This is a genomic window from Nocardioides sp. P4_G4 (assembly GCF_056401085.1).
This window is the reverse complement of record NZ_JBFUKA010000017.1, coordinates 1-55,356: the sequence shown is the minus strand read 5'-3', so window position 1 is coordinate 55,356 and position 55,356 is coordinate 1. Positions and strand designations below refer to the sequence as shown.

At 71.9% G+C, this 55,356-nt stretch carries 55 protein-coding genes and 1 pseudogene; 38 read left to right on the top strand and 18 right to left on the bottom strand.

Translation table 11 applies throughout. The features are described 5' to 3' along the window. Nucleotides 1-241: 241 nt before the first annotated feature. Both AC1DQF_RS06025 and AC1DQF_RS06020 read left to right on the top strand, forming a co-directional pair. A pseudogene (locus AC1DQF_RS06025) lies at nucleotides 242-880 on the top strand (HNH endonuclease family protein); the annotation flags it as partial. A 3-nt stretch (nucleotides 881-883) separates the two neighbouring features. Further along, nucleotides 884-1,060 (top strand): excalibur calcium-binding domain-containing protein, encoded by a 177-nt coding sequence (locus AC1DQF_RS06020; RefSeq protein WP_477524304.1) that lies wholly within the window; start codon nucleotides 884-886, stop codon nucleotides 1,058-1,060. A 2-nt stretch (nucleotides 1,061-1,062) separates the two neighbouring features. Here the strand turns inward: AC1DQF_RS06020 and AC1DQF_RS06015 are convergent, their stop codons facing one another. From AC1DQF_RS06015 to AC1DQF_RS06000, 4 genes are all read right to left on the bottom strand, one after another. Further along, nucleotides 1,063-1,305 (bottom strand): excalibur calcium-binding domain-containing protein, encoded by a 243-nt coding sequence (locus AC1DQF_RS06015; RefSeq protein WP_477524303.1) that lies wholly within the window; start codon nucleotides 1,303-1,305, stop codon nucleotides 1,063-1,065. A gap of 119 nt (nucleotides 1,306-1,424) precedes the next feature. Beyond that, a complete protein-coding gene (locus AC1DQF_RS06010) occupies nucleotides 1,425-1,823 on the bottom strand; it encodes a nuclear transport factor 2 family protein (RefSeq protein WP_477524302.1) in 399 nt (132 codons plus the stop codon). A 313-nt stretch (nucleotides 1,824-2,136) separates the two neighbouring features. Further along, entirely contained in the window at nucleotides 2,137-3,330 is a 1,194-nt protein-coding gene (locus AC1DQF_RS06005) for an amidohydrolase family protein (protein WP_477524301.1), read from the bottom strand. Nucleotides 3,331-3,458: 128 nt separating this feature from the next. Continuing rightward, the gene (locus AC1DQF_RS06000) at nucleotides 3,459-4,052 is read right to left on the bottom strand and encodes a hypothetical protein (protein ID WP_477524300.1); all 594 of its coding nucleotides are present in this window, start codon (nucleotides 4,050-4,052) and stop codon (nucleotides 3,459-3,461) included. A 210-nt stretch (nucleotides 4,053-4,262) separates the two neighbouring features. Between AC1DQF_RS06000 and AC1DQF_RS05995 the strand changes: the two genes are divergently transcribed. Further along, a complete protein-coding gene (locus AC1DQF_RS05995) occupies nucleotides 4,263-5,219 on the top strand; it encodes a proline iminopeptidase-family hydrolase (protein ID WP_477524299.1) in 957 nt (318 codons plus the stop codon). Nucleotides 5,220-5,281: 62 nt separating this feature from the next. On the opposite strand, the gene AC1DQF_RS05990 is transcribed toward AC1DQF_RS05995, so the two are convergent. Then, a complete protein-coding gene (locus AC1DQF_RS05990; RefSeq protein ID WP_477524298.1) occupies nucleotides 5,282-5,731 on the bottom strand; it encodes an iron chaperone in 450 nt (149 codons plus the stop codon). Nucleotides 5,732-5,889: 158 nt separating this feature from the next. On the opposite strand from AC1DQF_RS05990, the gene AC1DQF_RS05985 reads away from it, so the two are divergent. The 5 genes from AC1DQF_RS05985 (at nucleotide 5,890) to AC1DQF_RS05965 (ending at nucleotide 10,294) form a co-directional block, all read left to right on the top strand. Further along, the gene (locus AC1DQF_RS05985; protein ID WP_477524297.1) at nucleotides 5,890-6,546 is read left to right on the top strand and encodes a hypothetical protein; all 657 of its coding nucleotides are present in this window, start codon (nucleotides 5,890-5,892) and stop codon (nucleotides 6,544-6,546) included. An 80-nt stretch (nucleotides 6,547-6,626) separates the two neighbouring features. Further along, nucleotides 6,627-8,171, top strand: a complete 1,545-nt coding sequence (locus AC1DQF_RS05980; RefSeq protein ID WP_477524296.1) for an MFS transporter — start codon at nucleotides 6,627-6,629, stop codon at nucleotides 8,169-8,171. Between the two features lie 202 nt (nucleotides 8,172-8,373). Next, on the top strand, nucleotides 8,374-8,901 hold the full coding sequence (locus AC1DQF_RS05975) for an SOUL family heme-binding protein (protein ID WP_477524295.1): 528 nt from the start codon (nucleotides 8,374-8,376) through the stop codon (nucleotides 8,899-8,901). Between the two features lie 58 nt (nucleotides 8,902-8,959). Continuing rightward, nucleotides 8,960-9,799: a hypothetical protein gene (locus AC1DQF_RS05970; RefSeq protein ID WP_477524294.1), complete on the top strand. Its 840-nt coding sequence runs from the start codon at nucleotides 8,960-8,962 to the stop codon at nucleotides 9,797-9,799. 9 nt (nucleotides 9,800-9,808) lie between these two features. Next, on the top strand, nucleotides 9,809-10,294 hold the full coding sequence (locus AC1DQF_RS05965) for a SixA phosphatase family protein (protein ID WP_477524293.1): 486 nt from the start codon (nucleotides 9,809-9,811) through the stop codon (nucleotides 10,292-10,294). 4 nt (nucleotides 10,295-10,298) lie between these two features. On the opposite strand, the gene AC1DQF_RS05960 is transcribed toward AC1DQF_RS05965, so the two are convergent. Beyond that, nucleotides 10,299-11,123: an alpha/beta fold hydrolase gene (locus tag AC1DQF_RS05960; protein WP_477524292.1), complete on the bottom strand. Its 825-nt coding sequence runs from the start codon at nucleotides 11,121-11,123 to the stop codon at nucleotides 10,299-10,301. 67 nt (nucleotides 11,124-11,190) lie between these two features. Between AC1DQF_RS05960 and AC1DQF_RS05955 the strand changes: the two genes are divergently transcribed. Next, entirely contained in the window at nucleotides 11,191-11,793 is a 603-nt protein-coding gene (locus tag AC1DQF_RS05955) for a TetR/AcrR family transcriptional regulator (protein ID WP_477524291.1), read from the top strand. Nucleotides 11,794-11,820: 27 nt separating this feature from the next. Here the strand turns inward: AC1DQF_RS05955 and AC1DQF_RS05950 are convergent, their stop codons facing one another. After that, nucleotides 11,821-13,131, bottom strand: a complete 1,311-nt coding sequence (locus tag AC1DQF_RS05950; RefSeq protein WP_477524290.1) for a tryptophan 7-halogenase — start codon at nucleotides 13,129-13,131, stop codon at nucleotides 11,821-11,823. 70 nt (nucleotides 13,132-13,201) lie between these two features. Here AC1DQF_RS05950 and AC1DQF_RS05945 point away from each other — a divergent pair, with 70 nt between their 5' ends. Then, nucleotides 13,202-13,858: a TetR/AcrR family transcriptional regulator gene (locus AC1DQF_RS05945; RefSeq protein WP_477524289.1), complete on the top strand. Its 657-nt coding sequence runs from the start codon at nucleotides 13,202-13,204 to the stop codon at nucleotides 13,856-13,858. Between the two features lie 7 nt (nucleotides 13,859-13,865). On the opposite strand, the gene AC1DQF_RS05940 is transcribed toward AC1DQF_RS05945, so the two are convergent. Continuing rightward, nucleotides 13,866-14,945 carry a serine hydrolase domain-containing protein gene (locus AC1DQF_RS05940; protein WP_477524288.1) on the bottom strand — a complete coding sequence of 360 codons (1,080 nt, stop codon included), beginning with the start codon at nucleotides 14,943-14,945 and terminating at the stop codon, nucleotides 13,866-13,868. A gap of 96 nt (nucleotides 14,946-15,041) precedes the next feature. On the opposite strand from AC1DQF_RS05940, the gene AC1DQF_RS05935 reads away from it, so the two are divergent. The 6 genes from AC1DQF_RS05935 (at nucleotide 15,042) to AC1DQF_RS05910 (ending at nucleotide 20,141) form a co-directional block, all read left to right on the top strand. Continuing rightward, nucleotides 15,042-15,788 carry a hypothetical protein gene (locus AC1DQF_RS05935; RefSeq protein WP_477524287.1) on the top strand — a complete coding sequence of 249 codons (747 nt, stop codon included), beginning with the start codon at nucleotides 15,042-15,044 and terminating at the stop codon, nucleotides 15,786-15,788. Continuing rightward, nucleotides 15,785-17,350 (top strand): HD domain-containing phosphohydrolase, encoded by a 1,566-nt coding sequence (locus tag AC1DQF_RS05930; RefSeq protein ID WP_477524286.1) that lies wholly within the window; start codon nucleotides 15,785-15,787, stop codon nucleotides 17,348-17,350. The genes AC1DQF_RS05935 and AC1DQF_RS05930 overlap by 4 nt, the downstream gene beginning before the upstream one ends. Nucleotides 17,351-17,428: 78 nt before the next feature. Next, nucleotides 17,429-17,899, top strand: a complete 471-nt coding sequence (locus tag AC1DQF_RS05925; protein ID WP_477524285.1) for an NfeD family protein — start codon at nucleotides 17,429-17,431, stop codon at nucleotides 17,897-17,899. Nucleotides 17,900-17,904: 5 nt separating this feature from the next. Beyond that, nucleotides 17,905-18,852, top strand: coding sequence for an SPFH domain-containing protein (locus AC1DQF_RS05920; protein WP_477524284.1), 948 nt, complete (start codon nucleotides 17,905-17,907; stop codon nucleotides 18,850-18,852). Between the two features lie 40 nt (nucleotides 18,853-18,892). Further along, nucleotides 18,893-19,627: a mycothiol-dependent nitroreductase Rv2466c family protein gene (locus AC1DQF_RS05915; protein ID WP_477524283.1), complete on the top strand. Its 735-nt coding sequence runs from the start codon at nucleotides 18,893-18,895 to the stop codon at nucleotides 19,625-19,627. Between the two features lie 22 nt (nucleotides 19,628-19,649). Then, complete coding sequence (locus tag AC1DQF_RS05910; RefSeq protein WP_477524282.1) at nucleotides 19,650-20,141, top strand: SRPBCC family protein; 492 nt, start codon at nucleotides 19,650-19,652, stop codon at nucleotides 20,139-20,141. Between the two features lie 57 nt (nucleotides 20,142-20,198). Here the strand turns inward: AC1DQF_RS05910 and AC1DQF_RS05905 are convergent, their stop codons facing one another. Next, nucleotides 20,199-22,199 carry an oxidoreductase gene (locus tag AC1DQF_RS05905; protein WP_477524281.1) on the bottom strand — a complete coding sequence of 667 codons (2,001 nt, stop codon included), beginning with the start codon at nucleotides 22,197-22,199 and terminating at the stop codon, nucleotides 20,199-20,201. Next, nucleotides 22,196-22,783, bottom strand: coding sequence for a PadR family transcriptional regulator (locus AC1DQF_RS05900; RefSeq protein WP_477524280.1), 588 nt, complete (start codon nucleotides 22,781-22,783; stop codon nucleotides 22,196-22,198). Before AC1DQF_RS05900 ends, AC1DQF_RS05905 begins: the two co-directional genes overlap by 4 nt. A gap of 85 nt (nucleotides 22,784-22,868) precedes the next feature. Here AC1DQF_RS05900 and AC1DQF_RS05895 point away from each other — a divergent pair, with 85 nt between their 5' ends. From AC1DQF_RS05895 to AC1DQF_RS05885, 3 genes are read left to right on the top strand one after another with little or no spacing between them, the layout of a single operon-like run. Then, nucleotides 22,869-24,017, top strand: a complete 1,149-nt coding sequence (locus AC1DQF_RS05895) for a CaiB/BaiF CoA transferase family protein (protein WP_477524279.1) — start codon at nucleotides 22,869-22,871, stop codon at nucleotides 24,015-24,017. Between the two features lie 4 nt (nucleotides 24,018-24,021). After that, the gene (locus AC1DQF_RS05890; protein WP_477524278.1) at nucleotides 24,022-24,756 is read left to right on the top strand and encodes a glutamine amidotransferase; all 735 of its coding nucleotides are present in this window, start codon (nucleotides 24,022-24,024) and stop codon (nucleotides 24,754-24,756) included. 44 nt (nucleotides 24,757-24,800) lie between these two features. Continuing rightward, nucleotides 24,801-26,246, top strand: coding sequence for a flavin-containing monooxygenase (locus AC1DQF_RS05885; protein ID WP_477524277.1), 1,446 nt, complete (start codon nucleotides 24,801-24,803; stop codon nucleotides 26,244-26,246). A 144-nt stretch (nucleotides 26,247-26,390) separates the two neighbouring features. On the opposite strand, the gene AC1DQF_RS05880 is transcribed toward AC1DQF_RS05885, so the two are convergent. Next, nucleotides 26,391-27,482, bottom strand: coding sequence for an ABC transporter ATP-binding protein (locus tag AC1DQF_RS05880; RefSeq protein WP_477524276.1), 1,092 nt, complete (start codon nucleotides 27,480-27,482; stop codon nucleotides 26,391-26,393). Between the two features lie 259 nt (nucleotides 27,483-27,741). On the opposite strand from AC1DQF_RS05880, the gene AC1DQF_RS05875 reads away from it, so the two are divergent. The 7 genes from AC1DQF_RS05875 to AC1DQF_RS05845 all read left to right on the top strand — a co-directional run bounded on the left by AC1DQF_RS05875 (nucleotide 27,742) and on the right by AC1DQF_RS05845 (nucleotide 36,158). Beyond that, nucleotides 27,742-29,025, top strand: coding sequence for an ABC transporter substrate-binding protein (locus AC1DQF_RS05875; protein WP_477524275.1), 1,284 nt, complete (start codon nucleotides 27,742-27,744; stop codon nucleotides 29,023-29,025). Nucleotides 29,026-29,187: 162 nt separating this feature from the next. Further along, on the top strand, nucleotides 29,188-30,072 hold the full coding sequence (locus tag AC1DQF_RS05870) for a carbohydrate ABC transporter permease (RefSeq protein WP_477524274.1): 885 nt from the start codon (nucleotides 29,188-29,190) through the stop codon (nucleotides 30,070-30,072). Further along, a complete protein-coding gene (locus AC1DQF_RS05865; RefSeq protein WP_477524273.1) occupies nucleotides 30,069-30,887 on the top strand; it encodes a carbohydrate ABC transporter permease in 819 nt (272 codons plus the stop codon). The genes AC1DQF_RS05870 and AC1DQF_RS05865 overlap by 4 nt, the downstream gene beginning before the upstream one ends. After that, entirely contained in the window at nucleotides 30,884-32,389 is a 1,506-nt protein-coding gene (locus AC1DQF_RS05860; RefSeq protein ID WP_477524272.1) for a GH1 family beta-glucosidase, read from the top strand. The genes AC1DQF_RS05865 and AC1DQF_RS05860 overlap by 4 nt, the downstream gene beginning before the upstream one ends. A 5-nt stretch (nucleotides 32,390-32,394) precedes the next feature. After that, on the top strand, nucleotides 32,395-33,429 hold the full coding sequence (locus AC1DQF_RS05855; protein WP_477524271.1) for a LacI family DNA-binding transcriptional regulator: 1,035 nt from the start codon (nucleotides 32,395-32,397) through the stop codon (nucleotides 33,427-33,429). A gap of 346 nt (nucleotides 33,430-33,775) precedes the next feature. Next, a complete protein-coding gene (locus AC1DQF_RS05850) occupies nucleotides 33,776-35,299 on the top strand; it encodes a DEAD/DEAH box helicase (protein ID WP_477524270.1) in 1,524 nt (507 codons plus the stop codon). A 172-nt stretch (nucleotides 35,300-35,471) separates the two neighbouring features. Beyond that, nucleotides 35,472-36,158 carry a lysostaphin resistance A-like protein gene (locus AC1DQF_RS05845; protein ID WP_477524269.1) on the top strand — a complete coding sequence of 229 codons (687 nt, stop codon included), beginning with the start codon at nucleotides 35,472-35,474 and terminating at the stop codon, nucleotides 36,156-36,158. A 4-nt stretch (nucleotides 36,159-36,162) separates the two neighbouring features. On the opposite strand, the gene AC1DQF_RS05840 is transcribed toward AC1DQF_RS05845, so the two are convergent. After that, nucleotides 36,163-37,062, bottom strand: a complete 900-nt coding sequence (locus AC1DQF_RS05840) for an NAD(P)H-binding protein (RefSeq protein WP_477524268.1) — start codon at nucleotides 37,060-37,062, stop codon at nucleotides 36,163-36,165. Nucleotides 37,063-37,150: 88 nt separating this feature from the next. On the opposite strand from AC1DQF_RS05840, the gene AC1DQF_RS05835 reads away from it, so the two are divergent. Beyond that, entirely contained in the window at nucleotides 37,151-37,657 is a 507-nt protein-coding gene (locus AC1DQF_RS05835) for a VOC family protein (protein ID WP_477524267.1), read from the top strand. Next, a complete protein-coding gene (locus AC1DQF_RS05830) occupies nucleotides 37,654-38,286 on the top strand; it encodes an alpha/beta hydrolase (RefSeq protein WP_477524266.1) in 633 nt (210 codons plus the stop codon). The genes AC1DQF_RS05835 and AC1DQF_RS05830 overlap by 4 nt, the downstream gene beginning before the upstream one ends. Here the strand turns inward: AC1DQF_RS05830 and AC1DQF_RS05825 are convergent. Next, nucleotides 38,279-39,595 (bottom strand): cation:proton antiporter, encoded by a 1,317-nt coding sequence (locus AC1DQF_RS05825; RefSeq protein WP_477524265.1) that lies wholly within the window; start codon nucleotides 39,593-39,595, stop codon nucleotides 38,279-38,281. The genes AC1DQF_RS05830 and AC1DQF_RS05825 overlap by 8 nt on opposite strands. Nucleotides 39,596-39,692: 97 nt before the next feature. Then, a complete protein-coding gene (locus AC1DQF_RS05820; protein WP_477524264.1) occupies nucleotides 39,693-40,331 on the bottom strand; it encodes a helix-turn-helix domain-containing protein in 639 nt (212 codons plus the stop codon). A 124-nt stretch (nucleotides 40,332-40,455) separates the two neighbouring features. On the opposite strand from AC1DQF_RS05820, the gene AC1DQF_RS05815 reads away from it, so the two are divergent. Together AC1DQF_RS05815 and AC1DQF_RS05810 are read left to right on the top strand one after the other, a co-directional pair. Next, nucleotides 40,456-41,667 (top strand): acetyl-CoA C-acetyltransferase, encoded by a 1,212-nt coding sequence (locus AC1DQF_RS05815; RefSeq protein WP_477524263.1) that lies wholly within the window; start codon nucleotides 40,456-40,458, stop codon nucleotides 41,665-41,667. A gap of 17 nt (nucleotides 41,668-41,684) precedes the next feature. Beyond that, nucleotides 41,685-43,919 (top strand): 3-hydroxyacyl-CoA dehydrogenase NAD-binding domain-containing protein, encoded by a 2,235-nt coding sequence (locus tag AC1DQF_RS05810; protein WP_477524262.1) that lies wholly within the window; start codon nucleotides 41,685-41,687, stop codon nucleotides 43,917-43,919. Nucleotides 43,920-44,029: 110 nt separating this feature from the next. Here AC1DQF_RS05810 and AC1DQF_RS05805 read toward each other — a convergent pair whose 3' ends face one another. Together AC1DQF_RS05805 and AC1DQF_RS05800 are read right to left on the bottom strand one after the other, a co-directional pair. Continuing rightward, nucleotides 44,030-44,872, bottom strand: a complete 843-nt coding sequence (locus AC1DQF_RS05805; RefSeq protein ID WP_477524261.1) for a hypothetical protein — start codon at nucleotides 44,870-44,872, stop codon at nucleotides 44,030-44,032. After that, nucleotides 44,865-45,398 carry an RNA polymerase sigma factor gene (locus AC1DQF_RS05800; RefSeq protein WP_477524260.1) on the bottom strand — a complete coding sequence of 178 codons (534 nt, stop codon included), beginning with the start codon at nucleotides 45,396-45,398 and terminating at the stop codon, nucleotides 44,865-44,867. The genes AC1DQF_RS05805 and AC1DQF_RS05800 overlap by 8 nt, the downstream gene beginning before the upstream one ends. 204 nt (nucleotides 45,399-45,602) lie before the next feature. Here AC1DQF_RS05800 and AC1DQF_RS05795 point away from each other — a divergent pair, with 204 nt between their 5' ends. Continuing rightward, nucleotides 45,603-46,313: an ABC transporter ATP-binding protein gene (locus AC1DQF_RS05795; RefSeq protein WP_477524259.1), complete on the top strand. Its 711-nt coding sequence runs from the start codon at nucleotides 45,603-45,605 to the stop codon at nucleotides 46,311-46,313. Next, nucleotides 46,297-47,823 (top strand): hypothetical protein, encoded by a 1,527-nt coding sequence (locus AC1DQF_RS05790; RefSeq protein ID WP_477524258.1) that lies wholly within the window; start codon nucleotides 46,297-46,299, stop codon nucleotides 47,821-47,823. The genes AC1DQF_RS05795 and AC1DQF_RS05790 overlap by 17 nt, the downstream gene beginning before the upstream one ends. Nucleotides 47,824-47,827: 4 nt before the next feature. Here the strand turns inward: AC1DQF_RS05790 and AC1DQF_RS05785 are convergent, their stop codons facing one another. Together AC1DQF_RS05785 and AC1DQF_RS05780 are read right to left on the bottom strand one after the other, a co-directional pair. Continuing rightward, on the bottom strand, nucleotides 47,828-48,397 hold the full coding sequence (locus AC1DQF_RS05785) for a hypothetical protein (protein WP_477524257.1): 570 nt from the start codon (nucleotides 48,395-48,397) through the stop codon (nucleotides 47,828-47,830). A 74-nt stretch (nucleotides 48,398-48,471) separates the two neighbouring features. Then, the gene (locus AC1DQF_RS05780) at nucleotides 48,472-49,113 is read right to left on the bottom strand and encodes an RDD family protein (RefSeq protein WP_477524256.1); all 642 of its coding nucleotides are present in this window, start codon (nucleotides 49,111-49,113) and stop codon (nucleotides 48,472-48,474) included. 201 nt (nucleotides 49,114-49,314) lie between these two features. Here AC1DQF_RS05780 and AC1DQF_RS05775 point away from each other — a divergent pair, with 201 nt between their 5' ends. From AC1DQF_RS05775 to AC1DQF_RS05750, 6 genes are all read left to right on the top strand, one after another. Beyond that, nucleotides 49,315-49,947, top strand: a complete 633-nt coding sequence (locus tag AC1DQF_RS05775; protein WP_477524255.1) for a PadR family transcriptional regulator — start codon at nucleotides 49,315-49,317, stop codon at nucleotides 49,945-49,947. Continuing rightward, nucleotides 49,944-50,669, top strand: a complete 726-nt coding sequence (locus AC1DQF_RS05770) for an ABC transporter ATP-binding protein (protein WP_477524254.1) — start codon at nucleotides 49,944-49,946, stop codon at nucleotides 50,667-50,669. The genes AC1DQF_RS05775 and AC1DQF_RS05770 overlap by 4 nt, the downstream gene beginning before the upstream one ends. Then, nucleotides 50,666-53,359 carry an FtsX-like permease family protein gene (locus tag AC1DQF_RS05765; RefSeq protein WP_477524253.1) on the top strand — a complete coding sequence of 898 codons (2,694 nt, stop codon included), beginning with the start codon at nucleotides 50,666-50,668 and terminating at the stop codon, nucleotides 53,357-53,359. Before AC1DQF_RS05770 ends, AC1DQF_RS05765 begins: the two co-directional genes overlap by 4 nt. A 210-nt stretch (nucleotides 53,360-53,569) precedes the next feature. Then, the gene (locus AC1DQF_RS05760; RefSeq protein WP_477524252.1) at nucleotides 53,570-54,250 is read left to right on the top strand and encodes a TetR/AcrR family transcriptional regulator; all 681 of its coding nucleotides are present in this window, start codon (nucleotides 53,570-53,572) and stop codon (nucleotides 54,248-54,250) included. Continuing rightward, nucleotides 54,247-55,041, top strand: a complete 795-nt coding sequence (locus tag AC1DQF_RS05755; RefSeq protein WP_477524251.1) for a TIGR03084 family metal-binding protein — start codon at nucleotides 54,247-54,249, stop codon at nucleotides 55,039-55,041. The genes AC1DQF_RS05760 and AC1DQF_RS05755 overlap by 4 nt, the downstream gene beginning before the upstream one ends. After that, a partial coding sequence (locus tag AC1DQF_RS05750; protein ID WP_477524250.1) for an acyclic terpene utilization AtuA family protein occupies nucleotides 55,038-55,356 on the top strand: 319 nt, incomplete at its 3' end. The genes AC1DQF_RS05755 and AC1DQF_RS05750, both read left to right, overlap by 4 nt.

The following is a 55,356-nucleotide window of genomic DNA, read 5'->3' as shown; positions in this document are numbered from 1 at the left end:
CGTCGGGTGTCGCCCGTGAGCTCGCCATGACTCCACCGCCCTCCCCACGTCAGCCCAGCGTGCGCCTCGGGCGCGACCGCTGACAAGGGCCGCTTCGCGCGTTCGCCGTGTGACGGGGTCCGACTCAGGGCATCCTGACGGCTGACCCAGCACGTCGAGGAGAGTCGTGAAGCTCAAGGCCGTGGCCGTCGGCGCCGTCCTGCTGGTGCTGGTCGGACAGTGCGACAACGATCGGGAGCCTGTGCCCGACGTACGGGACGCGACGCACGCGCGTGCCCACGCCGAGCGGAGTGCCGCACCGGCCGAGAAGCAGGCCGGCAGCGGGACCGCCCTGGCGGCGCTGGGCCTGCTGGCGGTGAAGGGGCGTGCCCCCATGACGGGCTACGACCGCGACCGGTTCGGGCCCGCCGGGCTCGACGCGGACCGCAACGGGTGCGACACGCGCAACGACATGCTGCGCGAGTASCTGGCCGCGGCCACGGTCGAGCCCAACGGGTGTGTCGTCGCCACCGGCGCGTACGACGACCCGTACACCGGGTCGACGATCGACTACCGGCAGGGCGACGGGTTCCTCATCGACATCGACCACGTCGTGTCACTGGGGAATGCGTGGGCCACGGGCGCCTTCGGGTGGGACGTCACGAAGCGTGCCGCCCTCGCCAACGATCCGCTCAACCTCCTGCCTGCCGACGCCAGCGCCAACCGTCAGAAGGGTGACGGCGACGCGGCGACGTGGCTCCCGGCGAACAGGGCCTTCCGCTGCCGCTACGTCTCGCGCCAGGTCGCGGTGAAGAGCAAGTACGGCCTGTGGGTGACCGCCCCGGAGAAGGCGGCGACGGAGCGCGTGCTGACCTCGTGTCCCGACCAGCCGCTGGAGGCCGACGTGTGGGGTGCGTCGACGCGGGTGGACCACCACATCACCGATCCCGGCGCGCCCGGGTCGACGTACTTCGACAACTGCGACGCGGCGCGAGCCGCCGGCGCGGCCCCGGTCCACCTCGGCGACCCGGGCTACGGGACCCATCTGGACCGGGACGGCGACGGCACCGGCTGCGAGTGACGTCAGAGCTTCTCGCAGGCGATGCCGTCCTTGTCGCGGTCCGAGCCGGAGTTGGCGTTGTACAGGGCCAGGTCTCGGCGGAACGTGGTGACTCGTGTCCCGGTGGTGTGGTCCACGGCGCCCGGCCGACCGACGCCGTGCGGGAACGCCTTGTTGAGGGCGGTGCAGTTGGCGAAGTGCTTGGGAGCGGCAGCGGCCTCGGCGGACATCGACGTCATCCCTACGGAGATGACGGAGACGGACACGACGGCAGCAATCTTTCGGACGAGCACGAGACCTCCAGGTCATGGCGTGATGGTGGTCGCCACGCTAGGCGGGTCTCCGCTCGCGGGTGCCGGAATCGGCAATCCGGCCTCCGTGCGAGCTACTCGGGGAGCGCGCTCCCGTGCCGGTGCGCGACCTTCCATGTCCCGGCCTCTCGGCGATAGATCTGTGTGGCGCGAAGCGTGTACGTGCGAGGGACACCGTCGACAGATGCTGACGTGTGCTCGAAGCCCACCGTGTACGCGGTGTCTCCGAGCACTTCGGCTTCGAGAAGCTCGAACTCGTACGACGTGCAGTCGGAAAAGCTGTCGGCGAGATGCTCGAAGAGGGCATCCAGCTCCTGCTGCCCGACGGCGTTCTTCCAAGCGCCCAACACGGTCACCGGATCGTTGTGTGACCAGATGGCCCGACGTGGGCCGGCGTCGCCGTTGTGCAGCGCGAGCTCCGCGTCCTTGAAGACAGACTGGACCCACGTGATGAACTCATCGCGTTCGATCATGACCTCAGGATCCCTCCAACGACGGCCTCCTGCCAGCGCTTCTCCTACCGACTCCGGATTCGTGTCTGGGTCATCCGTACTGGCGAACGCCGTGAGCCGCGGAGCACACTTTGAAGGTGGCAGTCACGGAGAACGATCCTGGCTCCGGAACTAGCAGGGCGGCCGGCGGCAGCGCGGCTCGGGGGCTCAGGACGGGCTTGGGTCGCCTCGAAGTGGCCAGGGCTCGCCGCGATCTCAGCGTGGGCACGTACTGCAGAGGTTGCGAATCACGACGTTGGTGGTCGCGGTCCGTGGCTACCGGTGCACCGGACTCTCAGGCAGTCGCGGCGGGACGGGTGGATGGCCCGGCGACGAGCTGGCCCTCGCGGTACACCGCCTCGACCTCCAGCAGGGCACCAAGGTCAACGGCGACCTCACCGCGGACCACGAGGAGGTCAGCAGCGAGCCCGGGTGCCAGCCGGCCGCACGTCTTGGCCAGCCCGAGCGCGTCAGCGGCGCGCGACGTCCCGGCTCGGAGTGCGCCGACGGGGTCTCCCGTGGCGTTCGCGAACTGGAGGAGGGCGTAGGCCATCACATCGTGAGGCTTGCCCGGGCCGATCCCGGCGTCCGTTGACACGACGACCTGTGCGCCAGACTCATGGAGCGTGTGGAGCCCTTGCACGATCTGCTGCATCCGGGCCGCCACCGCCGGCGGAGGCGCGGGTGCGCCAGGCACCGTTCCCGGGGTGGTCCGAACGACGATCCCCGATGCCGCCAGTGCGCGCACCAGGTCCGGGTCGCGATCCACGCCATCGACCGTCATGAAGGTGCAGTGCTCCACCGCGTCCACACCCACCGCGAGACAGGTGCGCAGCGCCGCCGTTCCGTGGGCGTGGGCGGCGACCGGGAGCCCGGCTGCGTGAGCTTCRTCGACGACCACCCGGAGTGCGTCGCCGTCAAACTGTGACTCCCAGGGCAGTGACCCGGCGGTGATGTTCCCGCCGGAGGTCATCACCTTGATGACATCGACGCCCCGCTCAGCGCGCCTCCGGACCGCGGCGGAGACCTCGCCCGGCTCGGTCTCTGCCCCAGTCAGGAAGTGACAGTGGCCTCCGGGGGTCGTGATCGGCGGGCCACTCGCCAAGAGACGGGGGAAGCTCAGGACGCCCTGCACACCGTCCCGGAAGTCGAGAACGGCGTAACCGCTGTCCCCGAGGTCCTGGATCGTCGTGACCCCTGAGGCCAGGGCTCGGCGCGCGTTCGCGACCGTCTGTGCTCGCTGCGCCGCCGGCTCAGACGGGAGACCTGCCGCGGCATTGGGCGTGCAGCCCCACGAGAGGTGCTGGTGGCCGTCGACTAGGCCAGGCAGGAGCGTCGTGCCGTGGCCGTGGTCGATGACGTGAGCGCCCTCGGGAGGCGGCTGCCCCCGGCGCGCCTCGAGGACGCGACCGTCCTCACCCACCACGACCTCGCCGTCCGAGTGCAGAACATCGCCGTCGAAGACGAAGCCGGCGCGGATGATGAGCATTCTCAAGGGTGCTCCCGGCAGGACCGCTGACACAACGACGTTCGCAAAGCCGCCGTGAACGTCGTCTGGACCGGCCTCAACCGGTTCGTGCCGGGTGGAATATGCACTCGTCGCAGCAGGTCCGGAGGTCAGAACGAGTAGGCGAACCTCACAAGGTCGTCGGCGTGCGCGGCCTCGACGAGCTCGCGGCGGGTGACGTCGTAGGCGCGCCAGTACGCCCGCTCGCGGTCGGTCACGTTCGTGGCGGCGACGGTGACCTCGAGGCCCAGCAGCTCACGCAGGTCGGATTCGAGGTGCTCCATCCGCAGCACGACGTCGGCCTCCTCCACGTGGCCGCGATTGATCCGGCGCGGGCCGGGCCCTGCGATGACCCGAGCCAGCCACTCGTTGAACTCCAGGGTCACCGCGTCCACGATGCGGTCGACCGCGCCAGGTGTCGAGTGCACCCACGAGTCCGGGTCGCGCAGTTCGTGCACCCATCGGCGACGGGTGCGTTCGTACTCAGCGACGTAGAAGTCGAACGGGTTGCGGGTGGTGGTCACGATGCGCAGCCCGTGGTCCGGCGCCAAGAACCCGGCGCGGACCAGTTCGCCGGCGGTGGCGTGCTTGACGTCGATGCCGGCGGCGCGGACCGCGCTGCCGGCAGGAACCTCGGTGACGGTCGGGCGGGCGAGGAGCGCCTCGCGCAGTGCCGTGCTGGCCGTGCCGGGAGCAGCCGTCACCAAGAGACCCGCCGCGGTGTCGACCAGCGCCATCAGCGGTGATGGGTGGGTCGGACGCCGGCAGGGCGAGGCTGTGCTGTCACGGGCCGATGGGTGCGGGCGAAAGGCATGGAGACATTGAACCTGCTGTTCCTCGAGACCGTGACACCTCGACCCACGTGGCCGGATGACGCGGTGCTCGCCGGGCCGACCACGGAGTAGGTTGCGGTGATGGAGTCTCTCCCGGCCTCGTACTTCGACACCTCGACCTGGGATCCGCGCGACGTGATCTCGGGCGGCTCCCGGATGGTCCCGATCAGCACCCCGGCCGGCGACTTCCGGGTGTGGACCAGACGGGTCGGCACCAACCCCGACATCAAGGTGCTGCTGCTGCACGGCGGCCCCGGAGCGAGCGACGAGCTCTACGAGTGCTTCGACGCCTGGTTCCCCGGAGCGGGTATCGAGTTCTACTACTACGACCAGCTCGGCTCGTTCCGCAGCGACCAGCCCGACGAGCCGTCGCTGTGGGACCTGCCGCGCTTCGTGGACGAGGTGGAACAGGTCCGGAAGTCGCTGGCGCTCGACAGCAGCAACTTCGTGCTCCTCGGGCAGTCGTGGGGCGGGCTGTTGGCGATGGAGTACGCCGTCCACCACCAGAACAACCTCAAGGGCCTGGTGGTCTCCAACATGATGTCGAGCTCGCGGCTGTACAACGCGTACGCCGAGGATGTCCTCATGCCCGCGATGGACCAGGAGGTGCTGGCCCAGATCAAGCAGTTCGAGGCCGACGGCACGACCGACGATCCGCGCTACGAGCAGCTGCTGATGGAGCACCACTACGCCCTGCACGTGTGCCGACTGCCGATCGGTGACTGGCCGGACCCGGTCAACCGGTCCCTGGCCCACATCAACCCGGCCATCTACGTGCCGATGCAGGGGCCCAGCGAGCTCGGGATGAGCGGGACCCTGGAGGACTGGGACCGTTCCAGCGACCTGAAGGACATCGACGTACCCACGCTGGTCATCGGAGCCACCCACGACACCATGGATCCCGCGCACATGCGGTGGATGTCGGAGCAGCTACCTCGAGGGCGCTACCTGCACTGCCCCGAGGGCAGCCACCTGTCGCAGTTCGACGACCCGCAGCACTACTTCCCGGGACTGATCGACTTCCTGAAGTCGCTGTGAAGCACGAGGCGTCGACGTCTCATCGACACCGGTACGGATGAGCCCGAGGCAGCGCGCTGGGCCTAGCCCGCTGCCTTCTCGACGAGCTCGCGGATCAGCTTCTCCTCGGCCTGGCCGATCTCGATCACCGCAAACGACGTCACCCACATTGCGCCGTCGTCGAGCTGGGCAGCCTCCTCGAACCCGAGGCTGGCGTAGCGGGACTTGAACTTCGACGCAGGCTTGAAGAAGACGACGACCTTGCCGTCGCGGGCGTAGGACGGAAAGCCGTACCAGGTCTTCGGGTCCAGCCCTGGGGCGACGTCGAGCACGATCCGGTGGATCGCCTCGGCGAGCCCGCGGTCGGGCTGCGGCAGTGCCGTGATTGCTTCGACGCACGCTTCGGCCTCGTCGGCCTTCTTCGCGCCGCCCCTCTTCTCTGCGCGCAGCTCGGTGGCGCGCTGCTTCATGGCGGCCAGCTCGTCCGCCGAGAAGCCGGAATCGGATGTGTTGGTCGTGGACTCGGTGGCCATGGCCTCACCCTAGAACCGTTTCCCGGGCGAACAACCCTCGAATCCTGACCGCACCCAAGAGGGGCGGCTCGCCGGAGCGTCTGCTTCGGGCGAACCAGCGGCACACAATGCCGCATATCGGCGATGCCGCCTGGGAGCTGAGTTCCTAGGCTCGTCGCATGACCACCCTGACGCGCCGCTGCGCCCGTTCCGCCGTCGCGACCGCACTGTCAGGCGCCATCCTGGTCGGTGCTGCCGGCGCCACGCAGGCGGATCCGCCTGCCGGTTGGACCGGCGGGTCTCAGGCCGAGTTCGGGCGGGTCACCTGGGTCCACGACGGTTGGTACCCAGGTGCGAAGGGCAACTGGCATGTGGGCGAGCTGATGATCGAGGAGGACGATGACGGTGTGACGGGGTCCATCATCGACTGGCGCTGCCCCGACGGTGTCGAGCCTCCCGGACCCCTGGTGTGGCCGCTTCCTCCCACCACGTGCAAGGAGAAGGGCCGCACCTACATCTGGGACCTGGACCCCGTCGACGTCGCTACCTACGACCACGCCAGCGACCGGCTCACCATGAATGGCCAGTTCGACGAGGTCGACAGCAACTACGACGTCATCGGCACGGCAACCATCGACCTGACGATGAAGGGCCTCGGCACACCCTCGGTCTCCGAGTTCCCCAGTGCCGACGGAGAGTCCCTGTACTACGACGAGTTCTTCGACGATGCCAAGGTCTGGGGACGTGTGGATGGCCACCGGGTCAGTGGTCCCAAGGTCGCTCAGGTCGACTCCTTCGTCGGGTTCGCCATCTATGACATGACACCCGCCCGCTGACCCAGGGCGTCCGCGCCCCTGCGTGGCAGACCGTCGCCGCACGCGACGCACCGGGCCAGATCGTGAAGTGAGGATCCGTCGTGAGCGACCGCCCTGAACGCTTCCGCGAGAGCCCGTCGGACGGTGACGGACCCGACCCGGGTCGCTGGTGGGCGCTGACGGTCCTGGCGGCCGCCCAGCTCATGATCATCCTGGACGCCTCGATCGTGAACATCGCTCTCCCGTCGGCGCAGGCGGACCTGGACATCAGCAACGCGGACCGGCAATGGATGGTCACGGCCTACACCTTGGCCTTCGGCGCACTGCTCCTGCTGGGTGGCCGGATCGCCGACTACACCGGGCGCAAGCGCACCTTCATCATCGGCCTTCTCGGGTTCGCCGGAGCGTCCGCGCTGGGTGGACTCGCACCCAACCAAGAGCTGCTGTTCGCTGCCCGCGCCCTCCAGGGAGCCTTCGCGGCGCTGATGGCGCCTGCCGCCCTGTCCATCGTGACCGTCACGTTCACGGAGCCGAAGGAGCGGGCCAAGGCCTTCGGGGTGTTCGGGGCGCTCGCGGGCGGCGGGGCCGCGATCGGCCTGATCGTCGGTGGCGTGCTGACGGAGTACGCATCCTGGCGCTGGTGCCTGGGGGTCAACGTGCCCGTGGCCCTGATCGTCGCTGTCGCGGCCGTCCCCCTGGTCCACGAGAGCAAAGCTCACGGCGACACCAGGTACGACGTGCCGGGGCTCCTGCTGGCCACGACCGGCCTGTTCTGCCTCGTCTACGGTTTCACCGCGGCCGCCCGCGCCGAGCACCCTGACGATCCGACGTCGACCGAGGTGAAGGGCTGGCTCGATCCGAGCACGTTGACCTTCCTGATCGTCGCGGTGGTCCTGCTGGTCGCATTCGTGATGTGGGAGCGACGGGCCCGCAACCCGCTGCTGCCGCTGCGCGTCGTCCTGGACCGCAACCGCGGTGGATCGTTCCTGGTGTTCCTGCTGGTGGGCGCCGGGCTCTTCGCCATGTTCCTGTTCCTCACCTACTACTTCCAGATCAACCTCGGCTACACCCCCCTCGAGGCCGGCTTCGCCTTCCTGCCGTTCAGCCTCGGCATCATCCTGTCTGCAGGGGTCGTGTCCCAGCTGCTCCCTCGACTCGGCCCGAAAGCGCTGATGGTCCCGGGACTCACCTTGGCCGTCGGCGGCATGCTGCTGCTGACCCGCATCGACCAGGACTCGTCCTACTGGGCGCTGGTCTTCCCGGCCATGGTGATCATGTCGGTGGGACTGGCCGGCGTGTTCATTCCCGCAGCCAGCACGTCACTGGTCGGGGTGGGCAGCCACGACGCCGGCGTCGCCTCCGCCGTGCTCAACACCTCCCAGCAGATCGGCGGCTCGCTCGGCACGGCGCTTCTGAACACGATCTTCGCCGGTGCTGTGACGGCGTACTTCACCGACAACCCACCGGCCAGCCCCGAGCAGGGGCAGCAGATCCTGCCTCTCGCGTTCATCCACGGCTACCAGGTGGCGTTCTACTGGGGCGCCGCCCTCTTCGCCGTCGCCCTGCTCGTGTCGATCGTCCTCATCAACGCTCGCAAGGAGGACATCCCCTCCGACGCGGCCGCCGTGACGGACGCCGCCGACTGATGGAGGGGTGGTGGACGATGGCCCGCCGTGTTACGGGGGATACGTCGGACCACCGCCGGAGAGAACTCAACCAAGCGCTCCTGAGGGACCGTTGAAGGATTCACCACGTGCATCCTGAGAAGTCCAGCCTCTCAGCGGTCCAGGTGGTGGCCGGGGACCTCCGGCACTTCCGGGCTCCCAGGGCACGCGCAACATTGAGGACATGACCGAGGAGCAGCCGTACGACGTCGTGAAGGAGTACCCCGACTTCGAGCTGAGGCGCTATCCCGACCACGTCGTCGCCGAGACGCGGGTGACGGGGTCGTTCGAGGGGGCCGGCAACGCGTCGTTCCGTCGGCTGGTCGGCTACATCGGCGGCCGCAACACCCAGTCCCGCAAGGTGGCCATGACGGCCCCGGTCGTCCAGGAGGCGGTGGAGGGCGCGGTCGGAGGCTATGCCGTCAGGTTCGTGATGCCCGCCGGTTTCGACCTGGAGGGCGCTCCGGCGCCGACGGACGGTGACGTCCGGGTGCGGGCGATCCCCGAGCAGACCGCCGCCGCGCTCAGGTTCTCCGGTCGGTGGTCCCAGGCGCGGTACGTCGAGCACGCGCAACGCCTCATGGCGGCGCTGGAGGGGGCCGGTCTTCAGGTCGACGGGCCGCTGCGGTTCGCGCGCTTCGACCCACCGTGGACGCCGTGGTTCCTGCGGCACAACGAGGTCGTCGTACCGGTGCAGACGCCTGATGCCTGACGTCGATCGAGCAGCCGGACCAGCAGCCTGGTCTCCAGGCCGGACGTAGGCTGCCGACATGGGGTACCTCCTGCTGATCCTGGTCCTGGCGGTGCTGGGAGCCGTCGCCGTCGGTGCGTCGCGCCGCAACAAGGAGCGCGAGCTCGCCCGGCGCGAGGACGAGATCGCGCCGGTGCGGAAGCTCGCCTTCGAGGACATCACCGCGTTCGGTGTGGACCTCCAGCAGCTCGACCTCGAGATGAGTGGTCATGAGCTCGACGCCGGCGCCAACGCCGACTACCAGCGTGCGCTCGACGCCTACGAGTCGGCCAAGCTCGCCGGCGACTCGATCACGCGGCCCGACGACATCCGACACATCACCGAGATCGTCGAGGACGGCCGGTACGCCGTCGCGTGCGTCCGCGCCCGCGTCGCCGGCGAGGCGCTGCCGACCCGGCGGCCGCCCTGCTTCTTCGACCCGCGCCACGGGCCCTCGGTGGCGGACGTCCCCTTCGTCCCGCCGGACGGTGCCCAGCGCGACGTACCCGCGTGCGCCCTCGACGTGGAGCGGGTGCGCGCCGGTGCCGAGCCCGACATCCGCAAGGTGATGGTCGGAGCGCAGCGGGTCCCCTACTGGCAGGGCGGCCGCGCCTACGAGCCGTACGCGATGGGCTACTTCGGCGCCTTCGGCCCCATGACGTGGATGTTCATGGGCGGCATGATGTTCGGCGGGTTCGATGGCGGCTACGACGGTGGCGATGGCTACGACGGCGACGGTGGCGATGGTGGCGACGGCGGCGACGGCGGGGATGGCGGCGGCGACGGCGGCGGGTTCGACGGGGGCGGCGATGGTGGGGGCTTCGACGGCGGCGGGTTCGACGGCGGGGGCTTCGACGGCGGCTTCGACATGGGCTTCTGAGCAGGGCACGTGAGCACGCTCGTCCTGCTCCGCCACGGCAAGTCGGACTGGTCCGGCGACGAGCCCGACCACCTGCGACCGCTGGCGCGACGGGGCCGGCGTCAGGCCCCTGATGCCGGCCGATGGCTCGCCGACAACCTCGGCTCCATCGACCTGGCCATCGTCTCGCCGGCGACACGTACCCGAGAGACCTGGCGGCTCGCGGCCGCGGAGCTCGAGGCCGCGCCGCCGGTCCGGGAGGACGAGCGCGTGTACGGCGGCTCGGCAGGCTCGCTCATCGACGTCCTGCGCGAGGTGTCCGAGGATGTGGCGACCCTCGTCCTGGTCGGCCACAACCCCGGGATCGAGGACCTGGCGGTGATCCTGACGGATCGCAGCCTGCCGATGCCGACGTCCGCACTGGTCGTCATCGACCTGCCGGGACCGTGGTCCGACCTGGCGGACACTGCCGTGGAGCTGCGGGCGCACGGACGCCCGCCCCCGCCGACGCGGTGACCGCTCAGCCCAGCCGGCCCCAGAAGCGAACGACGTGGGAGGCGAGCGCCTCCGGCTGCTCGAGGGGGRCCAGGGTGCGGGCGGCCTCGATCGTGACCACCTCGGCGTCGGGCGCGAGCGCGGCCGCCGACGCGGCGTCCTCGGGGCTCCAGTCCCCACGGTCGTCGGAGGCGACGAAGAGGCTCGGCACGGCAAGGGCCGCGAGCTCCGCGGTGACGTCGACCCGGTTGAGGATGAAGGAGCGGACCGCGAGGGCCATGCTGCGCCGGCCCGGGCGCGCCAGCGACTCCTCGACGACCCGCCGGACCGGCTCGCGGTCGGCCGAGGTGTCGGTGAGCATCGCCGCGACGACCGCCGAGCGCACGGGACCGATCGGCCCGGCCGTCCTGAGGATCGGCAGCAGCAGGTTGATCTGCCGGCGAAGCGCCGGGGCGATCGGCTCGGTCGGGGAGCTGATGGCGACCAGGCTGCGGAGCACGCCGGACCGGGTGCCGAGCTTCAGGCCGACATGCCCCCCGAACGCGTTGCCCAGCCAGTCGACCGGAGCGTCCACGCCGAGCCGGTCGAGCAGGTCCATGGCTGCGTCGGCCGCGCCGGCGATGTCACTGGCCCGGTGCAGCGCCTCGCTGCGTCCCAGTCCGGGCGGATCGACCAGCACGTAGCGGCGGCCCGCCGGGAGCAACGGCAGCACCGGGTCCCAGGTGTGGCTGTCGACGAACATCGACGACCACAGCACCGTCGGCGCGCCACCGTCCCCGATCGTGCGGACGTGCAGTCGCCCGAGCCTGGTGGGGACGAGGGTCGTGCTCTCGGGGAGGCGTTCGTTCACGGTCGTGCTCCTGACTGGATTCGAGGTGAGTCTCACTCACATGAATATTGATGTTAGCGTGGATGTCATGGAAAGCAAGGCCCCCCGGACGTACCGGATGACGGCGCGCGCCGACGCGGCCGAGCGCACCGGCGAGCGGATCATCGATGCGATGCTGAGCCGGTACGCCGACGTGCCCTACGACCGCATCCGGCTCGAGGATGTCGCCGCGGATGCCGGGGTCACGGTGCAGACCGTGATCCGCCGCTTCGGCAGCAAGCACGGGCTCCTCGCCGCCACCGTCGAGCGCGAGCTCGTCCGTCTCGCCGCCGACCGCGCGGCCGCGCTGGGGGAGAGCCCGCAGAGCACGGTGCGCGCCCTGGTCGGCTACTACGAGGACCACGGCGCCCTCATCCTCAAGATGTACGCCGAGGCCCACCAGGCGCCCGGGGTGCCCGAGCTCGCCGCGCGCGGTCGCGACTTCCACGTCGGGTGGTGCCGCGAGGCGTTCGCCGACGCCGTGGGGGAGGGCCTGGACGTCGCGACCCGGACGCGCAGGCTGGCCCAGGTCGTCGCCCTGTGCGACGCCACGACCTGGCGCATCCTCCGCTTCGACGGTCACCTCTCGCCCCAGCAGACCGAGCAGGCCCTGCTCGAGATCCTGCTGCCGTTGCTCCCCGGCCACCACTGAGCCCGTGAGGCGTGGGCGAGCCTGAGATCAGGCGGCGCGCGCCGTCCTGTCGATGATGTCCACGAGCTCCGCGCGCGTCGGGCCCGGTGCGTACGGCGACCGCCAGCCGCCCTCGTAGACCGCGCGCGCCAGGGGCTCTGCCGGCCGCAGCGTCTCGGGCAGTGCCGTCATCGCGAAGTACCCCCCGGCGTACGGCCCGATCCTCGGGTCGGCGTCGACCGCCGCGGCGATGAGGTCGGAGGTGAGCGGCGTGCTGAGGTCGAGGTCCTCGCCCTGCCAGCGCCGCACCATCCCCCCGTCGATCGCGATGTGGTCGGCCACCCACGGCTCGACGTTGGCCTGGCACCAGGCGCCGAACGGCTCGGCCACGGTGACCGGGTCGGCGCCCCCGTCCAGGAGGGCCAGCAGTGCGCTGACCTGCGTGAAGGCCATGGCGATGCCGCGTCCCCGGGTCGGCGTCGTGGTCGCGACCGCGTCGCCGACCGCGACCAGTCCCGGCGTGCCGGCCTGGCGGCGATAGACGTTGCGCAGCGCTCCGCCGACGAGCACCCCCGAGGTGGGGTGCGCGCGGTCGGGCTCGGTCCACTCTGCGAGTGCGGGGATGGCTCGCAGTGCGGCGTCGAAGGCAGTCTCGACCCGCAGCCCCTTGAGCGCGGCGTCCTGCGTGGGGCGCACGAGCACGACCGAGAAGTGTCCGGCCTCGTGCAGGAAGACCAGGCACTGGTAGCCGTCGAGCTCGGCGACGTACGCCATCGGGCTCGTCAGTGGGCCGGGCTCCGCACCCTGGTGCAACCGGTAGGCGCGGTCGACGTACGCGAGGCCGCAGTCGCCGTCGAGGTCGGGATCGCCCTCCGACGTCCTGCCCAGTCGTCCGGAGCGGCCCGAGGCGTCCACGACGAGATCGGCCTCCACGAAGGAGCCGTCGACCCGGGCGCCGACGTCGCGGCCTCGGTCGACGACGAGTCCGTCGACGTGGCCCGTGCGCAGGGTGAGCCCCGGCTGCGCCTGCGCGGCGAGACGCAGGGCTCGCTCGAAGGTCGACCGACGGGAGAGCAGAAGGGCCGGCGGGGGCGGTGCGCCGGGGTCCGGTACGTCGATGGGCTGGGCGCCGAGGGCCAGCCAGCTGTCGAAGGCCTCGGGCCATTCGTCGCGGAGGACCATCGGGACCTGGGGTCGGAAGCCGTGCGCGTGCTCGAACTGCATGACGCCCCGACGGGCCCACACGTCCCCGGCCGGACCGGGGTCCCGGTCGACCGAGAGGACCCGGTGACCTCGCTGGGCAAGGGTCGCCCCGATCAGCAGTCCGGTCGGACCCGATCCCACGACGAGTATCCGCATGACGGCCTCCAGTACACTGGTAGTAAATTCATTACACTCACAGTCACCCCACAAGGCGTAAGGTGTCAAGGTGTCCGACGAACGTCGTCCGTACCGGTCCGAGCTTCGTGAGGAGCAGGCGCGCGCCACCCGACGGTCGGTCGTCGCCGCGGCCCGCGACCTCTTCGTCGAGGTGGGCTGGGCGCGGACGACCATCGACGCCGTGGCTGCTCGTGCAGGGGTGAGCCGCAAGACCGTGTTCACCTCGGTCGGGGGCAAGGCGACGCTGCTGAAGATCGCCCTGGACTGGGCCCTGGTCGGGGACGACGAGCCGGTGCCGATGGTCGAGCGACCGGTCATCGCCGAGATGGAGCGGTTGACCGATCCGCGTGAGCTGGTGGCCCGCTGGTCGCTGTTCGTGGCCGAGCTGGAGGCGCGAGCGGCACCGCTGGCCGAGGTACTCGTGGCCGCCGCGGACGCCGACCCGGAGGCCGCCGACGTCCACGCCGTGTCCGAACGCAGCAGGCTGGGTGGCGCGGGGTACTTCGTCGCCCGTCTCGCGGCGATGGACGGCCTCCGGCCGGGCCTGACCCCGGAGCGGGCCGTGGCGGCCGCCTTGGTGCTCATGGACCCCGCCGTCCATCGCACCCTGGTGCGCGAGCAGGGCTGGACGCTCGCCGAGTACGCCGCCTGGATCGAGCGCGCGGCCGCGGCCGAGCTGCTCGGGAACCCAGGGGCCCTCGGGTGACCCGGGCCTAGGCGGGACCCGGAGTGAAGGCCGCGGCGACGGCCCGCCACACGGCGTCGCCGCGGTCGTGGTTGCCCAGGCCCCGGGTCACGTACGCCGCGCCACAGCCCGCCGCGGGTTCGGCCCACGCGGAGCAGCCGCCGGCGCCACCCATGCCGAGCTCGACCCGGCCGTCCTCCTCGTCGACCTGGAAGCCGAGGGTCCAGGTGACGGACCTGTCGAGCACCAGGTCGTGCCCGGTGGCGGCGGGCTCGACGTACGCACGCCACAGGTCGCGGCCGAGGCGCGTGGCCACGAGCCCCTCGGGCCTGATGACGTCGTCGTAGAAGGACGCGAGCGCGAGGGCGGTGGCGTGCAGGGCCACGGCGGGGAACGGCGTACGCCGGAAGCGGGCGGAGTTGAGCACCTCCGGGTCCAACAGGCCGGCCGGCCGGCCCAGCGCCGGGCCCCAGCGTGGGTCCTCGAGGTAGGCCGCTCGCCACCCCTCGGTCGCCTCCACGACAGTCGCCACGCGGGGCAGGTCGTGGTCCGCGACCCGCAGGTGCAGGTCCCAGCCGGCGGCGGCGGCGATCCGGGCGAACCGCTCGTGCAGGGCCTCGCCGGTCGCACGGCGCAGCACCTCGTCGAGCAGGTGGCCGTAGGTCAAGGCGTGCTCGGCGACCCCTGTCCCCGGCGGGTGGATCGGGACCGCGGCGGCGAGGAGGTCGACCAACGCCTCGCGGTCGTCGTACTCCACGTCCCGCGCCGCCTCCGGGAACGCCGGCAGACCCGCCCGGTGGGAGAGCAGGTGTCGCAGGGTCGTGGACTCCTTGCCGGAGCGCCCGTACCCGGGCCAGACCGAGGCCACCGTCCGGTCCAGGGCGAGGTGGCCCTCGGYGACGGCGTCGAGGAGGGCGAGGGCGGCGAAGGGCTTGGCGACGGAGTACGTCATCACGAGGGTGTCGGGGGTCCACGGCGCGACCCCGTCGCGGGTGCCGGCGCAGTGGTCCACCTCGACGACGCCGTTGCGGACGACCGCCACGGCACCTCCGGGTTCCTGGCCCTCGGCGACGAGTCGGTCTAGCACCGCGGCGGCATCGATGTCCACGACGAGTGACGGTACGCCGCCCGGGCGGCAGGCGGCGGTGCGGAGATGAGGCAGATGCCTCAGGCGCCCGGGGCCTCGGCGAGCCACGCTGGACGCATGACAACCACAACCCCACGCCAGGCCGTCCGGGTGCTGCAGGCCCACCCCCGACTGCCCGATGGCGACGACGAACGATTCACCGGCTACGGCGTGATGGGCGTGCCCTTCGCCAGCGGCCACTACCTCGCGCTCCGGGACATGGTGGCCAGCTCGGTCGGGCCGGCGTACCGGACGGTCTGGCACCGCGACCCGCAGGGCCGCTGGAGGATCCACACGAACCGCGCCCCCGAGATGAGCTGTCCGCGCTACTTCTCTTCGGCGGTCGAGGTCGTCCCCGAGGACCGCATCGACGTGTCCTGGCCCTCCGAGGACGTCCTCGAGGTGACGATCGGGGAGTCGCTGCACTGGCGCGTCGAGGTGGGCGCGACCGCCGCGACCCGGGTGTTGACGGCGATGGGCGGCATGCTGCCGGACGTGGGCTGGGACAGCCGAGCCGTGCTCACGGCGATGGGTCCGATGGCTCGGACCATGCTCCACGCCGGCCGGATCCGCCTGGAGGGGGCGTCGCCCAACGGTCCTCGGTTCCGGGCGGCGCCGTTGCGGCTCTGGCGCCTCGCCGACACGCGTGCGTCGTACGGCAGTGAGGACCTCGGCCGTCCGGGAAAGCTGGACGAGCAGCCCCACCTGGGCGACATGTGGCTCCCGCAGCGCGGCATCTTCTTCGTCGGCCGGGCACGCTTCACGCCCCCGGTCGAGAGGACGGACCCGCGCGTGAGCCCCGCGAGCGCCAGAATGGGCGGATGACCACTCCCGCGTCGCTGCCCCGGCGGGTGGAGGTGATCGCGGGGCTGTCCGTGGCGATCGACCTCGGACTGGGTCAACCGGCCGAGCACATGCTCCGCTCGGCCGTCATCGCCTGCGGCCTCGCGGAGCGGCTAGGCCTCAGCCGGGAGCAGAAGGCCACCGTCTACTACACGACGCTGCTGATGTGGATCGGCTGTCACGCGGACTCGCAGGAGTACGCCCGCTGGTTCGGCGACGACATCTCGGTACGTCGCGACGCCTACCTCGTCGACTGGTCCGGGCTGCCCTACCTGCGGTTCCTGCTCGGCAACATCGCGCGCGGCGAGCCGCTGGGCCAGCGGGTGCGCGTGATGGCCACGCTGATGCGCGACGCCCGTGGGCAGATCGCCACCCTGGTCCACTCGCACTGCAGCTCGGCCGCCGCCCTCGCCCGCCACATCGGCCTGTCCCGGGAGGTCGAGGGGGCCCTGACGTACACGTTCGAGCGGTACGACGGCGGTGGCCTGCCGGCCGGTGCGTCCGGCGACGAGATCCCGATCGAGATGCGGGTCGCCCAGCTGGCCGACGTGGCCGAGGTGCACCAGCGGATGTACGGCGTCCAGGGCGCCGTCGCGATGGCCCGGAGCCGGCGGGGCGGCCACCTCGACCCGGTCGTGGTCGACGCGTTCATGTCCGATGCCGAGGCACTCTTCGCGGCTGCGGGCGATGACCCGTGGGACCGGGCCCTGTCGATCGCCCCCGACTCGGAGGCCCGGCTGGACGAGACGCAGCTCGACGCGCTGCTGGCCGCCATCGGTGACTTCGTGGACCTGAAGTGCCCGTTCATGTTCGGCCACTCCAGCAGCGTGGCCGCGCTCGCCGAGGCGGGTGCCGTCCACCTCGGACTCCCGGGCGAGGAGGTGACCGCCGTACGCCGGGCCGGCCACCTGCACGACGTCGGCCGGATCGGGGTGTCCAACCGGATCTGGTCGAAGCCCTCCACGCTGACCGGCGCGGAGTGGGAGCGGGCGCGGATGCACCCCTACCTGACCGACCGGGTGCTGACCCGCATCCCCAGTCTCGCGCCCGTGGCCGCCATCGCCCGCGCGCACCACGAGCACCCCGACGGATCCGGGTACCCGCTGGGTCTGTCCGGCCCGGCGCTCGGCCGACCCGAGCGACTGCTCGCCGCCGCCGTCGCCTACCAGTCGGCGCTGGAGCCCAGGCCGTACCGCGAGGCCCTCTCCAGCCAGGCCGCTGCGGCACGACTCGAGGACCGGGTGCGCCGTGGGGCCCTCGACCCCGACGCCGTGGAGGCGGTCCTCGCCGTGGCCGGGCATGCGCGTCCGAGGCCGCGTCGCCACGACGGTCTCACCGCCCGTGAGGCGGAGATCCTCGGTCTCGTCGCCCGTGGCCAGTCCAACCGCGAGATCGCGGCGCGCCTGGTCCTCAGCGAGAAGACGGTCCGCAACCACGTCGAGCACACCTACGCCAAGATCGGCGCCACCAACCGCGTGGGAGCGAGCCTCTACGCCATCCAGAACGGGTTGGTGGCGTCGACCGGCGGGAGCGCGTCGAGCTGATCGCCGCGGGATCGGAGGCCCTCCGACCGGGGTCGATCCGGTCCCACGGCAGTACCATGGGGACCACATCCTTCTCGGATGGACGAGGTCATGTGGTCGTACTTCTGGCTGATAGCCGCTGTGGTCCTCGGCGTGGTGGAGATCCTCACGCTGACGCTGGCGTTCGGCCTGCTGGCGGGTGCCGCACTCGTCGCCGCGGTGGCGGCCGGCCTCGGGGCGTCGGTCCCCGTCCAGCTCCTCGCCTTCGCCGTCACGGGCGGGGTGGCGCTCCTGGCGGTCCGCCCGATCGCGAAGCGGCACCTGGCCCTGCCGCCGCCGTCGCTCGACGGCAGTGACGCACTGGTCGGCCAGTCGGCGCTGGTCACCCGTGAGGTCAGTGCCACCGGCGGGCTGGTGCACCTCTCCGGGGAGGACTGGTCGGCCCGGTCGTACGACGAGGACCTGGTGATCCCGGCCGGTGTGCGGGTCGACGTCTTCGGGATCGACGGYGCCACCGCGCTGGTGCACCCGCGTGAGCCCCTGCCCGACCCCCGACCCCGAGAGGCGTGATCGCGATGGAGCTGTGGGTCCCGATCGCCGTCCTGGCCGTGCTGGTGGCCCTGCTGGTGGCCTCGGCCATCCGGATCGTGCCGCAGGCCCGGCGCTACAACATCGAGCGGTTCGGCCGCTACCAGAGGACCCTCCAGCCGGGGCTGAACCTGATCATCCCGCTGGTCGACCGGGTCAACACCAAGCTCGACGTCCGCGAGCACGTCTACTCCTCGGAACCGAAGCCCGTGATCACCGAGGACAACCTGGTGGTCGCCATCGACACCGTCCTCTACTACCAGATCACCGACCCGCGGGCGGCGGCGTACGGGGTCACCAACTACCTGCAGGCGATCGACCAGCTCACCGTCACCACCCTGCGCAACCTGATCGGGTCGATGGACCTCGAGAGCACCCTCACCTCCCGCGAGACCATCAACGTCCGGCTGCGCGAGGTGCTGGACGAGGCCACCGGCAAGTGGGGGATCCGGGTCAACCGGGTGGAGATCAAGGCCATCGACCCGCCCCACAGCATCAAGGAGGCGATGGAGAAGCAGATGCGGGCCGAGCGGGACAAGCGGGCGGTCATCCTCCAGGCCGAGGGGCACCGGCAGTCCCTGATCCTCACCGCGGAGGGCACCCGCACCAAGCTCATCCTCGAGGCGGAGGGCCACCAGCAGGCGAGGGTGCTCGAGGCCGACGGCGAGGCGAGGGCGCTGGAGCGCGTCTTCCAAGCGGTCCACGACAACGACGCCGACCCCCAGGTGCTGGCCTACAAGTACCTCGAGATGCTTCCCCACCTCGCCGAGCACGGCAACGGCTACTTCGTGATCCCGGGCGAGCTCAGCGAGGCGATGCGGACCGTGACGTCGGCCTTCACCGCCCAGCAGCGTGCCGAGCGTGCGGCACCGGAGGCGGAGGTCGAGCCGTCGGTCGAGGCCCCGCAGGTGCCGCCCCACACCCTGGGGGCCTGACGCGGCGAGCGCGACCACGGTGCCGACCTAGGGTGAACACATGGCCGACATCAACTTCTACTTCGACCCCGTCTGCCCGTTCGCCTGGATGACCAGCAAGTGGGTCCGGCAGGTGCAGGCGCAGCGCGACTACACCGTGGAGTGGCGGTTCATCTCGTTGCGGATGATCAACGCGGCGGTCGACTACGACGCGCACTTCCCGCCCGAGTACGAAGCCGGCCACACCGCCGGGCTCCGCCTCCTCCGGGTGGCCGCCCGGGCACGCGCGGAGCACGGCCGCGAGTCCCTCGCACCGTTGTACGCCGCGTTCGGGGCGCACATGTTCGACACCGCTCCGGACCCGGACGACCACCGCAGCGAGGGCGAGGTGCGCGAACGCCGGGGGACGCGCGCGTTCGTGGAGCCGATCCTCGTCGAGGCGGGCCTGCCACCTGAGCTGGCCGAGGCCCTCGACGACGAGTCCTGGGACGACGAGATCCGGCGGGAGACGGACGAGGCGCTCGCGCTGACGGGCAAGGACGTGGGCACGCCCATCATCCACTTCGAGCCCCCCGCCGGCGTCGCCTTCTTCGGACCGGTGATCAGCCGGCTGCCGCGCGAGGACGAGGCGGCCGACCTGTGGGACCACGTGATCGGGCTGGCCCGCTTCCCCGGTTTCGCCGAGCTCAAGCGGAGCCTGCGCGAGCGGCCACAGCTGGCCGCGCTYGGGGTCGACGCCGACGCGGTAGGTCAGCAGGAGGACTGGCGCGGCGGTAGCCGACGCGTGAAGAAGTGACCCGGTGCGCGAGAGTGGACGCATGACTGAGACGAGCACCCGCCGCCACCAGGAGTCCGTCCGGGTCGAGGCATCGGCCGACACCCTCTACGCCCTGGTCTCCGACATCACCCGCACCGGCGAGTGGAGCCCGGTCTGCGTTGCGTGCTGGTGGGACGACCAGGCCGAGGCCGGTCAGGTCGGTGCGTGGTTCACCGGCCGCAACGAGCTCCCGCACCGGACCTGGGAGACGCGGTCGGAAGTGGTGGCGGCCGAGCCCGGTCGGGAGTTCGCGTGGGTGGTGGGCGGGCGCTACGTCCGGTGGGGCTTCACCCTCGACGCGGCGGACGACGGGACGATCCTGACCGAGTCGTGGGAGTTCCTCCCGGCCGGGATCGCCATGTTCGAGGAGAAGTTCGGCGACGGCGCGCAGGACCAGATCGCCGACCGCACCCAGCAGGCCCTCGACGGCATCCCGACGACGCTCGACGCCATCAAGCGGATCGCCGAGTCCGTCGCCGCGGGTGAGTCGTGACCGGGACCTTCGGGGTCGGGGCCTTCGGGGTCGGCCGAGGTCTCCCGGCACCGGGTCTCAGAGCGCGGCGACGACCTCCGTGCCCTGCTTGATGGCCCGCTTGGCGTCGAGCTCGGCGGCGACGTCGGCACCACCGATGAGGTGGATGCTCGGGTGGTCCAGGACGTCGTACAGGTCGCGCACGGACTCCTGGCCGGCGCAGATGACGACGTGGTCGACGTCGAGCACGCGCGGGGTGCCGTCGACGGTGACGTGCAGGCCGGCGTCGTCGATGCGGTCGTAGGTCGCGCCGATGACCTGGGTGACGCCCGACTGCTTGAGCACCGCGCGGTGCGCCCAGCCCGACGTCTTGCCGAGGCCGATGCCGATCGGGGTGGCCTTGCGCTGGACGAGGGTGACCTCGCGCAGCGGCGTACGCGGCTTGGGAGAGGTCAGGCCGCCGGGGTGCAGGGTCGGGTCGCCGACGCCCCAGTGGGCGTACCAGTCCTCGACGGTGTCGCTCGGGTCGTGGGCGAGGAAGTGGCTCACGTCCACGCCGATGCCGCCGGCACCGATCACGGCCACGCGCGTGCCGACGGTCACCGAGCCGTCGAGCACCTCGGCGTACGACACGGCCTTGGGGTGCTCGATGCCCTCGATGACGGGGATGCGCGGGACGACCCCGCTGGCGACGACGACGTGGTCGTACGCCGCGAGGTCGGCCGCCGTGGCCTCCGTCGAGGTGCGCACGTCCACGCCGAGCACCTCGAGGCGACGGGTGAAGTAGCGCAGCGTGTCGGCGAAGTCCTCCTTGCCGGGGACCTGCATGGCCAGACGGAACTGGCCGCCCAGCTCGGCGTGCTTCTCGAAGAGGGTGGTGGAGAAGCCACGCTCGGCGGCGTTGACCGCGGCGGCCAGGCCGGCCGGGCCGGCACCCACGACGGCGACGGTCGCCGGGCGACGCGTCGGCATCAGCACCAGCTCGGTCTCGTGGCAGGCGCGCGGGTTGACCAGGCAGGGCGCGCGCTGGTTGCTGAACGTGTGGTCGAGGCAGGCCTGGTTGCAGGCGATGCAGGTGTTGATCTCGTCGGCGCGGTCGTCGAGCGCCTTGGCGACGAAGGCCGGGTCGGCCAGGAACGGGCGGGCCATCGAGACCATGTCGGCCTGTCCGGAGGCGATGATCTCCTCGCCCAGCTCGGGGGTGTTGATCCGGTTGGACGCGCACACCGGGACCGTCGCGACCTCGGTCAGGCGCGCGGTGACGCCCGCCCACGCAGCCCGCGGGACCTGGGTGATGATCGTGGGCACCCGCGCCTCGTGCCAGCCGATGCCGGTGTTGAAGACGGTGACGCCGGCCTCCTCGAGCAGCCCGGCGAGCTCGACGACCTCGTCCCACGTCTGGCCGCCCTCGACCAGGTCGAGCAGCGAGATCCGGTACATGATCGGGAAGCCCTCGCCGACGGCCTCGCGCGTGCGCTGCACGATCTCGACGGGGAAGCGCATCCGGTCGGTCGCGCTGCCGCCCCAGCGGTCGGTGCGGTCGTTGGTGCGCGCGGCCAGGAACTGGTTGATCAGGTAGCCCTCGGAGCCCATGATCTCGACGCCGTCGTAGCCCGCCTTCTGAGCCAGCCGGGCGGCGTTGGCGAAGTCCGAGACCGTCTTGTCGACACCCTTGGTCGACAGCGCCCGCGGGCTGAAGGGCGTGATGGGCGACTTGGTGGTCGAGGCGCCGACGGAGAACGGGTGGTAGCCGTAGCGACCCGCGTGCAGGATCTGCATGGCGATCGCGCCGCCCGCCTCGTGCACCGCGCCGGTCACGCGCTGGTGCCGGATCGCCTGGAGCCGCGTCGTCATCTCGGAGGCGAACGGCTTGAGCCAGCCGCGCTTGTTGGGCGCGTAGCCGCCGGTCACGATCAGCCCGGCGCCGCCTCGGGCGCGCTCGGCGAAGTACGCCGCCAGCTTGTCGATGTCCCACGGGTAGTCCTCGAGGCCGGTGTGCATCGAGCCCATGACCACGCGGTTGCGCAGGGTCAGGTCGCCCAGGGTGATCGGCTGGAGGAGGTGGGGGTAGGACGTCATCGGAGTGCCTCTTCTTCGGTGGTTGAGGTGCGAGCGGAGCCAGCCTCGAAACCAGTGGCCCCGGAACCGTGCGCGTCGAGGTAGTCGGTCAGCCAGGCGATCCAGAACTCCTCGAGCCGGATCCCGCCGCGCAGGACGAGGAGCTGGTCGAGCTGGTGGCCGGTCGCGTCGGCCGGAAAGGCGTGCTCCATCTGGCGGTAGTGCGCCAGCCGGGTCTCGTGGTCGGCGCGCGCCTCGGCGACGTGGCCCAGCAGCGTCGCGCGGTCGCCGTACGACGCCCCGCGCAGCTTGACGGCCAGCTCGCTGCGGAAGGGCTCGGTGCCCACCGGCTCGGCGAGCCAGTCGGCGAGCACCTGACGGCCGGCGGCCGAGACGGCGTACACCTTCTTGTCCGGTCGGCCGGTCTGGGGGACGGTGTGGGCGGTGACCCAGCCGTCGCCCTCCATGCGGGCGAGGACGCGGTAGATCTGCTGGTGGGTGGCGTGCCAGAAGAAGCCGATCGACTTCTCGAAGCGCCGCGCGAGCTCGAGGCCGGCCGCGGGCTGCTCGCGCAGGGCGACGAGGAGCGCGTGTTCGAGGGCCACGGGGGGATCGTGGCAGACCTATGCAACGAGTTGCAACCCGGTGTGACGCGCACGACGCTGACACCAGTTCTGTCATGATCGGCAGATGAGCGAGACACTCGGGCAGGGGACCGGCCCGCTGCGCGGCGTCAGGGTCGTGGAGATCGCCGGCATCGGCCCCGGGCCGCACGCCTGCATGATCCTGGCCGACCTCGGCGCCGACGTGATCCGCGTCGAGCGGGCCGGCGGCGACATGTTCGGCGCGGGCCGCAAGGACGTGCTGACCCGCGGCCGGCCGAGCGTCGCCCTGGACCTCAAGCACCCCGACGCGGTGGCCACGGTCCTCGACCTCGTCGAGCGGGCCGACGTGCTGGTCGAGGGGATGCGCCCCGGCGCCATCGAGCGCCTCGGGCTGGGCCCGGACGACTGCTGGGCGCGCAACCCGGCCCTCGTCTACGGCCGGATGACCGGGTGGGGGCAGGACGGTCCGTGGAGCCGCGCGGCCGGCCACGACATGAACTACGTCGCCATCACCGGCGCCCTCCACGGCCTCGGCCAGGACCCGGCCCGCCCGCACTTCCCGACCAACCTGGTCGGCGACTTCGGCGGCGGCTCGACGTACCTCGTCATCGGCGTCCTCGCCGCGCTGCTCGAGGCCCGCACCAGCGGGCGCGGGCAGGTCGTCGACGCGGCGATCGTGGACGGCACCGCCCACCTCAACGCGATGGCGTGGACCTTCGCGGCGCTGGGGCTGGACAGCGGCAAGCGCCGCTCCGGCCTGCTCGACGGGGGGACGCCCTACTACGACCTCTACGAGACCGCCGACGGTGAGCACATGAGCGTCGGCCCGCTGGAGCCGCAGTTCTACGCCGAGCTGGTGCGCCTGCTCGAGGTCGACCTGCCCGACCGCAACGATCCGGCCAACCACCCGGCGATCCGCGAGGCCCTCACGACCAGGTTCAAGGAGCGCACCCAGGCCGAGTGGAGCGACGTCTTCGACGGCACCGACGCCTGCGTGGCCCCCGTCGTGCCGCTCGCCGACGCTCCGCAGCACCCGCACCTGGCCGCCCGTGGCACCTTCGTCGAGCAGGAGGGGATCACCCAGCCGGCCCCCGCGCCGCGCTTCTCGCGCACCCCCGCGACCCTCGGGATGGCCCCCGGTGGGCCCGGCGCGCACACCCGCGAGGCACTCACCGCATGGGGCATCCAGGACGTCGACGCGCTGCTGGCCAGCGGCGCCGCGAGCCAGGCCTGAGCGCGTGCGCCCCTTCCTCTTCCTCGGCACCCGCGCGGAGGACGACGTCGCCCAGCAGGAGTACGACGCCGTCCTCGCCGGCTCAGGACTGCACCCCGACGAGCTGGTCCGCGTCCGTCTCGAGGCGGCGCCCCTCGGCTGGGTGGAGCTCGACGACTGGTCCGGGATCATCCTGGGCGGCGRACCCTTCAACGTCTCCGACCCCGACGAGGGCAAGTCGGCGGTGCAGCGCCGCGTCGAGGCCGAGCTGCGCGACCTCGCGGTCCGCGTCGTCCAGGCGGACTTCCCCTACCTCGGCGCCTGCTACGGCATCGGGGTGCTCGGCACGCTCTTCGGCGGGATCGTCGACCGGACGTACGGCGAGCCCATCGGCGCCCTGCCCGTCCGGCTGACCGCCGAGGGGGCCGAGGACCCGCTCTTCGGGATCCTGCCCGAGGTGTTCTCCGCCTACCTCGGCCACAAGGAGGCGGTGTCGCGGCTGCCCGAAGGCGCCGTGCTGCTCGCCTCGACCGACACCTGCCCGGTGCACGCCTTCCGGATCGGGCGCAACGTCTACGCCACCCAGTTCCACCCCGAGCTCGACGCCGTCGCCCTGTGCGACCGGGTCGACGCCTACAGCGCGCACGGCTACTACGAGCCGCACGAGCAGGAGTCCCTCAAGGCCGCCGCCCGCGAGGCGATGGTCACCGAGCCCGTGCGCCTGCTCGCCCGCTTCGTCGAGCTGCACGCCCGTCCCTGAAACCCCCCCGTCCGCCGTCCGACCCGTTCCGCCACAGGAGAGCCATGACCGACCACGTCGACGTACTCATCATCGGAGCCGGCCTGTCCGGGATCGGGGCCGCCGCCCAGCTCACCCGCGAGCACCCCGGCCGCTCGTACGCCGTGCTCGAGCGGCGCGCGGCCAGCGGCGGCACGTGGGACCTCTTCCGCTACCCGGGCATCCGCTCGGACTCCGACATGTTCACCCTCGGCTACCGCTTCAAGCCGTGGCGCGGCGACAAGGCGCTCGCCGACGGGCCGTCGATCCTCGCCTACGTGCGCGAGACCGCACGTGAGTACGGCATCGACGAGCACATCCGCTACGGGTACGACGCCCGCGCGGCGTCCTGGGACAGCGACACCGCGACGTGGACGGTCAGCGTCCAGCACGGCGACGGCGAGACCAGCGAGATCACCTGTCACTTCCTGTGGGCGACCACCGGCTACTACGACTACGAGCAGGGCTACCGCCCGTCGTTCCCCGGCGAGGAGTCCTTCTCCGGGCAGGTGTTCCACCCGCAGCACTGGCCCGAGGACATCGACTACACCGGGAAGAAGGTCGTGGTCATCGGCTCCGGGGCCACCGCGGTCACGCTCGTCCCCGCGCTGGCCGAGTCGGGCGCCGGCCACGTGATCATGCTGCAGCGCTCCCCGACGTACGTCCTCCCCCTGCCCGCGGAGGACAAGGTCGCGTTGCGGCTACGGAAGCTCCTGCCCGAGAAGGCGGCGTACGCCGCGACGCGGTGGAAGAACGTCGGCGTCTCGACCGGCCTCTTCCAGCTCAGCCAGCGCCGTCCCGCGATGATGCGCGGCGTCATCCGCAAGGCCAACACCAAGCTGCTGCCCGAGGGGTACGACGTCGACACCCACTTCAAGCCGTCGTACGACCCGTGGGACCAGCGGCTGTGCCTGGTGCCCGACGGCGACCTGTTCCGGGTGATCAAGGACGGCCGGGCCGAGGTGGTCACCGACACGATCTCGACCTTCACGCCCGCCGGTATCCGGCTGGCGTCGGGTCGCGAGCTCGAGGCCGACATCGTGGTGACTGCGACCGGTCTGCGGCTCAAGGCCTTCGGCGGGATGACCTTCGACGTCGACGGCACGCGCGTCGAGCTGCCCGGCACGATGGCCTACAAGGCGCTGATGCTCAGCGGGATCCCCAACTTCGCCTACACGGTCGGGTACACCAACGCGTCGTGGACGCTCAAGGCCGACCTGGTGGGGGAGTACGTCTGCCGGTTGCTGACCCACCTCGACGCGCGCGGGCTCCGCTCGGCGGTGCCCGTCCCGGACCCGTCGGTGGGGGAGGGGCCGTTCATGGACTTCGCCGCCGGCTACGTGCTGCGGGCCATCGACCAGCTGCCCAAGCAGGGTGACGTCGAGCCGTGGAAGCTCCGGCAGAACTACTTCCACGACATGCGGATGATCCGCCGCGGGCCGATCGACGACGGGGCACTGGCCTTCCGCTGACGGGCTCGAGCCGGCGGTGCGACACGCCGACGACACCCGGACTGTGTCGGCGAGTCTGTCACTGTCAGGCGGTTGCAACCCCCATCCAGTGACAAAGTCCCCGGCCGGGCGGGGACTTTGACAGACGGGTCAGACCCGCCACCCTCAGGCCGACAGCCGCTCGCCCGACGCCGTGTCGAAGACGTGCACGGCGAGCGGGTCGACGACGAGGGTGACCCGCTCGCCCTTGGCCAGGTCCGGCCGCCCCTCGAGGCGTACGACGGCCTGGCTGATCACGCCGGACAGCGACGGGTCGTCGGGGACTGCGTACAGGAAGGCGTCGGAGCCGAGCTCCTCCACGACCGTGACGGTCACGGCGAAGCCCTGCTCGGAGGGAGATCCCAGCCGCCACGCGTGCGGCCGGACCCCGAGCGTCACGTCTCCCGTGGCCCGCGCGGCGACGTCGCGGGCGAGCGGGATCCGCAGGTCGCCGACCCAGGCGTCGCCGTCGGAGAGCGTGGCGGGCAGCAGGTTCATCGCGGGGGAGCCGATGAAGCCGGCGACGAAGAGGTTGGCCGGCCGGTCGTAGAGGGCGAGCGGGGTGTCGACCTGTTGGAGCAGGCCGTCCTTGAGCACCGCCACCCGGTCGCCCATCGTCATCGCCTCGACCTGGTCGTGGGTGACGTAGACGGTGGTGACGCCGAGCCGCTGCTGCAGCGCGGCGATCTGGGTGCGGGTCGAGACCCGGAGCTTGGCGTCGAGGTTGGATAGCGGCTCGTCCATCAGGAAGACCTCGGGCTGGCGCACGATCGCGCGGCCCATCGCGACGCGCTGGCGCTGCCCGCCGGACAGTGCCTTCGGCTTGCGGTCGAGGTAGTCCTCGAGGTCGAGGATCCGCGCTGCCTCCCGGACCCGCTGGTCGCGCTCCTGCTTGCCCACCCGCGCGACCTTGAGCGCGAAGCCCATGTTGTCGGCGACGCTCATGTGCGGGTAGAGCGCGTAGTTCTGGAAGACCATCGCGATGTCGCGGTCCTTGGGCACGTCGTCGGTGACGTCGCGGTCCCCGATCATGATCGAGCCCTCGGTGCACTCCTCGAGGCCGGCCAGCATCCGCAGGGAGGTGGACTTGCCGCAGCCCGAAGGCCCGACCAGCACCATGAACTCGCCGTCCTCGATCTCGAGGTCGAGGCCCTCGACCGCGGGTCGCTCCGCCCCCGGATAGCGTCGTCCGGCCCCCATGAATCGCACCGATGCCATCGCCAGACGTCCCTTCGTCCACGTCCCGGCGCACGGTCGGCCTGGGAGTGACAGTCACGGTACGACGCCCGTGCCGCCGCGTCTAGTGGAAGCGCTCCCACACTTTGAAGAGGCGCTACTGCGGGGACCATTGACAGGAAGTGTGACCGATGTCATGGTGAGGCGCAGACCCGAATGGAAGCGCTCTCACACTTCCACGCCGGTCCATGACCCAGCCGGACGCCCGTCCGGCGTCCCGCAGGACGGCAGGAGCAGAGCAGTGGTGCACACACCGAACAGCCGGCGAGCGCGACTCGTCACCGGCGCCCTGATGGCGCTCACCCTCACGACGACCGCGGCCGCCTGCGGCGGCGACGACTCCGGCGACTCGAGCGCGGGGGAGCCCACGACGATCACCGTGGCGACGTTCAACGAGTTCGGCTACGAGGACCTCATCGACGAGTGGAACGCGGCCAACGACGACATCAAGATCAAGCAGGTCAAGGTCGGCACCTGGGACGACGCCAAGGCCAACCTCTACACCAAGCTGGCGGCCGGCTCGGGCCTGTCCGACATCGAGGCGATCGAGGGCGACGCGATGCCCGCGATCATGGCCGAGAGCGACGCCTTCGTCGACCTCACCGACGCCGAGCTCGACGGCCGCTGGCTGGACTGGAAGGCCGAGGCCGGCACCAACGCCGACGGGCAGATGATCGGCTACGGCACCGACGTGGGGCCCGAGGGCATCTGCTACCGCGCCGACCTGTTCAAGAAGGCCGGTCTCCCGACCGACCGGGACGAGGTCGCGGCCCTGATGGGGACGTGGGACGACTACTTCGCCACCGGTGACGAGTTCGTCAAGGCGATGCCCGGCACCGCGTGGTACGACTCCTCGGGCGGGCTCGCGCAGGCGATGCTCAACCAGGTCGCGAACCCCTTCGAGACCGACGAGGGGACCGTGGACGTCGAGAACCCCGACCTCGAGGCCGTCTACGCCACCGTCACCGACAACGTGGCGCGCGGGCTCTCCTCGAAGATCCCCCAGTGGAGCGACGACTGGACCGCGCAGTTCCAGGACGACGGCTTCGCCACGATGGCCTGCCCGGGCTGGATGATGGGCATCGTCGAGGGCAACTCCGAGGGCGTCGAGGGCTGGGACATCGCCAACGTCTTCCCCGGCGGTGGCGGCAACTGGGGCGGATCGTTCCTGACGGTCCCCGCGCAGGGCGACCACCCGGACGAGGCCACCGAGGTCGCCGCGTGGCTGACCGCCCCCGAGCAGCAGGCCAAGGCCTTCGCCGCCGTGGGGGCCTTCCCCAGCCAGGTCGAGGCCCAGGACTCTCCCGAGGTCAACGAGGCGGTGAACGCGTTCTTCAACGACGCGCCCATCGGTGAGATCACGGCCGACCGCGCCGCTGCCATCACGGTGCAGCCCTTCAAGGGTCCGAAGTACTCCGACATCCTGACGGCGTTCCAGGCGGCGATCCTCCGCGTCGACGACGGTTCGCAGGACCCCGACAAGTCCTGGGACCAGTTCCTGTCCGACGTCGACGCCCTGGGCTGACCGGTCCCGAGCACCACCACCACCGAACGGCGAGCCGTGAGCACTCACCTTCCCACCCGGGGTGGCGACACCGAGCAGGAGTCGTCACCCCGACCGGGCCACCCGACCCCCACACCCAGGCCGCGACCGCGGCCGTGGCGGCGGCGGTTCAGCCGTCTCGACATGACGCTCTCGCCGTACCTCTACATCGCCCCGTTCTTCGTGCTGTTCCTCCTCATCGGCATGTTCCCCCTGGGCTACACCGCCTGGGTGTCGGTGCACGACTGGAGCCTGCTGGGCGGCAAGGGGGACTTCGTCGGCCTCGACAACTACCGCGAGGTCCTCGAGAACCCCTACTTCACCAAGCAGCTGGTCAACACGATCAGCATCTTCCTCATCTCCTCGGTCCCCCAGATCCTGATCGCGCTCGTGCTGGCCGCGCTGCTCGACAACCAGCTGCGGGCCCGGACCCTGTGGCGGATGAGCATCCTGCTGCCGTTCGTGGTCTCCCCCGTGGCGGTCGCGATCATCTTCGGCAGCCTGTACGGCGACCGCTACGGGCTCGTCAACCAGGTGCTGGGCCTGGTGGGTGTCGACCCCGTCGCGTGGCACACGAACCGGTTCGCCAGCCACGTCGCCATCGCCACGATGGTCAACTGGCGCTGGACCGGCTACAACGCGCTGATCTTCCTGGCCGCGATGCAGGCGGTGCCGCGCGACCTCTACGAGTCGGCCGCGATCGACGGGGCCGGACGCGTGCGCCAGTTCGCCTCGATCACCGTGCCGATGATCAGGCCCACGATGGTCTTCGTCATCATCACCTCGACGATCGGGGGGCTGCAGATCTTCGCCGAGCCCCGCCTCTTCGACGACACCATGGCCCGCAACGGCGGCAGCGACCGTCAGTTCGGCACCATCACGATGCTGATCTACGACTTCGGGTGGCAGCTGCGCGACCTCGGGCGAGCGTCGGCCACGGCGTGGCTGCTGTTCCTGGTGATCTGCGTCTTCGCGGTCGTCAACTTCGTGCTCATCCGTCGCGTCGGAGCCAAGGGAGGCGAACGATGAGCCGCCGTCCCGGCTTCCTCGTCTACGGCCTGCTGCTCGCCTTCCTGTTCGGCTCGGCCGCCCCGCTCTACTGGTCCYTCCTGCTGGGCTCGCAGACMAAGGAGGTCGCCGCCCAGGGCATCCCGCCGCTCCTCCCGGGGGGCCACTTCGTCGACAACGCCCGGCGGGCCATGGACTCCATCCCGTTCTGGACGTCGCTGGTCAACAGCCTGATGGTCTCGACCGTGACCGCGTGCTCGGTGGTGTTCTTCTGCACCCTGGCGGGCTACGCCTTCGCGAAGCTGCGCTTCCGGGGCAACGGGCTGCTGATGGTCGGTGTCATCGCGACGATGGCGGTCCCCACCCAGCTCGGCGTGGTCCCGCTGTTCATCCTGATGTCCAAGCTGGGGTGGGCCGGCAGCATCTGGTCGGTCGTCATCCCCTGGCTGGTCACCGCCTTCGGCGTCTTCTTCATGCGGCAGTACCTCGTCGACGCCGTTCCGGACGAGCTGATCGAGGCGGCTCGGATGGACGGGTGCTCCCAGATCCGCACCTTCTGGACGGTCGCCGTCCCGGCGGCGCGGCCCGCCGCAGCGATCCTGTGGCTCTTCACCTTCATGCAGGTGTGGACCGACTTCTTCTGGCCGTTGATCGCGCTGCCACCGGACAACCCCACCGTCCAGGTGGCGCTCAACCAGCTCCAGAGCGGGTACTTCAAGGACTTCAGCATGGTCCTCGCCGGGACCACCCTGGCCACCATCCCGCTCCTCGTCCTCTTCGTCGTCRCCGGCCGCCAGCTGGTCGCCGGAATCATGCAAGGAGCAGTCAAGGGATGACCGTCCAGCAGAGGCTCGGGACCGCCGAGCACACCACCAGTACGCCCGACCCCGACGCGCGCTTCCCCGAGGGGTTCGTGTGGGGGGTGGCCACGGCGTCGTACCAGATCGAGGGGGCGGTGGCCGAGGACGGACGCACCGCGTCCATCTGGGACACCTTCTCCCACACCCCGGGTGCGGTGATGAACGCGCACACCGGCGACGTCGCCTGCGACCACTACCACCGGATGCCGCAGGACGTGGCCCTGCTGCGCGAGCTCGAGGTGGCGTCGTACCGGTTCTCGGTCGCGTGGCCCCGGGTGCGCCCGGACGGCGGACCGGTCAACCGCGCCGGGCTCGCCTTCTACGACCGCCTCGTCGACGAGCTGCTCGCCCAGGACGTCGCGCCGTGGCTGACGCTCTACCACTGGGACCTCCCGCAGGCCCTCGAGGACGCGGGCGGCTGGACCAGCCGCGACACCGCCCACCGCTTCGCCGACTACGCGCTGTCCGTGCACGACGTCCTCGGCGACCGGGTGCCCACCTGGACGACCCTCAACGAGCCGTTCTGCTCCTCCCTCCTCGGCTACGCCGCAGGACACCATGCCCCCGGGCGGCAGGAGGGCGTCGCTGGCCTGGTCTCCGCGCACCACCTGCTGCTCGGGCACGGTCTCGTCGTCGACGAGCTGAGACGTCGCGCCGACGCCTCGGGCGACGACATCCGGCTGGGGCTGAGCCTCAACCTGACCGTGCCGGACCCGTTCGACCCGAGCGACCCGGCCGACGTGGACGCCGCGCGGCGCATCGACGCGCTGCACAACCGGCTCTTCCTCGACCCGGTCCTGCGCGGTTCCTACCCCGCGGACCTGTTCGCCGACACCGCGCACCTCGACTGGCAGGGCGGGCATTGGCGCGACGTCGTACGGGACGGGGACCTGGCGCTGATCTCCTCGCCGATCGACGTGCTGGGCGTGAACTACTACCACGGCAACGCCGTCTCGGGTCACCCTCACACCGACGTCGTGGGCGTCGGGAGCGACCAGCCGGACCGGGTGCCGCTGTCGCCGTTCGTGGGCTCAGAGCACGTGACGTTCCCGAGTCGCGGGCTGCCCGTCACCGACATGGGGTGGGAGGTGCAGCCCGACGGCCTGTACCGCCTGCTGCGCCGTCTCCACGTGGACTACCCGCGGCTGCCGATCTACCTCACCGAGACCGGGGCGGCGTACGCCGACGTCCCCGACGCCGACGGCGAGGTGCGTGACCCGGACCGCATCGAGTTCCTCGACTCCTACCTGCGCGCGGTGCACCGCGCGATCGGCGAGGGGGTCGACGTGCGCGGGTTCTTCCAGTGGTCCTTCATGGACAACTTCGAGTGGGCCTACGGCTACGCGAAGCGCTTCGGGCTGGTCCACGTCGACTACGAGACGCAGCGGCGGACGCCGAAGGCCAGTGCCCGCTGGTACGCCGAGGTCGCGCGGTCGGGAGGCCTGCCCGTGCCGGGACCGCCGGGCCCACTAGCGTGAGCAGGGTGAACGGAACGAGGAGGGACGGCGCGTCCGCCTCGCCCACCCTCGACGAGGTCGCCCGGGTCGCGGGCGTCTCCCGCGCGACCGCCTCCCGCGCGATCAACGGTGGGCAGCGGGTGAGCCCGCGCGCGCAGTCCTCGGTCGACGCAGMGGTCCGGTCGCTGGGCTACGTACCCAACCCGGCGGCGCGCAGCCTGGTCACGCGGCGTACCGACTCCATCGCCGTCGTCGTCCCCGAGCCCGACGACCGGGTCTTCTCCGACCCGTTCTTCGCCGGCACCCTGCGGGGCGTGACGCGGGTCCTCGGCGACCGCGACATGCAGCTCGTGCTGCTGCTCGCCCGCCCGGGTGCGTCGACCGCGCGCACGCTGCGCTACCTCACCAACCGGCACGTCGACGGTGCGCTCGTGGTCTCCCACCACCGCGACGACGGTCTCGCCGAGCAGCTCACCCGCATCGACCTGCCCTGCGTCTTCGGCGGCCGGCCCTGGTCGGCGGGCGACCGGGTCGCCTACGTCGACGTCGACAACACCGCCGGCGAGCGGATGGCCACCGAGGTGCTCGTCGAGCGCGGCTGCCGTCGCATCGGCACCATCGCGGGACCCGCCGACATGACCGCGGCCGAGGACCGGCTCGCGGGGTGGCGACTGGCGATGGCCGCGGCCGGCATGGCCGACGACGCCGTCGTGCACGGCGACTTCACCGAGGCCGGTGGCCAGCACGCCGCCGAGGAGCTGATGGGCAGGCACCCGGACCTCGACGGCATCGTCGTCGCCTCCGACCTGATGGCCTCCGGCGCCCTCAAGGTGCTCTCCGCCCTCGGCCGGCGCGTGCCTGACGACGTCGCCGTGGTCGGGTACGACGACCTCGGCGTCGCCGAGCGCACCACCCCGCCGCTGACCACCGTGCGCCAGCCGGTCGAGGAGATGGCCGAGCGCGCCACCCGGCTGCTGCTCGAGCAGGTCGACGGGCACACCGGCGGCCACGCCATGCGGGTGATCATCCCGCCGCTCCTCGTGCGCCGCGACAGTACCTGACGCTGCGGTCGTGCGCCGGGCGTTCACCAACTGGCGGCGGCCGACAGGCGCCCGACCGCGCGGGTCGTCGTACGCCGCCAGTTGCCGAAGCTCCGGGGCAGACCCGACCCGGCGGGCCTCCAGCACCACGCCGGAACGTGACCCCCGACACCCCACAGACCCCACGATTCACAGGAACACCCACGCCACCGATAGCGTTCAACCCACGCATCCCGTCAAGTCTTGCAACGGGTGCACGGATCGTGACTCACGCAGTCGGTCGATCCGCCCCTCACTTCTGAGGACGTATGCCGCCCGACACGGGCCGGCCCACGATTGGCGAGACGCCAACCGAAAGATTCCCCCCATGAACTTCGCCGACCTCGGCGTGCCCTCCTCGTTGATCTCGATCCTCGAGAAGCAAGGCATCACCACCCCCACTCCCATCCAGGCCGCGACGCTGCCCGACAGCCTCGCCGGCCGCGACGTCCTCGGCCGTGGCCGCACCGGCTCCGGCAAGACATTCGCGTTCGTGCTGCCGCTGATCGCCCGCCTCGACGCCTCCAAGATGCCGGCCATGCCGCGCAAGCCGCGCGCGCTGATCCTGGCCCCGACCCGCGAGCTGGTCGGCCAGATCCACGCCGCCCTCAAGCCGATGGCCGACGCCACCGGCCTGTCCACAGTCGTCATCTACGGCGGCGTCGGCCAGGGCCCCCAGACCACCGCGCTGAAGAAGGGCGTCGACATCGTCATCGCCTGCCCCGGCCGCCTCGAGGACCTCATGGGTCAGGGGTACGCCGACCTGTCCGCGGTCGAGACCACGATCCTCGACGAGGCCGACCACATGGCCGACCTCGGATTCCTGCCCGGCGTCCGCCGGATCATGGACAAGACGCCGCGCACCGGACAGCGCCTGCTGTTCTCCGCCACGCTCGACAAGGCGATCGACGTCCTGGTCAAGCGCTTCCTCACCAACCCGGTCACCCACGAGGCCGACTCGGCGCAGTCGCCGGTCTCCACGATGTCGCACCACGTGCTGCACGTGTCCCGCGACCAGCGCGTGCCCGTGCTCGTCGACCTGACCAGCGCGCCCGGTCGCACGGTCGTCTTCACGCGCACCAAGCACGGCGCCAAGGCCCTGGCCCGCCAGCTCAACAAGTCCGGCGTCCCGTCGGTCGACCTGCACGGCAACCTGTCGCAGAACGCGCGCACGCGCAACATGGAGATGTTCCACTCCGGCAAGGCCACCACGCTGGTCGCCACCGACATCGCCGCGCGCGGCATCCACGTCGACGACGTGGCGCTCGTGGTCCACGCCGACCCGCCCACCGAGCACAAGGCCTACCTGCACCGCTCGGGCCGTACGGCGCGTGCCGGCGCCGAGGGCACCGTCATCACGCTGATGACCGACGACCAGGTCCGCGACGTGCGCGACCTGACCCGCCTCGCGGGCATCAAGGCCACCACGACCAAGGTCCACGGCCCCGACCACCCGATGCTGGTCCAGCTCGCCCCGGGCGAGCGCAGCACCCCCGGCGGTCTCGTCGTCGAGACCCCCTCCTCCGGTGGTGGCTCCTCGACCGGTGCCAACGCACAGCGCAAGCGGGCCCGCAGCAACGGCCAGACCAACGGCCAGTCGCGCCGGGGCAACCCGACCGGCGGCTCGTCCGAGGGTCGCTCCGGCGGCCAGTCCTCGGGTGGTGGCCAGGGTGGCAACGGCGGCGGTCAGCGTCGTCGCTCCGGCGGTGGCCAGGGCGGCGGCCAGGGCGGCGGCCAGGGCGGTCAGTCCCGCGGTCGCAGCGGCGGTGGCCAGGGCCAGCGTCGCGGCGGCTCCTCCAGCGGCGGCAGCACCCGCGTCCACAGCTCCTCCTCGTTCAGTGCTGGTCGCTGAGCCTCTGCTCCGCCGGCTCAGTGCTGGTCGCTGAGCCTCTGCTCCGCCGGCTCAGTGCTGGTCGCTGAGACGTGGGCTCCGCCGGCTCCGTGCTGGTCGCTGAGCTTCGGCGGCTCCGGCTCACTGCTGGTCGCTGAGCGAGCCGCTTCGCCCGTTCTCTAGGCTCGGGTCCGTGTACGACTGGCTGCGAAGCTCCCTGTGGGACGTGGTGCCGCGCGACCAGCGCGACACCGCGGCCGCACTGCGTCGACGCCAGGTCGTCACGGTCGCCGTCGTCCTCCTCGGCGCTGGTGTCCTCGGCTACTCGCTGAGGATCGAGCCGGGGAGCCCCACGTTCTACGTCTCCACCATGGTGCTGGCCGGGGTGTGGGTGGTCGGCGCGTTCGCGTCGGGCCGCCTGCACCTCGGTCGCATCACGCGTGGGGAGGCGACCCTGCGACCGGTGGTGGCGCCGCTCGCCATCGGTCTCGTGCTGGTGGCGGTCTTCGTCGTCGGCTCGCTGGTGGTGCGCCAGATCCCCCCGCTGGCCGACTACGTCAGCTCGGTCCTGGAGTACGCCGACCAGGGCTCGGTGCCCGTACTGGTCGTCATCACGCTCATCAACGGCATCGCCGAGGAGCTCTTCTTCCGCGGGGCGGCGTACGCCGCGATCCCGCGTCACCCGGTGGCCTGGACGACGCTCGCCTACTTCGTGGCGACGCTCGCGACCGGCAACGTGATGCTCGCCTTCGCAGCGATCCTCATCGGCCTCGTGTGCGGCCTCCAGCGCCGTGCCAGCGGCGGGGTGCTCGCGCCGATCATCACGCACGTCACCTGGTCGCTGTCGATGCTGCTGGTGCTGCCGCTCTTCTTCGGCTGACGCCTCAGCTGCCGGAGGCCGCCGCGCGCTCCTCGAGCGCGCGGCGTACGGACTCCTCGTAGCTCAACGGCTCGCCCGGTACGACGTCGCGGATCGAGGTGTCGGTCACGACCACCTCGGTCGACATCGAGTCGATGAGGTTGCGGCCCGTGGTCGCGTCGACGTCGGTGACCAGCGCGAGCCAGTACGACGACAGCCGCGGCGTCAGCACGGGGACGGGGACGACGGGGATCTTGCGCCCGTTGATGAGCTCGGCGGCGACCTTCATCATGTCGAGGTAGGTCAGCTGCTCGGTGCCGCCGATCTCGAAGACCCGTCCGAAGGCCTCCTGCTTGTCGACCACGCCCGCGAGGTAGCGGATGACGTCGTCGAGGGCGATCGGCTGGGTGCGCGTGCCGACCCACTTGGGCACGATCATGGCCGGGAGGTTCTTGACGAGCTGGCGGGTGATCTCCCATGAGATGCCGCCGTGGCCGACCACGATCGCGGCGCGCAGCACCGTGACCGCTACGCCGTCCTGGCCCAGGAGGCCCTCGACCTCGCGGCGCGAGCGCAGGTGCGTGGACAGGGTGCCGTCGTCGGCGCCGAGCCCGCCCATGTAGACGATCTGGCGCAGGCCCGCGGCCGCGGCGGCCTTGCTGAAGTTGCGGGCCGCCTCCGCGTCCTTGCGCTCGAAGTCGGGGTCGTCGAGCGAGTGCACGAGGTAGATCGCGACGTCGACGCCGTCGAGCGCCTCGGCCAGCGACTCCGGGTCCATCACGTCGGCGCCGACCGGCTCCCCGGCGCCGTCGTACTGCTCCGGGCGTCGGGTCATGGCGCGCACGGTGTGCCCGTCGTCGACGAGGGCGGGGACGAGGCGGCGGCCGATGAAGCCGGTGGCCCCGGTGACCAGGACGGTGCTCATGCGCCCAGCCTTGCAGACGGGCGTAGGAATGCTCGGACTGGAAGTTAGTTCAACCTTCAATTACAGTGGTGACAACGAAGGAGCACCCATGTCCATCCCCGCAGTCCGGCTCAACCACGCCGTCCTCTTCGTCGCCGACCTCGAGCGGTCGATCGACTTCTACACCTCCGTGTTCGGGATGGAGGTCGCCGCCCGCGAGCCCCGCGCCCGCGCCGCCTTCCTGCGACTCACCCACGGCGACAACCACCACGACCTGGGTCTGTTCGGCATCGGGGCCGACCAGGTCAAGCGGCCCGGTATCGGGCTCTACCACCTGGCGTGGCAGGTCGACACGATCGAGCAGCTCGGGCAAGCGCGCCTGACCCTGGCCGACGCCGACGCCCTCACCGGGGAGTCGAGCCACGGCGCCACCAAGAGCGTCTACGGCAAGGACCCCGACGGCAACGAGTTCGAGGTCATGTGGATGCTGCCCCGCGCGGAGTGGGGACGCTACGAGCACGAGGCGCCGGTCGAGCGCCTGGACCTGGCCGCCGAGGTCGACAGCTGGTCCGGCGTCCGGACCGCCGGGCGCATCGTGGTGGACGAGCCCCGATGACCCTGTTCGACGCACCGGTCGTCGCCTGGGCCGCCGGGGCCGACGACCCCGCGCGGCCGCTCGTCGTGCTGCTGCACGGTCGCGGATCGCACGAGCAGGACATCGTCGGTCTCGCCGCACACCTGCCCGAGGGGCCGTCGTACGTCGCCGTGCGCGCGCCGATCGCCGAGGGTGGCGGCTACGCGTGGTTCGCCAACCGCGGGATCGGCCGACCGGTGCCCGAGAGCCTGGCCGCGACGACCTCGTGGTTCCGTGCGTGGCTCGACGACGTCGCCCCGCCCGACCGGCCGGTGGTGCTGGTGGGCTTCAGCGGAGGCGCCGCCTTCGCCGGCGGGCTGCTGCTCGGCGATCCGTCGCGCTTCGCGGGCACGGCGATCCTCCACGGCACGCTGCCCTTCGAGGACGCGGGAATGGACGTCGGGGACGGCCGGCTGTCGGGTCGCCCCGTCCTGGTCGTCCACGGCGAGCAGGACCGTGTCATCCCCGCCGAGCTGCAGGCCCGCACGTGGTCGTGGCTGCACGACGGGTCGGGCGCGGACGTGACCGACCGGCGCGACCCGGGCGGCCACGGCCTGAGCGAGGCGACGGTGACCGAGCTCGGCGACTGGATGGCTGCACTCGTCAGGTGACGGTCGTGCCGCGGCGCGCGTCCAGGCGCGCCATGGCCGGCGTGGCCGTGACGCCGTGGAGCAGGACCGAGACGATGACCGTGAAGGCGACCGTGGACCACAGCCACGCCTCGTGCGGCACGTCCTCGTGGCTGGTCGCGTAGGCCAGGTAGTACAGCGAGCCGACGCCGCGGACGCCGAAGAAGGCCACGGCCATCCGCTCGCCGGGGTCGAGCCCGCCGTCGAGCCGCTGGTCGCGGGCGAGCAGGGACAGGGCGGCGTACCCGGCGAGGGGCCGCACCACCAGCACGAGCGAGACGGCCACGAGGACCCCGCGCCAGTCGAGGTGGTCGAGGAGGCCGCGCGTCATGGCCATGCCCAGGACGAGCAGGACCATCAGGGTCATCAGGCGCTCGAGCCGCTCGACCACGCCGTGCATCGCGCGCTGGTAGGAGTGCCCGCGCTCGGAGGCCCGCAGCCGCATCGCGCAGGTGAAGACCGCGAGGAAGCCGTAGCCGCCGACCAGCTCCGCGGCGCCGTACGCCGCCAGCAGGGCGGCCAGCGCCAGCAGCGGCTCGCCGTGGTCGGCCAGGCGGAGCTTGTCGCTGCGGGCCCGGAACGCCTGGCGGCCCAGCAGCCAACCGGCGGCCAGGCCAACGGCGACGCCGAGCACGATCTTGCCGGCGACGTACCAGCCGATCCAGGCGCCCGCGTCGAGCAGCGTGAAGCCGCCGGCCAGCAGGAGCAGGGCCAGGTGCACGAACGGGAACGCGAGCCCGTCGTTGAGCCCCGCCTCGGCGGTGAGGGAGAAGCGGATGTCGTCGTCCTCGAGGGACTCCTCGTCACGACCGTCGCGGTCGATGTCGTCGGTCAACGGCTCGCCGACCTGGACGTCGGAGGCGAGCACGGGGTCGGTGGGGGCGAGGACGGCGCCCAGCAGCAGGGCCACGGCCGGCGCCAGCCCGGCCACCCACCAGCCCAGCACGCCGACGCCGAGGATGGTCAGCGGCATGGTGACCACCAGCAGTCGCCACACCGGCGACCAGGTGCGCCACGACTGCCAGGACCGCAGGTCCAGCGTGCGCTCGATGGCCAGGCCGACGCCCATCAGCGACACCAGCACGGTGAACTCGGTGACGTGGGTGACCAGCGTGCGGTGGTCCTGGGGGTCGAGGCTGACGCCGTCGGCCAGGGGCAGCAGCCCGATGAGCATGCCGACCGCGACCAGCACCATCGGCGGCGACACCGCGATGCGCCGGGTGACCTGGGGAAGGACGATCGCGAGGAGCAGGGACAGGCCGAGGAGGAGGTAGACCGCCGCCCCGGTCATCGGGCCCGCGGGCCGGGGATCGTCGGGTGGTTGAGCACGGAACCAGTCTCTCAGCCGACCCCGCGCGGTGTCGCTTCGTCGTCACCCCGGGGGGCGGTCAGGCGCCACCGGAGGGCCAGCGCGGCGGCCTGTTGTCGTACGCCGCGGCGGAGTCGTCCATCGCCTGCTCGTAGGCCGCGACGAGCCCGGCGACCGTGAGCGGCTTGAGCCGGTGCACCATCTCGCGCAGCTGCTCGGGGGTGCCGCCGGCGTCGCGGACGGGCGGCCAGACGAGGGTCCGGACGATCTCGGACAGCTCGGCGGCCACCTGCCGGCCGTGCTCGGCGTACACCTCCGCGACCGCGGCGGCGGCCTCCGGCGGCACGCCCAGGCCGGCCAACCCCTCGGCGACGTCCACGTGTCGCTCGCCGGTCACGGGCGCCAGCAGGGACAGGTGCAGCGCGATGTCGGAGGGCGTGGCGTCGGCGGGGATGCGCTCGACGTACTTCTCGATCGCGGCGAGCGTGAAGCCGTGGCCCTGCAGCTCGCGGACCAGCTCGAGCCGGGCGACGTGCTCGGAGGAGTAGTAGCCGGAGCGCCCGCGGCGGATCGGCGGCGGGACCAGGCCCCGGGAGGTGTAGAAGCGGACGTTGCGCACGCTGGTGCCGACCCGCTCGGTCAGCTCGTCGAGGGTCAGGAGCAGGGCGTCGTCGTCGTACGCCTCGTCGGGTGCTGGGTCGGCTACGGGGTCGGTCATCGTCGTCCCTCCTCGGGCGTGAACCTGGCCACACCGGTTGACCACGGTGACAGTAATGGTGTCACAATCGAGGGACGGGTCTCCACACGTACGCGACACACCCTCCCGACATCGAAGGACGGTCATGGCAGAGGCATTCATCTACGACCACATCCGTACGCCGCGCGGCAAGGGCAAGGCCGTCGGGACGCTGCACGAGGTCAAGCCGGTCGACCTCGTGGTCGGCCTCCTCGACGAGGTGCGGACGCGCAACCCCGGTCTCGACCCCGCCCGCGTGGACGACGTCGTGCTCGGCGTCGTGTCGCCGCTCGGCGACCAGGGTGGCGACATCGCCAAGACCGCGGCCCTGGCGGCCGGCTATCCCGAGACCGTGGCCGGCGTGCAGCTCAACCGCTTCTGCGCCTCCGGCCTGGAGGCGGTCAACCAGGCGGCCTCCCGCGTGCGCGGCGGCTTCGAGGACCTGATCCTCGCCGGCGGCGTCGAGTCGATGAGCCGCGTCCCCATGGGCTCCGACGGCGGCGCCTGGGCGATGGACCCGGCCACCGCGCTGACCACCGGCTTCGTCCCGCAGGGCATCGGCGCCGACCTGATCGCCACGATCGAGGGCTGGAACCGCGGCGACGTGGACGCCTTCGCCGCCGAGTCGCACCACCGTGCGGCCAAGGCGTGGGCCAACGGCTACTTCGCCGACGCCGTCATCCCGGTCCGCGACCGCAACGGCCTCACCGTGCTCGACCACGACGAGACGATCCGCCCCGACACCAGCCCCGAGGGCCTGGCCGGCCTCAAGCCGTCCTTCGCCCAGATCGGCCGCGACGCCGGCTTCGACGACGTGGCGCTGGAGAAGTACCACTGGGTCGAGAGGATCGACCACGTCCACCACGCCGGCAACAGCTCCGGCATCGTCGACGGCGCCGCGATCATGGCCATCGGCAGCGAGCAGGTCGGCACCGACCTCGGCCTCACCCCGCGTGCCCGGATCATCGCCACGGCGGTCTCCGGCGCCGACCCCACGATCATGCTCACCGGTCCCGCCCCCGCGGCCCGCAAGGCCCTGGCCAAGGCCGGCCTCGAGGTCGAGGACATCGACCTGTTCGAGATCAACGAGGCCTTCGCCGCCGTCGCGATGCGCYTCATGCGCGACCTGGGCATCTCCCACGACATCACCAACGTCAACGGCGGCGCGATCGCCATGGGCCACCCGCTCGGCGCCACGGGCGCGATGATCCTCGGCACGCTGGTCGACGAGCTCGCCCGCCGCGACCAGAAGCGCGGCCTCGCCACGCTCTGCGTCGGCGGCGGCATGGGCATCGCCACCATCGTCGAGCTCGTCTGAAAGGCAGTCACCCACACATGAGCACCACCACCGCCAGCACCGACCAGCACAGCGCCGTCCGCTACGAGCGCGACGCCGACGGCATCGTCACCCTCACCCTCGACGACCCGACGTCGAAGGCCAACACCATGACCGAGCTCTACCAGCGGTCCATGGACGAGGTCGTCGACCGGCTGTACGCCGAGCAGGACGACGTCGTCGGCGTCGTCGTCGCCAGCGCCAAGAAGACCTTCTTCGCCGGCGGCAACCTGAAGCTGATGTCCCAGGCCACCCCGGACGACGCGCAGCAGATCTTCGATTCCGGTGAGGCGATCAAGGCCGGCCTGCGCCGCCTCGAGCGCTTCCCGCGCCCGGTCGTGGCCGCGATCAACGGCGCCGCCCTCGGCGGTGGCCTCGAGATCGCGCTGGCCGCCAACCACCGCATCGCGGTCGACGACCGCTCGGTCAAGATCGGCCTGCCCGAGTCCACCCTCGGCCTGCTCCCCGGCGGCGGCGGCGTGACGCGCGTCGTACGCATGCTGGGCCTGCAGTCCGCGCTGATGGACGTGCTGATGCCGGGCACCCAGTTCGACCCGCAGGGCGCGCTGGCCAAGGGCCTCGTCGACGAGCTGCTGCCCACTCGCGAGGAGCTCGTCCCTGCCGCCAAGGCCTGGATCCTCGAGCACCGCGACGACGAGGAGGCCGCCACCAAGCCGTGGGACCGCGCCGGCTACAAGATGCCCGGCGGCACCCCGAGGACGCCCGCGCTGGCGGCGTTCCTCCCGGCCTTCCCGGCCCTGCTGCGCAAGCAGACGAAGGGTGCGGTCTACCCCGCCCCGCGCGCGATCCTCAGCGCTGCGGTCGAGGGCGCGCAGGTCGACTTCGACACGGCCTCGCGCATCGAGTCGCGCTACCTCACGAGCCTGATCGTCAACCAGGGCTCCAAGAACATGATCCAGGCGTTCTTCTTCGACCTCCAGGCGATCAACTCCGGGTCGCTGCGGCCCGAGGGCATCGAGCGCTGGAAGGCCACCAAGGTCGGCGTCCTCGGCGCCGGGATGATGGGCGCCGGCATCGCCTACGCGTGCGCCCGCGCCGGCATGCAGGTCGTGCTCAAGGACGTGTCGACCGAGAACGCCGAGAAGGGCAAGGCCTACACCGCCAGGCTCAACGCCAAGGGCATCGAGCGTGGGAAGCTCACCCAGGAGAAGGCCGACGAGCTGCTCGGCCGGATCGCCGCGACCGGGGACCCGGCGGACCTCACCGGCTGCGACCTGGTGATCGAGGCGGTCTTCGAGGACCCGGCGCTGAAGGCCACGGTCTTCGCCGAGGTGGCGCCGTACGTCGACGACGACGCGCTGCTGTGCTCCAACACCTCGACGCTGCCGATCACCGAGCTCGCTGGCGGCATCGACCGGCCGGCCGACTTCATCGGGCTGCACTTCTTCAGCCCCGTCGACAAGATGCCGCTCGTCGAGATCATCCGCGGCAAGGAGACCTCCGACGTCGCGCTGGCCAAGGCGTACGACGTCGTCCAGCAGATCCGCAAGACCCCGATCGTGGTCAACGACTCGCGCGGCTTCTACACCTCGCGCGTCATCGGCACGCAGATCAACGAGGGGCTGACGATGCTCGCCGAGGGCGCGCACCCGATCTCCCTCGAGCGGGCCGCGACGCAGGCCGGCTTCCCGGTCGGGCCGCTGCAGATCAGCGACGAGCTCAACATGGAGCTGATGGCCAAGATCCGCAAGGCCACCGCCGACGCCGCCGTCCGCGAGGGCCGCGAGCTGCCGGAGGACCGGGCGGGTGAGGTGATCGCCACGATGATCGAGGCGGGGCGTCCCTCACGCCTCAAGGGTGCCGGCTTCTACGAGTACGACGAGTCCGGTCGCCGCGCGGGTCTCTGGCCGGAGATCGGGGCGACGTTCCCGGTGGCCGAGGAGCAGATCCCCTTCGCCGACATGAAGGACCGGATGCTCTTCATCGAGGCGATCGAGACCGCCAAGTGCTTCGAGGAGGAGGTCATCACCTCCGCCGCCGCGGCCAACATCGGCTCGATCATGGGCATCGGCTTCCCGGCCATCACCGGCGGCGCCGCGCAGTTCATGACCGGCTACCAGGCCATGGACGAGCGCGGGCGTCCCGTCGGGGAGATCGGCCTCGGCGCCTTCCTGGCCCGGGCCGACGAGCTCGCGGACACGTACGGCGAGCGGTTCCGGCCCACGGCGTACCTCCGCGACCTGCACGCGAAGGGCGAGTCCTTCCCCGCCTGACGACGTGAGCGGGCACTTCCGTGCGAATGGGAGGTGCCGAGCGGGCACTTCCGGGCGCGTGGGAAGTGCCGAGAGGGCACTTCCGGGCGCGTGGGAAGTGCCCTCTCGGCCTACCCCCGGTCGTGCAGCTCGATGCTGTCGACGATCCCGAGCAGCGCGTCCACCTCGCCCGGCGGTGTGTGCGGAGACCATGAGGCCCACACCAGGAAGGACTCTCCGTCGACGTCGATGACCCAGGCATCGTGGACGGTGCCGGGGTCTCCGAGGCCGATGGGGCCATCTTCCGCTTGGAGGAGTAGCTGTCCCAGGCAGGTCGGGACCCCGCTGGGCACCTTGAACCGCACATGCACGGCGGCACGGCCGGAGAAGGTCCCGGGAGTCGGTCCCTGGACGACCTCCAGACCAGGGGCGTGCGTGAGGGCCCGCACGAAGCCGGGGAGGCCACGATCCTGCACGTGCGCCATGGTGCATCCCCGCTGGGCGATCCACCGGACGTCCAGCTGCAGCAGGTCGACGTACCAGTCCGGGTCCTGCGACAGCACGTGCTCGTTGACCTTCTCGTCGTACGTGACGTCCGAGCCCAGGCCCTCGAACCGGTTCGGGCCATGCCAGGCGTTCCACCCAGGGGGCAGCGTCAGGCGCACTGCGGGGCTGTAGGGGCCCACGGAGGCAGCGAACTCGTACGTGCCCGCGCGCAGCGTGGTCATGGTGGGTCCGGGCCACAGAGTCACCCCGGAGGTGTCGGGGTGCTCTGCCGGTTGCACATCTCTGTCGGTGTCGCTCGTCACGGCGAGCAACCCGCTCACGGCCAGGACGAAGGCGGCCGCGCCACCCATCACGGCGTACCGCCGTCGGCGCCGCGCCCGTCCTCCCGCCTCGATGAGGTCGAACCCCGGCACGGGAGTGGTGAGCTCGGCCTGCTCGCGGAAGGCCTCCAGCAGATCTTTAGACATGATCGACGCCTCCTTCGACCGGGGTGAGCAGCAGGGCCAAGGCCTCACGACCGCGGCTCAGGCGTGACTTCACGGTTCCGGTCGGTACGCCGAGCTCGTCGGCGATCCTGTGGACCGGCAGGTCGGCCAGGTAGTGCAGCGCGATGACCTCTCGCTGCGGCTCCGGCAGGGCCCGGAGGGCGGCGATGATCTCCAGGTGGTCCTCGAGGGCGGCGGGGTCCCGGGGGGCCACCATCCTGTCTCGCGCGCGCTGGCCGTTGCGCAGCTTGCGCCACCTGCTCCGATGCACGTGGATCGCGGTCGTGCGCAACCACGCCTCGTGGTTGTCCACGCGCAGGAACCGTCGTCCGGACGCGGCCGCCCGGACGAAGGCCTCCTGGACCACGTCCTCCGCCTCGTCGAAGTTGCTGGTGATGGCGTAGAGCTGCACGACGAGCTTGCGGTAGCTCGCGTCGAACACGTCGCGGAGGGACACACGGTCCTCGAGATCCTGCATCCGACCGAAGGTGATGGAGTCTTCGTCCATGCCGCCTCCTGGCTGGGATGACCACAACGACTCCTCAGCGCCGTCCGGGGTTCCGTGTCGTCGCGGACTCCTTCCCATGGTCCGCCTCGGACGCCTCGCTGGCTGCGGCCCGTCCGGACCAGTACGCCGCCGACCCAGCGCACCGGAAGTGCCCGGTCGGCGCATTCAGGACACAGGAACCGCCCGGTCGGGGAGGATGGGCCGGTGAGCCAGCCCCCCGTCATCGACGTCCGTGGCCTGCACGTCCGCTTCGGCGAGGTCGAGGCGGTCGCCGGCATCGACCTGCAGGCCGAGGCCGGCCACGCGACCGCCCTCCTGGGGCGCAACGGCGCCGGCAAGTCGACCACCATGCGCGTCCTCGCCGGGGTCGTCCCGCCCACCGCGGGGTCCGTCCTCGTGGACGGGGTCGACGTGGCCCGCGACCCGGTGGGGGTCAAGCGCCGGGTGGGGTACTGCCCCGACGTGGGCGGCCTCGTCCCCCGCGCCACCCCGTGGGAGCACCTCCAGCTCGCGGCGCGCCTGCGTCGCCTCGACGACTGGGAGGTCCGGGCCCGTGACCTGCTCGAGCGCTTCGAGCTCGGCGACGTCGCGCACCGCGTGACCAGCGGCTTCAGCCACGGCATGGGCCGGCGCCTCTCGGTGGTCCTCGCCGCGCTCCACGAGCCCGACGTGCTGCTGCTCGACGAGCCCTTCGACGGCGTCGACCCGCTGGGCGTCGAGGCCACCCTGACCGTCATCGAGGACGCCCGCGCCCGCGGCGCCTGCGTCCTCGTCTCCACCCACCTGCGCGACCTCGCGATGCAGGCCTGCAGCACCGCGGTGGTGCTGCGCGGCGGCGCCCAGGTCGCGGCCATGGGAGCCGACGAGCTGAGCGGGGAGGCCGGCGCCGATGCCTACCGTGCGCTCCTCGACTGACTCCTGGGTCGACGCCGTCGTCGACCTCCGGCACCTGCTCCGCTTCCGCGCCGCGACCGTACGGCGCCCGCATACCTCTCGGGCCGGTGCGCTCGTCGTCCTGGCGATCAGTGTCGCCGTGGCCGCACTCCCCGCCCGCGCCGAGATCGTGCCGGGGAGCCTCCTGGCCGATCTCGTGGTGCCGATGCGGGAGAACCTGCCCGCGATGCTGGCCGGGCTGCTGGCCCTCTCGATCGTCTCCGCGGTCGCCGGCGGGGGAGGGCGCGAGCTGGTTCCCCACGACCAGGCGTCCGTCTTCCCGATCACGCCCGCTACCGAGCACCTCGGGACGCTGGTCCTGGCGCCCCTCAACCTCGCGTGGCTGGTGCAGTCCTGGCTGCTCATGGCCGTCACCTCGTTCGTGGCCGGCCCCGACCGCTGGGTCGCGGCCCAGGGGGTCGTCGTGCTCTGGCTGCTGCTCGCGACCGCGCTCGCCCAGGTGGTGGCCTGGACGGTCGAGGTCGTACGCCGTGGCTCCCGCGGGATCGTCATCACCCGCGCGGCGACCGCGGTGCTGCTCCTCGTGGGCATCGGCCTGCAGGCCACCGGGAGGCTCGTGCCGCTGCTCGACGCCTCGCCCACGCGCCACCTGGCGACGGCGATCCGCGCCGGGGCCGGCGAGCGGTGGTCGTGGACCGTCCTCGCGCAGGCGGTCCTCGTCGTGGTGGCGGTCGGAGCGGGCGTCTGGCCGGCGGCCGCGGCCCTGCGGCGTACGCCTCGCGAGGAGCTCAAGGGCGAGAGCGGGAGCCACCCCGCCAGGTCCACCCCGTCCAGCGACCTGGCCATGGTCCGACGCCTCGACCGGGCGTCGGTGTGGCGGTCGGTGCCGATGCGCCGCGGCCTGGTCGTGCTGACGCTCGGCCCGGGACTCGTGGCGCTGGCCGGCGGGATGCCGTGGGCCTCGGTGACCGTGCTTCCCGCCCTCGTCGCGAGCGGAGGTGCGCTCCTCTTCGGGGTGAACACCTGGTGCCTCGACGGGCGCGGCCTGCTCTGGCGAGAGAGCCTCCCGGCCGACCCGTCCACGGTGTTCGACGCGCGGGCCCTCACGCTCGCGGAGTGGGTGAGCCTCTCCGCCGCCATGACGGTCCTCGTCGCGTCGATCCGGGCCGGCGTGCCGTCACCCGGGGAGGCGGTCGCGGTGGTGAGCGTGTGGGTCGTCGTCACGACCCAGGTTGTCGCCGTGGCCATGTCGTGGTCGGGTCGCCGGCCCTTCGCCGCGGACATGCGCACCGCGCGGGCGACGCCGGCACCGCCGGTGGTGATGGTCGGCTACTCGGCCCGCCTCGCCACGAGCACGACCCTCAGTGCCCTGCTGCTGTCCTACCCCGCGCAGGTGCCGGGACTGGAGTGGGTCACCCCGGTCCTGGCCGCGCCGATGCTCGTCTGGTCCTTGGCGCGGCTCGCCCGGGCACGGAGGCGCTGGTCCAGGCCCACCGAGCGTGCCCGCGTCGTGATGACCGTGGCGGCCTGAGGGGTCAGCCCCGCGGCACCGACAGCACGGAGCACTCGGACTGCGCGACGCTCATCTCGCCGACCGCGGGGTCGTCGAAGCGCGCCATCAGGGTGGAGACGGACGCGTCGCGGATGGTGTCGTCGTCGAGACGACCCTCGAGACACGCGGCGTACGCGTCGGCGTCGAGATGACCCTTGGTGAGCGCCTCCTGGGCCTCGGTCGACTCCTCGACGAAGTCGGTGCAGGTCATCTGCGCCTCGACCCAGGCCACTGCGAGGGTCCGGTCGAGGGTGGCGGCCTTCTCCCGGGTGCGGAACGACGCGTCGAGCACCCCGCCGTCGCGCAGCTCGTCGGGCGTGACGCGCTCGAGCAGGTCGTCGGCGAAGCACTCGGCCGCCGCGACGTCGTCGGACGTGGCCCGTTCACCGGCGTACAGGTCGACGAGCCCGGCACGGACCTCGGCGGGTGACGCCGCCGAGGAGGCCACGGTGTCGGCCTCGGCGTCGGCGGTGCAGCCGACGAGTGCCGGGAGCGAGGTGGCAGCGAGCAGGGTGAGCGCAGCCAGGCGTCCGGGCCGCGTGTGCACGCGCATGTGGGTGGTTCCCCTCAGTGGTGACCGCCCCGCGGCCGTCTGGGCCCAGCCTAGTGACGGCCGCGGGGTGCGCCTCACCCCTTGGGCTGGCGGATGACGATGGTGCCCATGACCTTGTCGGAGAAGGTCTGCCGCTTGGCGTCCCACAGCGGCCACAGGTAGCCGATGTTGCACAGGACGCTGTCGAGGACGTGCGCGATCTGCCGGACGAACGACAGGCCGGGTCCGACGGGCTGGCCGGTCTCCTCCTTGACCAGCTTGATGCCCATGACGCCCTTGCCGATCGTGTAGCCGGTCCGGCCCTGCCGGAAGACGATGTTCCAGATCGAGAAGGCGAGCACGAGCAGTGCGCCCAGGGCGACCAGACCGGCCACGAGCCCGCCGCCCTGCGGCATCTCCGAGGTCGTCACCCCGGTCACCGGGTCGGTGGTCGTCTCGATGTTGGAGACCAGCACGATCACCCCGACCAGGCCGGGCAGGTAGGCGACGAGGGTGAGCAGGCCGTCGATGAGGTACGCCGCGACCCGCTGGATCCACGATGCGTACGGCGGTGCGAACCCGGCCTGCGGGGCGCCGTAGCCGCCCTGCGCGTAGGCCGGCTGCTGGCCGTAGGGCTGCTGACCCCCGTAGGGGTTCTGGTCGTACGGCGCCTGCGGCGGCTGGCCGTACGGGTTCTGGCCGTAGGGATCGGTCGGCGGGTTGCCGTAGTTGGACATGGTGCTTCCCCCTGCTGGGTCTGGCCCGCGGTCGCGGTCGCGGACGCGGGACGGCCGAGCGGCTCCCCGGGTGGGGCCGCCCCGGTGTCCTGCCCATCCGGCGGGCGTCGAAACGCCGGCCCAGACCGGCATGCATACGTGGTATACATACCCGGTATCCATTGGCCACGGGGGCCGGTGGGCGCACCGCGAGGAGACGCGATGTCGATCAGGCAGGCGATGCTGGCGCTGTTGGAGGACGGGCCGATGTACGGCTACCAGCTGCGTGTCGAGTTCGAGCAGCGCACGGGGTCCACCTGGCCGCTCAACGTCGGGCAGGTCTACACGACCCTGTCCCGGCTCGAGCGCGACGGGCTCGTCGAGCAGGTGGTCGGCGAGGGGGCCCACCACGGCACCGACGACGGCAGCCACGTGACCTATCGCGTCACCGAGGCGGGTCGGGGCGAGGTGTCGGAGTGGTTCACCACTCCGGTGCCTCGCACCCAGCCGCCCCGCGACGAGCTGGCCATCAAGCTCGCCCTCGCCGTCACCGTCCGCGGGGTCGACGTCGGCACGCTCATCCAGCGCCAGCGCAGCGCCACGATGGCCGCGCTCCAGGACTACACCCGGCTCAAGCGCTCGGGCCGCGCCGCACGCCCCGACCAGCCCGAGGACCTCGCCTGGAGCCTGGTGCTCGACGCGCTGGTCTTCGACGCGGAGGCCGAGATCCGGTGGCTCGACCACTGCGAGGCCAGGCTGCGTCGCGCGGCGGTCGAGGGGACTGACGTGCGACGTGACGCGACCGCCGCGCCCGGCGCGGGTGCCGACGCGTCGACCGGTCGGAGCGTGCGATGAGCGCCCCCGTGCTGCACCTCGACGAGGTGACCCGCATCCACGGCGAGGGCGAGACCGAGGTGCACGCCTTGCGCGAGGTCTCGTTCCGCGCGCACGCCGGCGAGCTGGTGGCCGTCATGGGGCCGTCCGGGTCGGGCAAGTCCACCCTGCTCACCCTCGCCGGCGGCCTGGACCAACCGACCCGCGGCACCGTCCGCATCGAGGGCGAGGACGTCGGCGCCCTCGGCAACGCCGGGCGCGCGCGGATGCGGCGTACGTCGGTGGGCTACGTCTTCCAGGCCTTCAACCTCATCCCGGCGCTCACCGCCGCCGAGAACGTCGCGCTGCCCCGCGAGCTGGACGGTGAGAAGTCGCGAGCGGCGCGCCGCCTCGCGATGACCGCGCTCGAGGAGGTCGGCATCCTCGACCTCGCCGACCGCTACCCCGACGCGATGTCCGGCGGGCAGCAGCAGCGGGTCGCCATCGCCCGCGCCATCGTGGGGGAGCGGCGGCTGATCCTGGCCGACGAGCCCACCGGCGCCCTCGACACCGACACCGGCGAGGAGATCCTGCGGCTGCTGCGGGCGCGCTGCGACGCCGGGGCGGCCGGGGTGCTCGTCACCCACGAGGCGCGGCACGCCGCCTGGGCCGACCGGGTGGTGTTCCTGCGCGACGGTGTGATCGTCGACGAGTCGGGAGCCGACCCGGTCGACGACCTGCTCGAGCCGGAGGTCGCCCGGTGAGCTCGTCCGGGGGCGGGCGCGGGGGCTGGTTCGCGGGCTGGCTCGCCGGCTGGCGTCCGGCGCTGCGGCTGGCGCGCCGGGACGCGCTGCGAGCGCGGGGACGCAGCCTGCTGGTCCTGGCGATGATCGCGCTGCCCGTGCTCGCGGTGACGGCGGCGGCCGTCGTCCAGGCGACGGCCGACGTCGCCGGGACCGAGGGCGCCGACCGCCGCATGGGTGCCGCCGAGGCTCGCATCCGCCCGGTCGGCGGCGCGGTCTTCCAGTCGCCCGACCCCGACGACTGGGGGTGGGGCAACGACGGCAACGCCGCCGGCGGCACACCGTCGTACGACGACGTGACCGCCGTGCTCGGGCCCGACGTCCGGGCCATCACCGTGCGCGAGGGCTGGACCGAGATCCCGCTGGGGGAGCGGCGGGTGAGCGTCGCCGCCCGCGAGGTCGACCTGCGCGACCCGCTGGCCGAGGGGCTCTTCGAGATCACCGCCGGGCGCGCGGCCGAGGCGCCGGACGAGGCGGTGGTCAACGACGTGCTCGTGGAGCGCGGCGTCGGTCTGGGCGACACCGTGAGCGTGGGCGACCGCGACTTCGAGGTCGTCGGCACGGGACGCCACACGACCGTCCGCGACACTGCCACGATCGACGTGCTGCCCGACGCGCTGGGGCCCGGGTTCGCCGACTACACCCCCGACGTCGACTGGCTCGTCGACGGAGCCCCGGTGATGTGGTCCGACGTGCTGGCCCTCAACAAGGCCGGCCTCGTCGTCACCTCGCGCGCGGTGCTCGCCGACCCGCCACCCGTGCAGCAGATGGCCGAGCAGATGGGCTACGACACCGGGTACGGCGACGTGCTCGCGATCATCGCCCTCGTGGTCACGATGGCGCTGCTCGAGGTGGTCCTGCTGGCCGGTCCGGCGTTCGCCGTGAGCGCCCGGCGGCAGGCCCGCTCCCTGGCCCTGATGGCCGCCACCGGAGGGACACCCCGCCAGGCCCGCCGGGTGGTCCTCGCCTCCGGGATCGTGCTCGGCGCGCTCGCCGCGCTGGTCGGCGCCGTGCTCGGCGTGGTGGTCGGCTGGGCGCTGCTGCCGCTCGCGCAGGGCTTCTCCGGCGAATGGTTCGGCCCGGTCGACGTGGACTGGCGCATCGTCGCCGTGGTGGCGGCCTTCGGCCTGCTCTCGGCGGTGCTGGCCGCCGTCGTGCCTGCGCACATCGCGTCCCGGCAGGATGTGGTCGCCGTGCTCTCCGGTCGTCGCGGCGACCGCCCGCCTTCCGCCCGGACACCCGTCCTGGGCCTCGTGCTGCTCGGCGCCGGCGTGGCGCTGGCGGCGTACGGCGTGAGCGCCTCGAGCGGCGGGCACTGGTTCATCGCGATCGCGGCGATCGTCTCGGTGCTCGGGATGATCCTGGTGGTGCCCGTCGTGGTGTCGGTCGTCGCCCGGCTGTCGCGGCGGCTGCCCCTGTCCCTGCGGTACGCCGCCCGCGATGCCGCCCGGCACCGCACCCGCACCGTCCCGGCGGTGGCAGCCGTGGCCGCGACCGTGGCCGGGGTGGTGGCCCTCGGGATCGCCGTCACCTCCGACGAGGCGCAGAACGAGGCGACGTACACGCCGTCGATGCCGCTCGGTGCCGGGATGGTCAACATCTACCCCAGCGCGCCGATGAACGGTGACGTCGAGCCGGTCACCGCGGGGACCTGGGCCGAGGTCGAGGCGGCCGTCCGGGCGCGGACCGACGACGTCGAGGTGCTCCGCGGCGTCCAGCAGCAGGGCGCGGACGGGTCGTACCTCAGCGTGGACTTCCGCGAGCCCGGGGACCGCACCCCGCTCCTGGAGTACTGGGGCGGACGCCTCGACGGCAGCGTCGTCGTCACCGACACGGTCCCCGGCGTCGCCGAGCTCAGCGGCGCGGACCTCGACGCCGCGCAGGACGCGCTGGCTGCCGGCTCCGCGGTGGTGTTCTCCCAGCGACCCGTGGACGCGGACACCGTGCGCCTGCGCCTGGACTCCTACGACCCGGCCGACGGTGGCGCCGGCGAGGTCAGCCGCCTCACCTGGCCGGCGACGTACGTCGACGTCGGCGACGCGACCCCGGTCGCGCAGGCGCTGCTGCCGTCTGTGCTGGCCGCCGACCTGGACCGGCCGACCTCCGTCGCCGGGCTCTACCTGGCCGACGCCGGGCTCAGCGAGGACGCCCAGACCGACCTCGACGAGGCGCTGGGCGGGATCACCGAGGACGCCTCGCTCTACGTCGAGCGCGGCTACCAGGCCCCGGACGAGGTGGTCGTGGTGCAGCTGGTGCTGGCGGCGCTGGGGGGTGTGCTGATGCTCGGCGGCACCCTGACCGCGACCTTCCTCGCGCTCTCGGACGCCCGGCCCGACCTGGCGACCCTGGCCGCGGTGGGCGCGGCGCCCCGGACCCGGCGGCGGGTCGCGGCGTCGTACGCCCTGGTGGTCGGGTTCGTCGGCGCGCTGCTCGGTGCGGTCGTGGGGTTCATCCCGGGCATCGCGATCACGTGGCCGCTGACCTACCAGTCCGCCGACCTCCTGGGCGGGTCGGGCGAGGCGACCGGGCCGTACATCGACGTCCCCTGGCTGCTCGTCCTCGGCCTGGTCGTGGCGCTGCCGCTGCTCACCGCGGCCGTGGTCGGGCTGACCGCGCGCTCGCGGCTGCCCCTCGTCACTCGCCTCGACTGACCGGGCAGTTCCTGGCGCCTCGACAGTGCCGAGCGGGCACTTCCTGGCGCATGGATCGTGCCGAGCGGGCACTTCCGTGCAGATGGCCGCGCCGGTCGGTACGACGCCTTGGTACGACGCCGAGTCGGCGGTCGTGAAACGCCAGGAACTGCCCGGTCGGCACAAAAAGTCAGGCTTGACTGTTTGTTGTTACGGCCCCACGATAGGGGCGTGACCCCCCCGTCCGCGCCGTTCGCCCGGGTGCCCCAGCAGGAACGCACCCGGGCGATGCGGTTGCGGCTGCTGGAGGCGACCGTGGAGTGCCTGGTCGAGCGCGGCTTCAGCGGGACCTCCACCACGCTGGTCTCCGAGCGGGCCGGGGTGAGCCGGGGGGCCCAGCTGCACCACTTCCCGACCAAGAACGACCTGGTCGTGGCCGCCGTCGCGCACCTCACCGAGATCCGCGGCGCCGAGCTCCAGGCGGCGGTGGACAACCTGCCGCGCGGGCGACGTCGTACGCGGGCCGTCCTGGCCGTGCTCGGTGACCACTTCAGCTCTCCGGTCTTCGCCGCCGCCCTCGAGCTGTGGGTCGCCGCCCGCACCGACGAGGCGTTGTACGCCGCGGTCGCGCCGCTCGAGCAGCGCGTCGGCCGCGAGACGCACCGCCTCACCGTGGAGGCGCTCGGCGCCGACGAGTCCCGACCCGGCGTGCGGGAGCTCGTCCAGGCCACCCTCGACCTCGTGCGGGGCCTCGGGCTCGCCAGCACCATCTCCGACGACGCCCGCCGTCGTCGTCGCATCCTCGACCACTGGGCCGACGTGCTCGACCGGGAGCTGGATCCGGCCCACGACGTTCCCGTCCTCCCCCGTTCCGCTCCTCCGTCCGACAACGCCGCAGGGACTCCGACATGACCGACGTGCTCCGCACCGTCCTGGCCGACCTCGCCGCCGAGGGGGACCGGCTCGAGTCGCTGGTCGCCGACCTCGACGAGGCGGGCTGGCGCACGCCGACGCCCGCCGCGGGGTGGGACGTGGCCACGCAGATCGGGCACCTGGCGTGGACCGACGAGGTCGCGACGCTGGCCGCTCGGGCCGGTACCCCGGAGGGCAAGGCCGCGTGGGACGAGGTGGTGATCGCGGCCATCGGCGACCCGGACGGATTCGTCGACGCCGGCGCGCTCGAGCTGGGGCGCGACCCCGACCTGCTCGAGCGCTGGCGCCGGGCTCGCAAGGACCTGGTCGCCGCGCTGGCCGAGGTCCCCCACGGCGAGAAGCTGCCGTGGTTCGGGCCGCCCATGTCGCCGACCTCGATGGCCACCGCGCGGTTCATGGAGACCTGGGCGCACAGCCTCGACGTCCACGAGGCGCTCGGGGTCGAGCCGGAGGACTCGCCGCGGATCCGGCACGTCGCCCATCTCGGCGTACGCACCCGCAACTTCGCCTTCGCCACCCACGGGCTCGACGTGCCGGCCGAGGAGTTCCGCATCGACCTCGCCGCTCCCGACGGCGACGTGTGGTCGTGGGGACCCGACGACGCAGGGCAGACGGTCACCGGCTCGGCCGGCGACTTCTGCCGGCTGGTGACCCAGCGGGTGCACCGCGGTGACACCGACCTCGTCGCCAGCGGGCCCGACGCCGACCGGTGGCTCGACATCGCGCAGGCCTTCGCGGGTCCGCCGGGCGAGGGGAGGCCGGCGCGATGAGCGAGGTGCTGCGGATCGGCAACTGTTCCGGCTTCTACGGCGACCGCCTGACGGCGATGCGCGAGATGCTCGAGGGCGGCCCGCTGGACGTGCTGACGGGTGACTACCTCGCCGAGCTGACCATGCTCATCCTCGGTCGCGACACGATGAAGGACCCGTCGCTCGGCTACGCCCGGACCTTCGTCCGCCAGGCCGAGGACTGCCTCGGCCTCGCCCTGGAGAAGGGCGTGCGGATCGTCGCCAACGCCGGCGGCCTCAACCCCGCCGGCCTCGCCGACCGCCTCCGCGAGGTCGCCCGTGGGCTCGGCCTCGACC

Coding starts and splice junctions, on each gene's coding strand:
- AC1DQF_RS05895 (WP_477524279.1), top strand. CDS start 22,869: ATGAGCGAGACACTCGGGCAGGGGACCGGCCCGCTGCGCGGCGTCAGG.
- AC1DQF_RS05770 (WP_477524254.1), top strand. CDS start 49,944: ATGAGCGCCCCCGTGCTGCACCTCGACGAGGTGACCCGCATCCACGGC.
- AC1DQF_RS05755 (WP_477524251.1), top strand. CDS start 54,247: ATGACCGACGTGCTCCGCACCGTCCTGGCCGACCTCGCCGCCGAGGGG.
- AC1DQF_RS05950 (WP_477524290.1), bottom strand. CDS start 13,131: ATGCGGATACTCGTCGTGGGATCGGGTCCGACCGGACTGCTGATCGGG.
- AC1DQF_RS05780 (WP_477524256.1), bottom strand. CDS start 49,113: ATGTCCAACTACGGCAACCCGCCGACCGATCCCTACGGCCAGAACCCG.
- AC1DQF_RS06010 (WP_477524302.1), bottom strand. CDS start 1,823: ATGATCGAACGCGATGAGTTCATCACGTGGGTCCAGTCTGTCTTCAAG.
- AC1DQF_RS05810 (WP_477524262.1), top strand. CDS start 41,685: ATGAGCACCACCACCGCCAGCACCGACCAGCACAGCGCCGTCCGCTAC.
- AC1DQF_RS05785 (WP_477524257.1), bottom strand. CDS start 48,397: ATGCGCGTGCACACGCGGCCCGGACGCCTGGCTGCGCTCACCCTGCTC.
- AC1DQF_RS05775 (WP_477524255.1), top strand. CDS start 49,315: ATGTCGATCAGGCAGGCGATGCTGGCGCTGTTGGAGGACGGGCCGATG.
- AC1DQF_RS05860 (WP_477524272.1), top strand. CDS start 30,884: ATGACCGTCCAGCAGAGGCTCGGGACCGCCGAGCACACCACCAGTACG.
- AC1DQF_RS05800 (WP_477524260.1), bottom strand. CDS start 45,398: ATGGACGAAGACTCCATCACCTTCGGTCGGATGCAGGATCTCGAGGAC.
- AC1DQF_RS05805 (WP_477524261.1), bottom strand. CDS start 44,872: ATGTCTAAAGATCTGCTGGAGGCCTTCCGCGAGCAGGCCGAGCTCACC.
- AC1DQF_RS05975 (WP_477524295.1), top strand. CDS start 8,374: ATGACCGAGGAGCAGCCGTACGACGTCGTGAAGGAGTACCCCGACTTC.
- AC1DQF_RS05840 (WP_477524268.1), bottom strand. CDS start 37,062: ATGAGCACCGTCCTGGTCACCGGGGCCACCGGCTTCATCGGCCGCCGC.
- AC1DQF_RS05830 (WP_477524266.1), top strand. CDS start 37,654: ATGACCCTGTTCGACGCACCGGTCGTCGCCTGGGCCGCCGGGGCCGAC.
- AC1DQF_RS05850 (WP_477524270.1), top strand. CDS start 33,776: ATGAACTTCGCCGACCTCGGCGTGCCCTCCTCGTTGATCTCGATCCTC.
- AC1DQF_RS05985 (WP_477524297.1), top strand. CDS start 5,890: ATGACCACCCTGACGCGCCGCTGCGCCCGTTCCGCCGTCGCGACCGCA.
- AC1DQF_RS05930 (WP_477524286.1), top strand. CDS start 15,785: ATGACCACTCCCGCGTCGCTGCCCCGGCGGGTGGAGGTGATCGCGGGG.
- AC1DQF_RS05955 (WP_477524291.1), top strand. CDS start 11,191: ATGGAAAGCAAGGCCCCCCGGACGTACCGGATGACGGCGCGCGCCGAC.
- AC1DQF_RS05995 (WP_477524299.1), top strand. CDS start 4,263: ATGGAGTCTCTCCCGGCCTCGTACTTCGACACCTCGACCTGGGATCCG.
- AC1DQF_RS05880 (WP_477524276.1), bottom strand. CDS start 27,482: ATGGCATCGGTGCGATTCATGGGGGCCGGACGACGCTATCCGGGGGCG.
- AC1DQF_RS05870 (WP_477524274.1), top strand. CDS start 29,188: ATGACGCTCTCGCCGTACCTCTACATCGCCCCGTTCTTCGTGCTGTTC.
- AC1DQF_RS05920 (WP_477524284.1), top strand. CDS start 17,905: ATGGAGCTGTGGGTCCCGATCGCCGTCCTGGCCGTGCTGGTGGCCCTG.
- AC1DQF_RS05885 (WP_477524277.1), top strand. CDS start 24,801: ATGACCGACCACGTCGACGTACTCATCATCGGAGCCGGCCTGTCCGGG.
- AC1DQF_RS05935 (WP_477524287.1), top strand. CDS start 15,042: ATGACAACCACAACCCCACGCCAGGCCGTCCGGGTGCTGCAGGCCCAC.
- AC1DQF_RS05970 (WP_477524294.1), top strand. CDS start 8,960: ATGGGGTACCTCCTGCTGATCCTGGTCCTGGCGGTGCTGGGAGCCGTC.
- AC1DQF_RS05990 (WP_477524298.1), bottom strand. CDS start 5,731: ATGGCCACCGAGTCCACGACCAACACATCCGATTCCGGCTTCTCGGCG.
- AC1DQF_RS05825 (WP_477524265.1), bottom strand. CDS start 39,595: ATGACCGGGGCGGCGGTCTACCTCCTCCTCGGCCTGTCCCTGCTCCTC.
- AC1DQF_RS05835 (WP_477524267.1), top strand. CDS start 37,151: ATGTCCATCCCCGCAGTCCGGCTCAACCACGCCGTCCTCTTCGTCGCC.
- AC1DQF_RS05905 (WP_477524281.1), bottom strand. CDS start 22,199: ATGACGTCCTACCCCCACCTCCTCCAGCCGATCACCCTGGGCGACCTG.
- AC1DQF_RS05910 (WP_477524282.1), top strand. CDS start 19,650: ATGACTGAGACGAGCACCCGCCGCCACCAGGAGTCCGTCCGGGTCGAG.
- AC1DQF_RS05820 (WP_477524264.1), bottom strand. CDS start 40,331: ATGACCGACCCCGTAGCCGACCCAGCACCCGACGAGGCGTACGACGAC.